The sequence below is a fragment of the Azonexus sp. genome (genome assembly GCF_049652925.1).
Classification (GTDB): Bacteria; Pseudomonadota; Gammaproteobacteria; order Burkholderiales; family Rhodocyclaceae; genus Azonexus.
Map to the genome: position 1 here is coordinate 1 of NZ_JBASFI010000002.1, position 57329 is coordinate 57329.

Sequence of the window (57329 nt, forward strand, 5' to 3'; positions counted from 1 at the left end):
CCAAAAGAAAGTAGCCAAAGAAAAGGCCACCCCTGGGTCGGTGCCGGCTACGCCGGTTCCCTGCGCTACTCGGAACGCCGGGCGGCTGCGGAACTCGGGGCTGCGCCCCTCAGACAGTCCTCGCCGAAATCCCCCGGCCTTCCTGCGTTGCTCGGCACCTCCCAAGGGGCCTGGTAAGGCGTCCACGCTCGACCAGTGGATGTCATTTTTAGGCTTTTTTTCCGGTTGACCGTGGAAAACCATTATTTTCGGAACGACGGCTGACCGTGGACGCTTTTGGGGTCCCCGTGGAAGGCGCTGAGCAACGCAGGCAGGCCGGGGGCAGTCGGCTTGCGTTGTCTGAGCCGTAGGCGAGTTTAGCAAGCCGCCCGGTCTGCCGAGTAGCGGAAGGAACCTGCAGGGCGCCGCCCCCGGGGTCGCCTTTTCTTTGGCTACTTTCTTTTGGCGAAGCAAAAGAAAGTACGCCCGCCAGCAAGGCGGAACCCCAAGCTTGTCCGCAACCCCAAGCCTATTAAGCAGAAACCAAGTTCAGAACTGCTTGACCTCAATATTCAGCGTCTGAATCCGATAGGCAATCTGCCGCGGCGTCATCCCCAGAATGCGCGCCGCCTTGGCCTGCACCCAGCCCGCCTGTTCCAGCGCGGCAATGACGCGTTCCTTTTCCGACAGGTTCGGATCGTCGATGTCGATTTCCGGATTTCCCCCGGAATTCGGGTTGACTGCAGGACGATGGAAATTCTCCGGCGGGGCACTGGCGGCGGCGCGGAGCGGGCGTGGGCTGGTGCGTTCGCGGACGCTGGGGAAACGGATCAGATCGACGTCGATGTTGCCGTCGTCGGACAGCACGGCGGCGCGTTCGAGGCAGTTTTCCAGCTCGCGGACATTGCCCGGCCACTCGTGGCTGGCCAGCCGGCGGTTGGCCATGTCGGTCAGCTTGAGCTTGCGTTTTTGGTCGTTGCCGATCTTGGTGAGCAGGTGACGGGCGATTTCCGGAATGTCCTCGATCCGCTCGCGCAGCGGCGGCAGGAAGAGTGGCATGACGTTCAGGCGATAGAACAAGTCTTCGCGGAAGTCGCCCATTTCGACGGCTGTCTCCAAATCGCGGTGCGTAGCGGCGATGATGCGGACATCGACCTTGATGGTCTTGCTGCCGCCGACGCGCTCGAATTCGCCTTCTTGCAGGATGCGCAGCATCTTGGCCTGGAAGGCGGCCGAGACTTCGCCGATTTCATCGAGGAACAGCGTGCCGCCGTGGGCCTGTTCGAAACGTCCCTTGCGCGCTTCGACGGCACCCGTGAAGGCGCCGCGTTCGTGGCCGAAGAGTTCGGATTCGAGCAGGTTTTCCGGCAGTGCCGCGCAGTTGAGCTTGACCAGCGCATTGCGGGCGCGTGGCGAGTTGTAGTGGATGGCGTTGGCGATCAGTTCCTTACCGGTGCCAGTTTCGCCGCGGATCAGCACGGTGGTGTTCCACTTGGCAACCATGCGCGCCTGATCGAAAACCCGGCGCATCACGGCCGAGCGGCCGACCATGCTGTCGAAGCCGAACTGGTGGCGAACGGTGCGGCGGAGCAGGTCGCGCTCTTCGAGCAGCGATGATTTTTCCTGGGCGACGGCCATCGACAGGCTGAGGCTCTGGCCGATCAGGTTGGAGACCATTTCGACGAACTGGGCGCGCTCCTCGAGCAGGCCGTCTTCCGGCGCTTCGGGCTGGACGGCGAGGACGCCCTTGAGGTCGCCACCGACCTTGATTGGCACGGCGATGAAGGGGAGATCCGGCTGATAAACACCGTTGCGGTTGAGGAATTTCGGCTCATCGGCGCCGCGGGCCAGCTTGATGGTGCGCGGCTTTTCGAGAACCAGGCCAATCACCCCTTCGCCCGGGCCGTACTGGTTGTCGTCGAGGATCGGGCCTTCCGGCGTGTAGATGGTGCGGATATTGAGCTTGCCGGTTTCCGGATCAAGCACGCTGATCAGGCCGCGGGTCAGACCGGCCTCGTCATGCAGTACGCGCAGGACATCGCGCAGGGTTTCGTTGAAATCGAGCGAGCGGCTGAGCACCCGGCTGACGGCGTAGAGCGCCGCCAGCAACTGGATGTTGAGCTCGTGCGTTCGGCAGAACCCGCCGGGCGGCGGGCACTCTTCTGTGAGGGGATGAATTATATGTTTATGCATGCTGTTCGTTCTTCTTAGATCGGGTCGCCGTCGACGCGGAATTCGACGATCGCCGCCAAGCCACCGCTTGGACTATCGTCGAGATCGATGATGCCGCCATGGTCGGCGACCACCTGCTGGGCGCGCGACAGGCCGGTGCCGATGTGCTTGCCGCTACCGCCCTTGGCCGTGAAGAACGGCTCGAAAGCCTTGTGGCGCCACTCGTGCGGGATGCCGGGGCCGCTGTCAATCACCGAAACGACGATGCAGTCGTTGCTCAAGGCGCTAATCAGCGACAGTTCCCGCCGTTTCCAGCCCTTGATGTTCATTGCCTCGATGGCGTTGTCGACCAGCGCCTTGAACAGCATGCGCAGCTGTAGCGGGCGACCGAGCATGGCCGGCAGAGTCGAGGCCGGTTGCCAGTCGACGGTGATGCCGGCCGAGAGCAGGCGTGGCGTGCTGACTTCGAGCACATCGCGCAGGATTTCATTCATATTCACGCTGACGACGATTTCATGCTGGCCTTGCGGGATCACCTGGCGCAGCGTTTCGAGATGCTCGCGGCTGCCGCTCAGGGCTTGCTGCAGCATCGCCGCGCTGGCCGGGTCGCGGCGCTGGAGCACGGAAATGGCTGAGGTCATGACGTTCATCGGTTCTTCGAGGCGGAAGATCGCCGCCGACAGGCCTTCGCGAATCGCCGCCGTGCGCTCTTCCTCGGCCAGTACTGCCTGCAGGGCCGAGGCGCGGGCGCGCTCCTGCTCGTCGCGCAGGCTGGTGATGTCGGACATGACGACGAGCAGGCCGGGCTGACCGTCGGCGCAGAAGTAGCTGTCGGCGCAATCGCTGTGCATGTCGATGATCGACGAGGTGACCGAAAGCCAGCGCGGCCGGCCAGCGGCGCGGTCGATACGGGCTTCGCGCTGGTTCACCAGGCATTCCTGCGGGCGGTCGGCCAATGTTTCGCGCCAGGTGGGCAGAAGGCTGTCGAGAATGGTGTGGGCCGGCTCCTTGAGGCGCAGGTCGCTGACCATTTTCTTGTATTCCTGATTGTCGAGAACGACGCGGCCGGTCGGGTCGAGAAGGGCAAAAGCCATCGGAGCCGCATCGACGACCGATTCGATCAGGTGCTTCTGGTTGCGGACCAGGCGTTCGAGACGGTGCATCTCGGTAATGTCACGGTGCATGCCGACAAAGTGCGTGGTCTTGCCAGCGGCATCGACCACCGGGGAAATGCTCAGCTCGGCGAGATAGAGGACGCCATCCTTGCGCTTGTTGAGCAGTTTGCCGGCCCACGGCTTCTGCGCCGAAAGGTCGGACCACATGGACTTGTAGAGCTCGGGCGGGGTCGTGTGGTTGGACAGCGTCGATTCGTTCTTGCCAACAATCTCGTCCTTGCTGTAGCCGGTGACGCGGGTGAAGGCTTCATTGGCAAACAGGATATTGGCCCTGGCGTCGGTAATCGAAATAGCCAGGTCTGCCTGGTCGACCGCCTGGCGATAGGCTTCCGGTGGCAGTGCGGTTTCCTGCGTCGTATTGGCGCGGGCTTGGGCAAGCGGTGTGGCCGACATCGAAAGGCTCCTCAATAAATCGTTTTTTATTTGTTAGCAGATTCCGTGCCGCACTTCGATTTCTGGGGCGATCAGGCCTTGCTACGAGGGTTTCGGGGGAAATGCTACGAATTGCTGTCGCCTTTGCGACATTTTGCTCTTGCGGAAACGCACCTACTTGGTGCGATGGCTGTGGATGGCGCATCAGTGTGGGGTTCTGTCCCCTGAATGCAGATTGGCATGGCTTATGCAGTGAGGTCAGTGAAAAAACTGGAACCACACAACCATGAGCGAATTTCTCTTACTGCTGCTTTCCACCGCGCTGGTCAATAACGTGGTGCTCATCAAGTTTCTTGGACTCTGTCCGGTGATGGGAGTTTCGAAGAGCGTGGACAGCGCCCTCGGCATGGGGCTGGCGACGACCTTCGTCATCACCCTGGCTGCTGGCGCTTCGTGGATGCTCGATAACTGGATGCTGCAGCCGCTCGGGCTTGGCTACCTGCGCATCCTGACCTTCATCCTGGTCATCGCTGCGGTGGTTCAATTCACCGAGATGTTCATCAAGAAATCCAGCCCCGGGCTCTACCAGTCGCTCGGCATTTACCTGCCGCTGATTACCACCAACTGCGCCGTGCTCGGTGTGGCGCTGCTCAACGTTGAGCAGAAGTTCAGCCTGTTCAAGAGCCTGCTCTACGGTTTCGGTTCGGCACTTGGCTTCACCATCGTGCTGCTGATCTTCGCCGGCCTGCGCGAACGCATCGCGCTGGCCCGGGTGCCCGGCGCCTTCGCCGGTGCACCGATTTCATTTGTCACCATCAGCCTGCTGGCCCTGGCGTTCATGGGTTTCTCAGGCCTGAGCGTGTAAAGAGGAGAAGATAATGATCGCCGCCATCCTTAGCTTGACCCTCCTCGGGGCCGCCCTCGGCATCATCCTCGGTGTCGCCAACAAGTTCCTGCAGGTCGAGGGCAATCCGCTGGTCGACGAACTGATCGCCATGATGCCCGGATCCAACTGCGGGCAGTGCGGTTTCCCCGGTTGCTCCGGAGCAGCAACGGCCATCGCCGACGGTAGCGCCGCGCCAACCTGCTGCCCGCCGGGCGGCAAGTCGCTGGCTGCCGCCATCGCTGCCAAGCTAGGCCTGACGGTCGATCTCTCGGGCATGTCCGACGAAGGCCCGAAGATTGCCGTCGTTTCCGAAGAGCTGTGCATCGGTTGCTGCCGCTGCAGCAAGGTATGCCCGACCGACGCCATCATCGGCGCCGCCAAGCAGGTGCATAACGTCTTCCGCGAAGCCTGCACCGGCTGTTCGAGCTGTATCGAAAAATGCCCGACCGAGGCGCTGGTCATGCGCCCGGTGCCGGTCACCCTGCAACACTGGGTGATGCCCAAACCTGCCGCTGCGTGAGATAGATATGGGATTCATGAACCTCTTCAAGCACTTCCTCGGCGATGACTGGGGTGTGCATCCGGATGACCACAAGCGGCCGGCTGCCGATCAGCCGGTGCGCGTCATGCCGGTGCCGGCCAGGCTCTACCTGCCGCTGCAACAGCATCTCGGCGGGCCGGCACGTCCTGTCGTGCTGGTCGGTCAGAAAGTCAAAAAGGGCGAATTGATCGCCGAGGCGCAGGGCATGGTTTCGGCTCCGATTCACGCGCCGACTTCCGGCACGATTGCCGCCGTCACCGAAATCACTGCGCCGCATCCTTCCGGCCTGACGCTGCCGGCGATCATTCTCGACGCCGATGGCGCCGACGAGTGGATCGAGCTGCATGGCTGCGACGATCCGTTTGCCCTCGACCCGGCCGAAATCGGCAAGCGGGTTGCCGCGGCTGGCGTTGTCGGTCTGGGTGGCGCCGCCTTCCCGTCGGCCGTCAAGCTGATCGGCGCTTCGAAGGCGAAGGTCACCACGCTGGTCATGAACGGCGGTGAGTGCGAGCCCTACCTGTCCTGTGATGACCGCCTGATGCGCGATGCTGCCGCCGGCATCGTCGATGGCATCCGCATCATGCTCCATGCCACCGGCGCCAAGGTGGCGCTGGTCGGCATCGAAGACAACAAGCCGGAAGCCATCGCGGCCATGCAGGCTGCGGCAGCCGGTTTTGACACCGTGCAGATTCGCCCGGTGCCGGCCCGTTACCCGATGGGTTCTGAGAAACAGCTCATTCAAGTTCTGACCGGGATCGAAGTGCCGGCCGACGGGCGTCCAGCCGACATCGGCGTCATCGTGCATAACGTCGGCACGGCGCTCGCCCTGCGCACGGCCGTGCGCGAAGGCAAGCCGCTGATTTCGCGACTGGTTACGGTCAATGGCAACTGCGCCAGCCAGCCTGGCAACATCGAGGTGCGCGTTGGCACACTGGCCGAAGAGGTGATTGCCTTTGCCGGTGGCCTCAAGGGTGACGGACTGGGCCTGGCTCGCCGCGTCATGGGCGGCCCGATGATGGGCATGCAGATTCCGCACTGGCGCGTGCCGGTGGTCAAGGGCACCAGCGGCATCCTGGCTTTCGATACGGTCGAGGTCGCCGAGCAGGAGCCGAATCCGTGCATCCGCTGCGGTTCGTGCGTCAAGGCCTGCCCGATGGGCCTGCTGCCACTCGAAATGAGTTCGCGCATTCGCAATGAAGCCTACGGCGAAGCGATCGACCTTGGTCTCAAGGACTGCATCGCCTGCGGCTGCTGCGCCTATGTTTGCCCGTCGAAGATTCCGCTGGTCCAGTATTTCGTCCATGCCAAGGGCGAACTGGCGGCGCAGGACCGCGCCAAGCTGCGCGGCGATGCAACCAAGAAACTGGCCTTGCAACGGCAGGAACGTCTTGAGCGTGAGGCCCGTGAAAAGGCGGAAGCCAACGCCAAACGCAAGGCCGAACGAGAAGCAGCCGCCGCCGCCAAAGCCGCGGCAGAAGCTGCTGCCAAAGCAGAAACCCAGGGAGAATCAGCATGAACACGGCCGCCTTGACCGCCCAGCCGGTTGCCTCGCCGCACGCCCATGGCGGTAACTCGGTGACGCGCACGATGTTCCGCGTCCAGATGGCGCTGGTGCCCGCCACGCTCTACGGCTTCTGGCTGTTCGGCTGGCCGGCCTTCTTCCTGTGGCTGCTGACCGTTCTTTCCTGCCTCGGTTTCGAAGCCCTGTCGCTCAAGATGATGGGCGTAACCCGCATCAAGGCGACGCTGTTCGACGGCTCGGCGCTGCTTACCGGCTGGTTGCTGGCGATGACCTTGCCGCCCTGGGCGCCGTGGTGGGTCGCCGTGGTCGGTGGTTTCATCGCCATCGTGATCGGCAAGCAGGTTTTTGGTGGGGTGGGGCAGAACGTCTTCAACCCGGCCATGGTCGCCCGCGTTGCGCTGCTCGTTTCCTTTCCTGTGCCGCTCACCCAGTGGGTCCATCCGCTGCCGCTGACGTCGTTGATGGCGCCTGACTTCATCGACGGCCTGCGCATTTTCCTGACCAGCCTGCCGCAGCCGGATGCGATGGCCAGCGCTTCGCTGCTCGGCTACACCAAGACTGAACTGTCGCGCGGTATCGACCTGCTGCATTCGCTGGCCGGCGATCATGCGCCGGTACTGTCGTGGATCGGTGCACGTTCCGGCAGTTTCGGCGAATCGGCCTCGCTGCTGATTCTTGCCGGGGGGCTTTATCTGGTCGGCGTCGGCATCATCAGCTGGCACACGCCGGTTGCCGTGCTGGCCGGGCTGGCGATTCCCGCCGCCATCGGCCATAGCGTCGATCCGACGCATTACCTGAGCGCTTCGGCCCACTTGCTGTCGGGGGCGGCGATGCTCGGCGCCTTCTTTATCGCCACCGACTATGTGACCTCGCCAAATACCACAAGCGGGCAGATCGTCTTCGGTCTGGGCATCGGCTTCATGACCTGGGTCATCCGGACATGGGGCGGTTATCCGGAGGGGATGGCCTTTGCCGTGCTCTTGATGAACGCGCTGACACCGGTCATTGACCGCTTTATCAAGCCGCGTGTCCTTGGCCGCGACCGTAAGGGCAAGCCGCTGGATATTCCGGAAACGAAAGAGGCCTGAGATGAATTTTGATTCTTTCCGCGAAAAGATCGCTTACCAGCCCATCCTGCTCGGCATCTTCGCCTTGCTCGCCAGCGGGGCCCTGGCCTGGGCATCAAGCGCTACCGGCGATGCCATTGCTGCGGCCGAAGCCAAGGACTTGCGCGATTCACTGGCCGAAGTGCTGCCGCAAGGCATGGCCGACAACGATTTTCTGAAGGATACGGTCGACCTGAAAAAGGGCGAAAAAACGATAACCATCTACCGCGCCCGCAAGGATGGCGTGGTCAAGGCTGCCCTGTTCAAGGTGGCCGAACGCGGCTACGCCGGCGATATCCAGGTGCTCATGGCGGTTGATAGCGACGGCAAGACGCTCGGCGTGCGCGTGCTCAAGCACGCCGAAACCCCCGGCCTGGGTGACAAGATCGAAGTCAAGAAAGACAAGTGGATCAAGGATTTCGACGGCAAGTCACTGGGCGATCCGACCCCCGAAAAATGGGGCGTCAAGAAGGATAGCGGTGTCTTCGACCAGTTTGCCGGGGCGACCATCACGCCGCGTGCCGTGGTCAAGGCGGTCAAGGGCGGGCTGGAATTCTTTGCCGCCCACAAAGCGGAAATCTCGGGCTAGGAGCGGATGATGAGCGACAACTACGGCAGCATCATGAAGGAAGGGTTGTGGGACCAGAACGTGGTCTTTGCCCAGTTACTGGCCATGTGCCCGACCATGGCCGTCACCACGAGTGGCACCAACGGTCTCGGCATGGGGCTGGCAACGACAGCGGTGCTGGTCGTTTCCAATATTCTCGTGTCGATGATTCGCCACACGGTCAGTTCGCAGGTGCGGATTCCGGTTTTCGTCGTGCTGATCGCGACGCTGGTTACCGTCGTCGATATGGCGATGAATGCCTGGATGCACGATCTGTACAAGGTGCTCGGCCTGTTCATCGCGCTGATCGTGGTTAATTGCGCCATTCTCGGCCGGGCCGAGGCCTTTGCCGTCAAGAACGGCGTTGCCGCCTCGGCGGTCGACGGGCTGGCCATGGGCCTGGGCTTTACCGGCGCCCTGACCTTCATCGGCCTGATCCGCGAATTTCTCGGCTCGGGCACGCTGTTCGCGCAGGCGTCCAACCTGCTTGGGCCGTCCTTCGCCTTTCTTGAAATGAAGCTGCCCGGTTACGGCGGTGCGCTGCTCATGATCCTGCCGCCGGGCGGCTTCGCCATTCTCGGCTTTTTGCTGGCCGGCAAGCGGGTGATGGAACAGCGCATGGACGAACGTGCGGCGCAAAAAGCCGAACTGGCTACGGCCTGAGGAGAAAAACAATGCAGATCGGTGTTGCCTATTCCGAACCGGGCCAGCAAATCTGGCTGAATATCGAGGTTCCCGACGAATCGACCGTAGCTGAGGGCATCGAGCGCTCGGGCATACTCAAGCAGTTCCCGCATATCGACCTGACGGCGCAGAAAGTCGGCGTCTTCGGGCGCCTGGTCAAGCTCGATGCCGCCCTTAAAGCGGGAGATCGCGTCGAGATCTACCGGGGCATCATCGCCGACCCGGAAACCGTGCCGCGCAAGGATATGGCCGACGATTGAGCCCCTACGGGATAATTCGAATTTGAAAAACCGGGCCGGGCAGTCGACAATGGCGTCGCCTGCCGGTCGGGGCGCATCCCGAAATACGTATTTGGGGGCGCAATTGCAGCACAAATAACCAGAATTTCATCATCCACGAGAACAGCCATGCATCGTTTATTGCCAGCACTCCTGTTGCTACCCGCTTCCGCTTTTGCCGCCGACGCCCTGCCGAGCGTTGGCGGTATCCCCATCGATTTCATCCTCTTCGGCTTGACCCTGCTCGGTGTCGCGCTGTTCCACCATGTCACCCTTTATGTCGCGCTGACCGGCCTGTTCACGATCAGCCTGTACAAGATCATTTTTACCGGTTTCAAGACCGGTGCCGGCGTTGCTGGTTTCATGGGACTCCTCGGTCATGAGTGGGTGACGGTGGCCAACCTGTTCTGCCTGCTCACCGGCTTTGCGTTGCTCGCCCGCCATTTCGAAAAGAGCCACGTGCCAGTGATTTTGCCCAAGTATCTGCCGAATGACTGGAAGGGCGGCTTCGTCATGCTGGTCATGGTCTTCGTGATTTCCAGTTTCCTCGACAACATCGCCGCCGCACTGATCGGTGGCGCCATGGCGCACCAATTGTTCAAGGGCAAGGTCCATATCGGTTATCTGGCCGCCATCGTCGCCGCCTCCAATGCCGGCGGTTCCGGCTCGGTGGTTGGTGATACGACGACGACCATGATGTGGATCGACGGGATCAGCCCCGTTCAGGTGTTCGATGCCTACGTCGCGGCTGGTGTCGCGCTGCTCATCATCGGCTACTTTGGTGCCAAGCAGCAGCACGCCTACTCGCCGATCATCAAGCACTCTCACGCGCACACAAAAATCGACTGGGGCCGCATTTTCATCGTTGCCACCATGCTGCTCTTCGCCGTCGCGACCAATGTCACCATCAACATCAAGTTCCCGGAAATGGCCGAGCACTTCCCGTTCATCGGCGTCGCCGTCTGGGTGGCGATCATCCTGACCATCCCGGTGCGTCGTCACGACTGGGAACTGATGCCGGAAACCATCAAGGGGTCGATCTTCCTGCTCTCGCTGGTGCTTTGCGCCTCGATGATGCCGGTTGAAGCGCTGCCGCCGGCTTCGTGGCAATCGGCCTTCACGCTGGGTTTCGTCTCCGCCGTCTTCGACAACATTCCGCTCACCGCGCTGGCGCTGCGCCAGGGTGGCTTCGACTGGGGCTTCCTGGCCTACGCCGTCGGCTTCGGTGGTTCGATGCTGTGGTTCGGCTCGTCGGCCGGCGTCGCGCTGTCCAACATGTACCCGGAAGCCAAGTCGGCCGTTCAGTGGCTCAAGCATGGCTGGCACGTTGCCGTCGCCTACGTCGCCGGTTTCATGGTCATGCTCGTCGTGCTCGGCTGGCATCCCGATACCGGTCACAAGAAAGTGGCTGAGCCGGTCGTCGTCGAAGCGCCAGCAGCGATTCCGGCCACGGCGCAGTAATCTCGTCGCCAATCGGGATTGCTACGGTCAACCGGGAAAAATGTCTAAAAATGAAATCAAAGGCGGCTTCGGCCGCCTTTTTTCATGTCGGCTTTGCGACAAATGGGTGGTGTTTTTGCGCACCATTCCAGTGCCAAAAAAACAATACTAACTACATGATAAAAAACAGAAAATCAAACATATAATGCGCCTCCCGAATCGATAGAACAGGTATCAATTTATGACGCAAGACATTTCCGGAAACGCCTTGGCCAACATTGGCGAAACGCATGGTTACTGCTTTGATGGCGACTCCGTCCTGATCAATGCCGAACTGATCTTTTCCGATGCCGCGCTGAGTGCCGCATCGCAATGGGCGCTGCAGTTGTGGAGCAGCGTGTCAGGCTTTCCGGATCAGCAACTGGCTGGCGTCAAGGTTGCCGAGCTGGCCGTTTATCCGGCCGCCGGCTATCAGAGCCTGACGGCCACGGTTGCCGCCATGCCGCCGGCCGGTACCGATGAGCTGGACATGGCGCTGGCGCTGGTTTGCTGGGGCGACAACGGCTTGCCGATGGTCGTCGATCTGGCCGTGTATCCGGTCGCCGAATGCTTCGTCCAGCCCAAGCTGTCGGGCAATGTGACCTGCGCGCTGGCTGACGGCATGGCCACGCTGACTGTCGATGCCATTGAAAACCCGCGCGCCGAAGACAATCTGAGCGGCACCCTAGCCCTCGAACTGTGGGCGCTCGATGCGCCGTACTCCGGTGGTAGCTGGCAGGGCGTCCCGGTCGCCAGCATGATTCTCGGCGTGCTGGGTGGTGGCCAGAAGCTGTCCGACTGCAATTTTGTCGTGCCGGCGGCAGCCCCTGAAGGTCCGGGCGTGCTGACCCTGATGTTGCGTGAATGGGGTCCGGGCGGTTACGTGACGCGTGACTACTGCAATCTTTCGCTGGAAGCGCCGGCCAAGAACAAGGCCAAGCCGAAAGCTGCTGCCAAGAAGGCCGCCGCCAAGGAAGAGGCGCCGAAGGAAAAAGTTGCGAAGGAAAAAGCACCAAAGGCCAAAGCTGAGCCGAAGCCGGTGACCAAGGAGAGCAAAGCGCCAGCCAAGGAAAGCAAAGCGCCAGCCAAGGAAAGCAAAGCTGCCGCCAAGGCCGCCAAAGCTCCGGTCGCCAAGGGCGTTGCCGTCAATGCAGCCAGCGAAGCAGAACTGCTTGCCGTCAAAGGCCTGAGCGCTACCCTGGTAAACGCCATCATCGCCGGCCGTCCCTATGCGTCGCTCGACGATCTGGGCAAGGTCAAGGGCGTAGGCCCCAAGCTGTTGGCCAAGCTGCGCGACGAACTCGCCATCTAAGCTGACACGAAATGTTCGCCCCGGCCGATGATGGTCGGGGCGAACTCGTTTCAGTCGTTCTCGGCTTTGACGCAGACAACCGGTTTTGTCGCCAGATGAAGCACCTTGCGCGTCACCGAACCCAGAGCCAGCGCCGCCAGCCCGCCCAGGCCGCGGGTACCCATAACGATGCTGTCGCAGCCCAGTTCATCGGCCAACCCGACGACGGTTTCGGCAATATCGCCTTGCCGGACGTAGGTCTTGTGGGCAATTCCGGCTTCGTTCAAGGCGTTGAGGACAGGCTTGAGCACGACGTGCGCGCGGGCCGTCAGATGCCCCCGGATCGCCTCTTCTTCCATGCCATGGGTTTGCCAGGCAACTGGTGCCGGTTCAACGTTGACGACATGTACCTCAAGCGGACCGTGCAGCTTGGCGAACTCAATCACGTAGAGCGCAGCGGCGAAGGCATGTTTGGAGCCGTCGACAGGAAGTAGTACGGAACGCATTTGAATCTCCTTTTGCCTGGTTTTGAGTCATTCAATTGGCGGATTTGCTTCACCTCTCTTTAACTGTAGAGCCTGTTGGTTAATTTAGGTAGCGGCATTGCGAAAGCGGTCGTGTTTTTGTCGATAGATGCCCGGCTTGTCGCAAAGACGACAATTTCCGCGGTTTTAAATCCATATAAATCAATGAATTAAAGGTGGCACCCGTCTTGCTAATTGCTATCCAGACCTCTGGAGAACAGCATGAAAGCCAGCGAAATCCAGGCCTTGCTCGACGAGCCAGCCTGTACCCATAACACCAAGGAAAAGTCCGGCTGCGCCAAGCCCAAGCCGGGAGCTACGGCGGGCGGCTGTTCCTTCGACGGCGCGCAGATTGCGCTGCTGCCGATTGCCGACGTTGCCCACATCGTGCACGGCCCGATTGCCTGTGCCGGTTCCTCCTGGGACAACCGCGGCACGCGCTCTTCCGGCGTGACCCTGTACAAGATCGGCATGACCACCGACCTGTCGGAAACCGACGTGGTCATGGGGCGCGGCGAGAAACGGCTGTTTCATGCCATCAAGCAGGCCATCGACAGTTATTCGCCGAAAGCGGTTTTCATCTACAACACTTGCGTCACCGCGCTGATTGGCGATGACGTCGGCGCCGTCTGCAAGGCGGCGACCGAACGCTGGGGCACGCCGGTCGTTCCGGTCGATGCGGCCGGCTTTTACGGCACCAAGAATCTCGGTAACCGGCTAGCCGGCGAAGCGATGTTCAAGCACGTCATCGGCACCGCCGAACCGGCGCCCGTCGTGCCGCGGGCCGACGGCCTGCCGACCTACGACGTCAATCTGATCGGCGAATACAACATCGCTGGCGAGTTCTGGCATGTCGCGCCGCTCTTCGACGAACTCGGTCTGCGCATTCTCTGCACGCTGTCCGGCGACTCGCGCTTCCATGAAGTGCAGACCATGCACCGCGCTAAGGTCAACATGGTGGTCTGTGCCAAGGCGCTGCTCAATGTCGCCCGCAAGATGCAGGACACCTTCGGTCAACCCTTCTTCGAAGGCAGTTTCTACGGCGTTCAGGATGTCTCCAATGCGCTGCGCGATTTCGCCCGGCTGATTGGCGACCCGGATCTGACGGCCCGCACCGAAGCCGTCATCGCCCGCGAGGAAGCCAAGGCCCACGCCGCGCTTGAACCCTGGCGCGCCCGCCTCAAGGACAAGCGCGTGCTGCTCTACACCGGCGGCGTCAAGTCGTGGTCCATCGTTTCGGCCCTGCAGGATCTGGGCATGAAGGTGGTGGCGACCGGCACCAAGAAATCGACCGAAGAAGACAAGGCGCGCATCCGCGAATTGATGGGCGAGGACACCAAGATGATCGACGACGGCAGCCCGAAGGCACTGTTGTCGACCTATCACGAGTACAAGGCCGACATCCTGATCGCCGGCGGGCGCAATCTCTATACGGCGCTCAAGGCACGGATTCCCTTCCTCGACATCAACCAGGAGCGCGAATTCGGCTACGCCGGTTATGCCGGCATGAGCGAACTGGCCCGCCAACTGGCGCTGTCGATGGAAAGTCCGGTCTGGGCTGCCGTGCGCAAGCAGGCGCCGTGGGCCAAGCAAAGCGGTCCCGGCACCGTGCTGGCGGCGTGAGGAAAAACCATGGCTGAAATCATCCACTCCAAGAAAGCGCTGGCGGTCAATCCGCTCAAGGTCAGCCAAACCATCGGCGCCTCGCTGGCTTTCCTCGGCCTCAACCGCAGCCTGCCACTGATGCATGGCTCGCAGGGCTGCACGGCCTTTGGCAAGGTGTTCTTCGTCCGCCATTTTCGCGAGCCGATTCCCTTGCAGACGACGGCGATGGATCAGGTGTCGAGCATCATGGGCGCCGACGACAACGTCATCGAGGCGCTGCGCACGCTGTCCGACAAGAGCAAGCCGGACATCATCGGCCTCGTCACGACCGGCCTGTCGGAAACGCAGGGCACCGACATTCGCCGTTGCGTCGGCGATTTCCGTCGGGCTCACCCGGAATTTGATCATGTCGCCGTAGTCCCGGTGAATACGCCGGATTACGTCGGCTGTCTGGAAAGCGGCTACGCGCTGGCCATTGAAGCGCTGATCGAAACGCTGGTGCCGGAAAGCGCCTGTGCCGGCAAGCGGCCGAAGCAGGTCAATGTGCTGGCCTCGGCCATGCTGACGCCGGGCGATATCGAGGCGATCAAGGACTGGGTCGAAGCCTTCGGCCTGCGTGCCATCGTCGTGCCGGACATTGGCGATTCGCTCGATGGGCATCTGACCGAAGCCGAAACTTCGTCGCTGACCATCGGTGGCACGCCGCGCTCGGAAATCGAGATCATGGGCGAGTCGACCGCAACACTGGTCGTCGGCCCGTCGCTGCACAAGGCGGCGAATATCCTGAAAACGCGCACCGGTGTGCCCGACTACCGTTTCGATGGCCTTATGGGCCTTGAGGATTGCGACGATTTCACCCAGGCGCTGGCCGAGATTTCCGGCAACCCGGTGCCCGAGAAGATCGAACGCCATCGCGCCCAGTTGCAGGACGCCATGGTCGATAGCCATTTCATGATCGGCTTCGCCCGCGTTGCGCTGGCTGGCGACCCCGATCTGGTCGGTATGCAGGTGCGTTTCCTGACCAGCATGGGGGCTGAAATCGTTAGTGCCGTTGCCACGCACAAGCATGAAAGCCTGGCTGGACTGCCTATCGCCAAGGTCATCGTCGGTGACCTCGAGGATATGGAAAAAGAGGCAGTGCTGGGCGGCGCGCAACTGATCGTCGCCAATTCCCATGCCGCCGATACCGCTTCGCGGCTGGGCTTGCCGCTGCTCCGGGCCGGCTTTCCGCAATACGACCACGTGGGCGGTTACGCCCGCACCTGGGTGGGCTACCGCGGTACGCGGCAGGCCTTGTTCGATCTCGCCAACCTCATGCTGGGACAACACCATGAACTCGCACCCTATCGATCAATCTACTGGGCCGACGACCGCGATGGCGTCAGCAAACAACATGTCATCTCGTCGGCTGCAGCTGGTCTGGTCCATTAGGCAGGAGCCGGACGCCATGATCAAGGTCGCTTTTGCTTCCACTGACCGGACGCGGGTTAACCAGCACTTCGGTTCGGCCGAGGGCTTCGTGATCTACGAAGTGACGCCGGACAAGGCGACGCTGGTCGGCGTTGCCGAGTTTGCCGAAGAGGCGATGGACGGCAACGAGGACAAGCTCGGCGCCAAGGTCGATTTCCTCGAAGGCTGCGCCGGGGTTTATGTCATGGCAATTGGCGCTTCGGCGATCAAGAAGCTGCTGGCCAAGGGCATCCAGCCGATCCGCGTCGATGAGGTTGACACGGTCGACGAGCTTTTGGGGCAAATTTCGAAAGCGATGAGCGAGGGCGGTGTGGTCTGGATCGACCGCGCCATTGCCGCCCAGGCCAAGGCCAAGGAAGAGAACCGCTTCGCTTCCATGGAAGAAGAGGGGTGGGAAGGATGAGCGCCAACATGATCGAACACCGCGGCATCGTCCAGCGCGTCGAGGCAGGCAAGGCCATCGTCGCCATGGAAACGGCCGGCTGCTCGTCCTGCGGGCAGGGCAGCAGTTGCGGCATCGGCAAGATGGCCAGCGGCCGTCCGGCCACCTTGCTGACCTTGCCGGTCAGCGGCGACATCAAGGCCGGCGACATGGTGATGATCACGCTGCCGGCCAGTCGCCTGACTTTCTCTGCCTTGCTCGGCTATCTATTCCCCGCCTTCGCCATGATTTTCGGTGCCTGGCTCGGTTCCATGCTTGATGGCAGCGACGGTGCCACGGCACTCGGCGCCATTGCCGGCTTTCTCGGTGCGCTGGCGGTTGCCCGCATCGCCATCGGCCTGGTACCCGGCCTGATGCCGGCGCCACAACTGATTCCGGTTTCCAACCAATCCAACCCATTTCCCAAGGAGTATGACCATGACTGAAGCCATTGCTGCCGATCCCATCTTCGAAACCGATTTCGTCAAGGAGATGGCCCGCCAGATGCGCGCGCTCGATACCTATGGCACCTACGCCGGCTGGACGGTCGAAAAGATCCTCGATCCCTACATCCTGACCAAGGAACGCAAGGCCAACATCCCGATGATCGGTGATCCGGATGACGAGACCATTTCGCGCGTCAAAGCCTTCTACAACGCCATCGCCGTGCTCATCGAAAAGGAATGCAAGCTGCTCGCCGTGCCGCTCGTGCACCTGACCCACGAAGGTTTTGGTCGCGCTATCATCACCGTCGGCAAGCTGGTTGCTGTCGAAAAGACCCTGCGCGACGTGCATCGGTTCGGCTTCCCGAGCCTGTCCAAGATGAAGGATGACGCCGACAAGATGCTCGGTATCGCTCTGGAACGTATCGGTCAGTATCCGAACGTCGCCGGGCTGTAAGGGCGGGGGGCAACATGACTGACGAAGAACTGGCCGCCCTCGACAAGGAAGTCAAGAAGCTCAAGCGGATCGCTTCCGAGTGGGCTTCGCAAATGCACGACCTCGTGGAAGACCGCCTGCCGGCGGGCTTTCATGAAATTCCTGCGCTTTCCCAATCCACCTACGATGCCTGCCAGGCGTGGGCCGATGCCAGTGCCCGACTCGCTGCCGCGCAGAAAGGACAACCAGCATGATCACCGGACTCACCAAAGGCGGCACCGAATGGACGCCGCAATTCGCCACCAGCCTCGATCAGGCCAAGTGCATTGGCTGCGGCCGCTGCTACAAGGTCTGCCCGCGCAACGTGCTCGACCTCGTCGAGCGCGAGCTGGATGACGACGATGATGACGAAGACGACAACATGATGGTCATGTCGCTGGCCAATCCGGCTGACTGCATCGGCTGTGGCTCCTGCGGACGCGTTTGTCCGAAGGACTGCTACACCTACGCACCGGCCTGAAACACAAAGCTCTGTCATTTCCGCGCCTGCGGGAATGGCGGAGATGTCCATACGCCCTTGATACCTCGACCATGACCGCAAATTTGCCCGATAACGCCACCGGCGAAGCTGTCTGCGCCGCCTTGCGCGCTCAGGTAGAAAAGCTCGGCCTGTCGATCGGCGATGAGCCGGTGTGGGCCGATGTCGTGTTCGAGGAAGAGACCGACCCGTATTCGCAGGAGGTCAGCGTGCTGGCCTATTGGCGTGGCAAGGCCCGTTTCGGCAAGGCGACCTTCTTTCCCGATGGCCGCATTTTTGCCGAGTACCAGGTGCTGCTGGCGCACCCGGCCAAGGCCGATTTCTACGTCGATACCGTTGAAATCTGGGGGCGACCGGAGAAATTCCGCGGCGATGCGGTCCTGGCGGAATACGCGAAGTAGGCCATGAGCGTTTCGCCCCGTTTACTGTTCATTCACAAGCATGGGACCAGTGGTCGCGTCCGCTTTCTCTGCCTGAATTCAGGCGTTGTCGCCTTCAAGCCACTGCCGACACTGTCGGCGCTGCGCGACGAAGATTTCTCGCCAACCGTCCAGTTTCATCCGACGGCGGTCGTCCGGGAAGCCGAAATTCATCTCGGGCTGGCCGAGGGCGCGGTCGAGCCGGTGGCTGATTTTCAGGCCTGGGTCGATACGCCGGAAGGTGATGTGCCCGTTCTGCTCGCCGCTTTTGCCAGCATCGATCCGCCTTTCGAGGCGGCCGACCGCATCCACGGTCGCTTTATCGCAATTACCGAGTCGCGCCAGCTAAGCGAAGTCGAACGAAATCTGCTGCGCCGGGCGTACGAACACGTCCTGGGATAATCCGCTCGGTGGCTTCGAGGATGGCCTGGCGGTGGGCTTTCCGGTGGGCCGCTAGACCGGCCGGGGTGTAGCCCTGAAGGACGACGCCGGGTGGCATGATGCTGCCGCCCCGCTGTTCGGCGGCGGCGAGGATCAGCGGCGTGGACAATCCCCTGCCGCGATGTTCAGCCGAGATCCAGAGGTAGGAACCGGCATAAAAGCCGACGATGTGGCCAACCCTGAAAATGGCTGTGTTGAATCCTTCGCGGGTATGGCGGATGGTGTAGCCGGAGTCGCGCAGCGGGTTTTGCGCCAATCTTGCCGGCAATTGCGTAGTCCACGCTTGGGCGAGCAGCTTGGCCAGAATGTCCGCAGCTTCGCCGTCGGTGACACGCAAGGTGTCCGAGGGCCGGTCGATGCCGGGGCCGGCGAAATCGAGGAAGCTTCTCTGCCAGGGGGCGGTCATGTTGTTGTATCGATTCGTTGATATGAACAGTAATTAGCACGGACCGTACCTGTCTGCCTCCGGAAACGCTTCCAGGGCGGCCATTGCCGGATGCCGGGCGCGAAGAGTGCCGTGGCGCCTTGCTTTCCGCAAGTGATGGAGTGGCGGAAATCAATTTTGGTTCCCCGTTTTGCCACGCGCCGTCGGTTTCGAGTGGGGTATCTGTCAGGGATTGTAGTGAACCTGACAAGGCGATTTTGGCTTACGGATTGAACCAAGCTGCTGAAAATAAAGTGTTTATATTTTTATTCGTGTCGTGGCACGGCCCTTGCAAGATCAGGTCATCTACTCTGGGAGAATCGCCATGATCAATCTGACCCCCGCTGCCATTAAGGCTGTTCAACGTTTTATCCGCGGTTCTGAAACGCCTGTGCTCGGGCTGCGCCTGACCATTTCCGGCGGCGGTTGCTCCGGCCTGCAGTACGGCATGAAGCTCGAAACCGAGAAGGCTGAAGACGACTGGGAACTGGAAGTCGAAGGCGTCAAGGTGCTGGTCGATGCCATGACCATGCCGATGATCGACAACGTGACCGTCGATTTCGTCGATACGCTGACCCATACCGGTTTCAAATTCGACAATCCCAACGCCAGCGCCCAGTGTTCCTGCGGCTCTTCGTTCTCGGTCTAAGGAGCAATAGCCATGTGGGAATATTCAGACAAGGTTCGCGAACACTTCTTCAACCCGCGCAATTCCGGCCCGCTGGAAGAAGCGAACGGCATTGGTGACGTCGGTTCCATCCAGTGCGGCGACGCGCTGCGCCTGATGCTCAAGGTCGAGCCGGAAACCGAGGTCATCCTCGACGCCCATTTCCAGACCTTCGGCTGCGGTTCGGCCATCGCCTCGTCGTCGGCACTGACCGAAATGGTCAAGGGCATGACGCTGGATGAGGCGCTCAAGGTTTCCAACCAGAACATTGCTGACTTTCTCGATGGTCTGCCGCCGGAAAAGATGCACTGCTCGGTCATGGGCCGCGAAGCCCTGCAGGCTGCCATCGCCAACTACCGTGGCGAAGAGTGGTCCGACGACCACGAAGAAGGCGCACTGATCTGCAAGTGTTTCGCCATCGACGCCGTGATGATCGAGGATGTGGTCAAGGCCAACAACCTCAATACGGTCGAGGAAGTCACTTTCTATACCAAGGCCGGCGGCGGTTGCGCGGCTTGCCACGAAGGTATCGAGGAAATCCTGGCCAAGGTTATGTCCGAGCGTGCCGGTCCGGGTGAAGTCTCGCCACCGCCGGCTTGCCCGGCCACGCCGGAAGCACCGAAGCCGCCCGCCAAGAAACTGTCGATCGTCGAGAAGATTGCCAAGATCCAGGAAGTGCTCGAATCGGTTCGCCCGATGCTCCAGCGCGATCACGGCGATGTCGAGCTGGCCGACGTTCAGGGCAAGAAGATCTATGTGCACCTCAAGGGCGCCTGTTCCGGTTGCATGATGGAAGCGGCAACCCTCGGCGGCATCCAGCAGAAGATGATCGAAGCGCTGGGCGAGCTGGTCCAGGTGCTGCCTTCGTCGCACATGCCCGTAGAGGCCTGATCGACACAGACTTTTCCGGTCAGCCAGGCTTGCCACGGTCAACCGGAAAAATCGACCGAATTTGAAATCATCCCAACCTCAACAGAGAACCCGAGGACTGCGCCATGGAACCGAAACCGATCTACCTCGACAACAACGCCACGACGCGGGTCGATCCCGCTGTGGTCGAAGCCATGCTGCCGTTTTTCACGGAGCATTTCGGCAACGCCTCGTCGATTCACGCCTTCGGCAGTGAAGTCGGCAAGGCGCTGAAGAAGGCCCGCAGTCAGGTTCAGGCGCTGCTCGGCGCCGAGCATGACTCGGAAATCATCTTCACCTCCTGCGGCACCGAGTCCGACTCGACTGCCATCCTTTCCGCCCTCAAGGCCCAGCCCGACCGCAACACGGTGATCACCACCAACGTCGAGCATCCGGCCATCCTCACGCTGTGCGAGTGGCTGGAAAAGGAAGGCTACATCGTCCATAAACTCAAGGTGGACAAGAAGGGCCGCATCGACATGGACGAATACAAGTCGCTGCTGCACGACCGCGTCGCCATCGTTTCGGCAATGTGGGCCAACAACGAGACGGGCACTATCTTCCCGGTCGTCGAGATGGCCGAACTTGCCGCTGCCAAGGGCATCATGTTCCATACCGACGCCGTGCAGGCCGTCGGCAAGATTCCCATCGATCTCAAGAACACCAAGATCGACATGCTCTCGCTGTCGGGTCACAAGCTGCACGCCCCGAAGGGCATCGGCGTACTTTACCTGCGTCGCGGCTGCCGCTTCCGTCCGCTGCTCCGTGGCGGGCATCAGGAGCGCGGTCGTCGCGCCGGCACCGAGAACTCGGCGTCCATCGTCGGCCTCGGCATGGCTTGCGAACTGGCCATGAACAAAATGGACGTCGAAAACACCGAAGTCCGCCGCCTGCGCGACAAGCTGGAGACGGGGCTGCTCAGCCAGATCACGCATTGCTTCCCGACCGGTGATGTATCCAATCGTCTGCCCAACACCAGCAATATTGCCTTTGAGTATATCGAGGGTGAAGGCATTCTGATGCTGCTCAACAAGGTAGGCATCGCCGGCAGCTCCGGCTCGGCCTGTACCTCCGGCTCGCTCGAACCGTCGCATGTCATGCGCGCCATGGGCATTCCCTACACCGCCGCACACGGCACGATCCGCTTCTCGTTATCGGTCTACAACACCGAAGAAGAAATCGACCGCGTCATCGCAGCCGTGCCGCCCATCGTCGCGCAACTGCGCAAACTTTCGCCGTACTGGACAGACAAGGGCCCGGCCACCAATCCTGAAGCCGCTTTCGCCCCGACTTACGCCTGAAGGCAACCGTTCTCTCTGCAGCAACCTCGGTTAGCCCCGGAAGAAATTCCGGGGCTTTTTTTCTGCATGTCTTGCCGGTGTCCCCTAATATTCAAAGTACTCCATATCGAAATCAGGATTGAGGAAAATCACGATGGCAGTCAGACAAGTCCTGCGCATGGGCGAACCGTTGCTTTTCAAGGTGGCGGATCCGGTGACTGAGTTCGGGACGGGCGAGCTGAAGCAACTGATCGAGGATATGTTCGACACCATGGCCGCGACGGGCGGTGTTGGCCTGGCGGCTCCGCAGATTGGCGTTGGCCAGCAGGTTGTGATCTTCGGATTCGAAAAAAGTGAGCGTTATCCGGATGCTGATTCAGTGCCGCAGACCATTCTGATCAATCCAATCATTACGCCCCTGGGTGATGACGAAGAATTGGGCTGGGAGGGCTGTCTGTCCGTTCCCGGTCTGCGTGGCGAAGTGCCGCGCCACGCCCGCATCCGCTATCAGGGCTTCGACGCCGATGGCCTGCCAATCGACCGGACAGTTGACGGCTTTCATGCGCGGGTTGTCCAGCACGAGTGCGATCACCTGATCGGCCGGCTATTTCCATCGCGGATGCGCGATTTTGCGCGCTTCGGTTTTACCGAGGTGCTGTTCCCGGACTTGGTGCGTTAATTTGCCTCGCTGTCGTGGTGGGCAACTTCGCGCTGCCGGCATAGCTGTGCTCAGCCAAAAGCTACCGGCATTTGGATCGCCTCTCGTTGATTTTGCTATACTGTTTATATGAACAGTATTCGCCGTATCGCCCATCTCGACATGGATGCCTTCTTCGCCTCGGTCGAGTTGCTTCGCTATCCCGAGTTGCGCGGGCAGGCTGTGGTGGTGGGCGGGCGGAGTGTTCATCAGCCGGTGGTGCAAGCCGACGGCTTAAGACATTTTTCCCGTTTGCGCGAATACGCGGGGCGGGGGGTGATTACCACCTCGACTTATGAGGCCAGGGCCTTGGGCGTGTTTTCCGGCATGGGGCTCATGAAGTCGGCGAAGCTGGCGCCGGAGGCCATCCTTCTGCCAGCTAACTTCGAGGCTTATCGTCACTACTCACGGCTGTTCAAGGCGGCGGTCCGGGCGGTTGCGCCCAATGTCGAGGATCGTGGAATTGACGAAATTTACGTCGATCTGAGCGATATTCCTGAGGAAACGAGCGTGCTGGCCCAGCGTATCAAGGATGCAGTTTTTGCCGCAACCGGGCTGAGTTGTTCGATTGGCGTGACGCCCAACAAACTGCTCTCCAAAATCGCCTCGGACCTCGAGAAGCCGAATGGGCTGACGATCTTGTCGATGGAGGATGTCCCGACACGGATCTGGCCATTGGCGGCAAAGAAGGTGAACGGGATCGGGCCGAAGGCCAGTGAACGCCTTGAGCGCCATGGCATTCGGACCATTGGCGAACTGGCAGCTGCGCCGCAGGAGTTTCTGGTCAGCAAGTTTGGCCGGAGCACCGGGCTATGGATGCATCGTATCGCCCGCGGTATCGATGACCGGCCCGTGGTCACCGAGTCGGAACCGAAGTCGATCAGTCGCGAAACTACTTTCGAGCGGGATCTCCACGCCAAGGCGGACCGATCCGAATTGTCCGAAGTGTTTACCTCGCTATGCCTGCGTGTGGGTGACGACCTAGTACGAAAAGGCTACGCCTGCCGGACGGTGGGGATCAAGATCAGATATTCGGATTTCAGGGCGGTCACCCGGGATGTCACGCTGACGGTAGCCGTCAGCGACGGCGCAGCAATTCGCCAGGCGGCTGGCTTGTGCCTGAAGCGGGTGCCGCTCGATCAGCGCATCCGTCTACTCGGCGTTCGCGCCGGTGGCTTGGTCGAGGCAGGAGCGGAGGAAATCGCGCAGTCGGCGATCCAGGCGGAGCTGCCTTTGTAGGCCTGTCCATCGAATTGCCGGGTAGAAGGTAATTAAGTGCTACGTTTGGCTAAATAATTTATCGATATTTGTATCGCTATTGTTCGCTGTAGGCTTGCGGATCAAGGCTGTTGATTGCTTCTCGTAATTTTCATACGCCACAAAAATGATACGCAAGATAGGGTAAAATCATGCGCGTCTTGCCTCGCTAACCAAATAGAACGTCCAGATCGTTGTGAGCATTGCCATCCAATCCCGTCTCGATGAATTCCGCCAGCAGCGCCGGGTTCAGGCGGGTTCGCTCATCATTACAGTGTTCGGCGACGCCATCCTGCCGCGTGGCGGCCGCATCTGGCTGGGTAGTTTGATCCGCCTGCTCGAACCGCTGGAGCTCAACGAGCGCCTGATTCGTACCTCGGTGTTCCGTCTGGCCAAGGAAGAATGGCTGCGTACGGAAACGATAGGCAGGCGCGCCGACTACGTGCTGACGCCATCCGGGCGGCGCCGCTTCGAGGAAGCATCGCGCCATATCTATGCCTCGCATGCACCGCTCTGGGATCGCCGCTGGCGGCTGATTCTGGTGGTCGGTGATCTCGAACCCAAAGTGCGTGATCAGGTTCGCCGGGCGCTGTTCTGGCAGGGGTTCGGTGTATTGGGCGGCGACTGTTTCGTGCACCCGAGCGCTGAGTTGTCCAGCGTGCTCGATGCGCTGATCGCCGAAGGACTCTCGTCCGCCCTGGGGGCATTGATGCCCCTGTTTGCGGCCGATTCCCGTTCGGCGCTATCGGCCAGTGATTCCGATCTGGTTCGTCGCGCCTGGGACTTGGGCGCGCTGGCTGAAGCTTATAGCGAGTTCGTGGCAGCCTATCAGCCGATTCTCGACGAGTTGCGGCGCGATCATCTGGCCGATGTCAGCGAACAGGACGCCTTCCTCGTCCGCATCCTGCTCATCCACGATTACCGGCGCCTGCTGCTGCGCGACCCGGAACTGCCGGAAGTCCTGCTCCCCGGCGACTGGCCGGGTCAGCAGGCCCGCTTGCTGTGCAAGGAACTCTACAAGCGCTTGGAGCCACTATCATGCCGCCATCTCGACAAGATGCTGTGCCTGTCCGACGGAAGTGTTCCCGGCGAGGACGGCATGCTGCCCGAGCGTTTTTCGCAATACGATCCGCTGATCGCCTGATCAGCTACCGCGTTTTTTCAGTTCAGTCAGCGGCACCACGTCGGGCATTTTGATGCACTTGTGGTTTGTAACTTATTGATTAACTAGGGAATCCAATTTTGGGTCGTCACTCCGTGATGTTGAATTACCTGCTACCCCAAAATTGTTGTCAATATTGTCGATTTTTTACTTTGGGGTGCAGTGGATACTTCTGGAATATTTTGCGGAATGGTGTAAAGTTAGTTCAGGAATTTTCGTTGTGAGGTGAAGAAATGGATATTCAATCAGTGACTTCCAGCATCAATGCGTATGCGAATACGGGTGCTCAGAGCAGTCAGGGTACACAGGCCCAGCAGGTGCAACAGGCCGAGAAACGTGAGTCGCGTCCGGAAGAGCGGGTAGAGCGTAGCGAAGAGCCGCCGCGTCCGGTCAAGAATGCACAGGGACAGGAGACCGGTACACTGGTCAACGTGACCGCTTAGGCACAAACAGGTTCGTAACAGGCGATTGGTGACGAAATGGCAGTATCGTCGGCATCAGGCGCTCAATCAGCCAGTGGTGGGCTTTGGGCGCAACTCCAGCTGCAACAGGCGCGGCGAAACGCTGATCAGGCTGAGCAGCAGGCCGCAGCCTTGCAGGCTCAGGCACGCTCGGCGCAAAGTGTTGCCGACCGTGCACAGGAGAGTGCCCGTTCGTTGCAGGTCCAGTCCCGACAGGCGCAGGGCGATGCCAGCCAGGCAAGACTGAATCTGGCGACACAGAGCTCGGTAGGCGAGGTGCAGAGTCAGCTCGGTGAGCTGAAAACACAAATCAGCAAGGTGCTTCAGTCGGAGCCGCTGGTGGTCACAGCGACAACCGCAGCTCCCGTCGTCAATACATCAGGTCAGCAGACAGGAACCTTGGTCAACGTGACGGCGTGAGCCGAAACTTGTTGATCGACAACGGGGCGCTATGGCGCCTGTTTTTTTGCCTGTTCATCGGCGTCAGCTTTGGTATCGTTGTGCCTTACCCATATCGAATGACATAAAAGGAATCTGATCCGTGCTTGAAAATCATTGGTGCGCTTCGGTCAATGCGACCATTCAGTTGCGTACCGGCTGCAATCCACTCGAAAAACATGGGCCGCAGGCGGTGCTCGTTCATGCCGATGCCTGGGCGCCGATGGGCGCCGTGGCTGATCCGCATGATATTCGTCAGGTGGTCGACTACGAAGTGATCTTTCTGGCCATCCGCAAGTTGGAGGGCAACGCCCACTGCGAATGTCTGGAGTCGAGCATTCTCGAGGTCATGGACGCGATTTTCGGCATGGCGATTGTGTCATCGGCCCGTGTCTCAATGCACAAGCCGCATGTCTATAACGGACAGGGGACGCCAGCCATTTCACTTTCGCTGACGCGTGAGCAGTGGGCCAAGAGCAAACGGTGATCTCGGCCATCGGGGCTGTTGCCAGCAACGGCATGATTGGCCTGGACGGATGGTTGCCTTGGGATATTCCCGAGGAACTGGCCTACTTCGAGAAAATGGTGGAGGGCGCAGCGTTGGTCATCGGTCGCCTGACTTACGAATCGATGGATGTGGTGCCGAGCGATTCGTTCATTGTCAGCCACCGTCCTGATCTGGCTTTGCGCCCGGGCTGCACCCGTGTGGCGTCGGTTGAGGAGGGCTTGCAGGCTGCGTTGGCAACCGGCAAGCCTGTTTTTGTCATTGGCGGTGCAGCGGTCTACGCCGCAGCTTGGCCGTATTGTCATCGCTTCTATCTGACCCGGATCGAGCGGGCGTTTTCGGGTGATTCACTGTTTCCGGCCGAAATCCCTGTCGACGATTGGCCTATCTACGAAGAGTCGGTTGAGGTGCTTCTCGAAAGGCGGAGCGGCACGAATGTAAGGTGTCGCTTCCTGCAATATCGGCAACCCAGGCCGCACCCGCTGCCGGCACTTCATTGCAATTTGAATACAGTGTGATCAGAATGGTCATTCGAGAGCTTGGCTGACCTGCGGCGAGATATGGAGACAATGCCCGGACAGAATGCCCGCTATGGGAATCACCTGTGGATCGCCTTGATTTCTTTGGCTGTCGGCGGGTTCATTCTGCTTGCCTATGTCTTGTGGTCAGCCTATCAGGAGGTCTGGGCCGAGGCTCGATCAGTGGCCGCCAGTCAGTCGGAATTGCTCGAGGCGCGATTCGATGCCACCTTGCGGCGTATCGACATGACGTTGGACGAACTGGCCGAACGCGTTCCGAAAGACTCGCTGAATACCGAGGCGGCATCCCGTTTCCGTTCTGACATCGAGAAAAAGCTCGAGCGCTTGCAGCATGCATTCCCTGAAATTGCCGGCTTCCGGGTAGTCGACGCTGACGGAAACGTACTCTACCTCTCGGGAGGAGGGGAGTATGTGAATCTGTTTGATCGATCCTATTTCGAGATGTCCCGCAGTGAAAAAGGGGATGCCATCGTATTTTCAGAGGTCGTCAAGTCGCGTATTACCGGCCGGGATTCGTTTGCCGTGGCGCGCGCCGTCCGGGCTGCCGACGGCCGCTTCCTCGGCCTGCTTAGTGCGGCTGTCGAAATTGATTATTTTGCCCAGCTGTTCAATCGCTCTCGTTTGGGCACTTCAGGCGCCGTCGCAATCCGGCGCAGTGATAACCATGCCCTGGTTTTTCGGGAACCCTCGGTGCCGACTGAAATCAACCGACCTCTTGCCACATCTCACCCGGTCTATCAAGGCATTCAGGCAGGGCAGCACCAGGGGGTTCTGGAGTTCACTGCCCAGGCGGATGGCGTCAAACGGGTGTATGGCTACCGGATGCTTGAACACTATCCGTTCTATGTGTTGGCAGGCCTGTCGGAATCCGATGTGATGGCCTCGTGGCGGCAGCGGACATTCATCGTGGGTGTCTTTGGCGCGGCCTTGCTTGGGTGCTTGTTTGTCGTGCTCTATGAATTGTTTCGCGCCCGGCAGCGCGAGTTGGCGGCGGCCATCAATTTACGCCGCGATGGCGAACGGCTGAACGCCGCCCAGCGCATTGCCCAGCTCGGCAGCTGGGAGATCAACCTGGCGACCATGCGGGTAGATTGTTCCGACGAGCTCTACAGGATTTTTGAAATTCCGAGGGTCGAGGGCGCGGCACCGTACGACGAATTTCTTGTACAGATTCATCCCGAGGACCGCGCCACCGTCGACAAGATGCTGAAGGAGTCAGTGGGCCGGCGCGAGCCGGACAGCCTGAAACATCGTCTGGAAATGCCCGACGGCCGGATCAAGTACGTGCTGGAGTGCTGGGAGACCGAGTTTGGCAAGGATGGCCAGCCCTTGCGGCTGATCGGTACCTCGCAGGATATAAGCACCCAGCACGAGACGGAAGCGCAGATGCAGTTGCTGGCCAGTGCCGTTCAGTATAGCGGCGAGGCCATCCTGATTACCGACGTTCATAACAACATCATCACGGTGAACCCGGCGTTCACGCGCCTGACCGGTTACTCCGCCGAAGAAGCTGCTGGGCGCAATCCGCGCTTTCTTTCGGCCGGGCGGACGACGCCCGAAGAGTATGCCCGGATGTGGGAAGACATTACCGGGAATGGTTTCTGGCAGGGCGAAATCTGGGATCGACGCAAGGACGGAGGGATTTACCCGAAGTGGATTTCGATCTCGGTCATTCGCGATGACGAGGGGAAAATCCTCTACCACATCGCCCACTTCACCGATGTCTCTACTGAGCGGGCGACAGAAGAGCGCCTGCACCATATTGCCCACCATGATGTCCTGACCGGCCTGCTCAACCGCCTGAGCCTCAAGGGGCGGATGGATCAGGCGCTGGCTTCGGCGCGGCGCGACGGTGCACGAGTGGCTGTGATGTTCATCGATCTTGATCGCTTCAAGGTGATCAACGATACGCTCGGGCATCACATCGGCGATGAGCTGCTGATCGAAGTGGCCAAACGCCTGCGAGAGAGCGTGCGGGATAGCGACGTGGTGGCGCGGTTGGGTGGGGACGAGTTCGTGATCATGCTGTCCGGCGTCGATCACACCAGTTCGGTGGCCCTGGTTGCCGAAAAGCTGGTTGCCAGCGTTGGCGTTTCCTGCCAGATCGGAGGCTTCGATCTCTATACCTCGCCTAGTATTGGCATCGCCATTTTCCCGACCGATGGCTGCGATGGCGAGACCTTGATGAAGAATGCCGATGCCGCCATGTATCACGCCAAGGCGGCCGGTCGAAACAACTTCCAGTTTTTCGACGCCAAGATGAACGACGTCGCGCTGGATAGGCTGAAAACCGAGCATGCCCTGCGCCAGGCCCTTGCCCGCGACGAGTTTCGCCTGCATTTCCAGCCGATCATCGAGATGGCCAGCGGCAAGGTGGCGGCGGTTGAAGCGCTGGTTCGCTGGCAGCATCCCGAGAGAGGACTGCTGGCGCCGGGTTCGTTCATCGGCATTGCCGAGGAAACCGGGTTGATCCAGCCGCTCGGTGAATGGGTCTTGTGGGCAGCCTGCCGGCAATTGGCCGAGTTTTATGCGGCGGGGCTTTCCGGTATCAAGATGGGCATCAATATTTCGGCCATCCAGATGCGCAACGGCAACCTGCCTGTGCTGGCCCGGGGTGTCATTGAAGCCTACAACCTGAATCCGGCCGACCTCATTTTCGAAATCACCGAGTCGGTCGCCATGGAGCAGCCGCTGGAGACCGTGCGTATCCTCGATATCCTGCACAGCATGGGGATCGTTGTCGCCATCGACGATTTCGGAACCGGCTATTCGTCGCTCGGTTACCTGCGCATGTTCCCGCTCAAGCACCTCAAGCTCGATCGTTCCTTTGTCGAGGAAATTGACGAGGACACCGATGGCTCGGTGATTTGCGATGCAACTATCGGGCTGGCCCACAACCTGGGCCTGAAAGTGGTGGCGGAGGGGGTCGAAACCGTCGAACAGCTTGAATACCTGCGTAGCCGGGGCTGCGATCTGGTGCAGGGCTATCTGTTCAGCCGCCCGGTGCCGGCCGCCGAGGCGATTGCCTTCATTCGACAGCACAATTCCTGAAAGTCAGAAAAGGCTTGCATTGGCTGAACCTTGTTATTATGATTAAAACGAACGTATGAATCATAATAACAAGGAGACTCCCCATGGAAACCCGTACTGTCGATACTCGCGAGCGCATCCTCGATGCCGGCGAGCGCCTGTTCATGGCACATGGCTACGAGGGCACGTCGATGCGCCAGATTACCGGCGAGGCTGGCGTCAATCTGGCTGCAGTCAATTATCACTTCGGCTCGAAAGAGTCCTTGATGCAGGAAGTTTTCCGGCGCCGCCTTGACTGGCTCAACGAAGAGCGCATGCGCGTGCTGGATGCGCTGGAAGTTGAGGCGGCTGGCCAGCCGGTCAAGCCATCAGCGATTGTCGATGCATTCTTCGGAACGCTTTTGCGCATGGCAGGGGATGAAAACCGCGGCGGAATGACCTTCCTGCGCCTGCTTGGCCGGACCTTGACCGAGCCTTCCGAATTCATTCGCGCTTTCCTGGCGCACGAATACCAGGCGGTCATGGATCGCTACAAGGAGGCGCTGTTCAGGGCGCTGCCCGAGGTGCCCAAAGCCGAGATCGTCTGGCGCTTTCATTTCATGCTCGGTGCCACCTCCTATGCCATTGCCGGCACCGATGCCTTGCGTCTGGTCACCGACTGGCAGATCGAGGACGAGGATTCGACCGATCGCCTGGATCGCCTGGTACCGCGCCTCATGTCCTTCCTGCTTGGTGGCCTGCGCGCCCCATTGCCTCAATTCTAGGTTGCCACGGTCAACCGGAAATAAAGACCAAAATCAAAAAGACATAAAAGGAGACAACAGCATGTTCAACAACCTCATCCCTCTGCTCGGGTCAGTCGCCCTGGTGGCTTTGGCCGGGTTGATTCTGATTCGGCCATTACGCCGAAGCATCATCACCCGGCCCATTTTTTCCACCTACCGCAAGGTGCTGCCGCAGATGTCGGATACCGAGCGTGACGCACTCGAAGCGGGTACGGTCTGGTGGGAGGGGGAATTGTTCCGTGGCCAGCCGGACTGGCAGAAACTGCATGCCTACCCGCAGCCGAAGCTGACGCCGGCCGAGCAGTCCTTTCTCGACAACGAATGCGAGGAAGCTTGCCGTCTGGTCGATGACTGGAAAGTCACGCAAGAGCTCTACGACCTGCCGGCCGAAGCCTGGCGCTACATCAAGGACAAGGGCTTCCTCGGCATGATCATCCCGAAGAAATACGGCGGGCTGGAGTTTTCGGCCTACGCCCATTCGCAGGTGGTGACCAAGCTGTCGACGCGTTCATCCGCGCTGTCGGTTTCCGTCATGGTGCCCAACTCGCTCGGCCCGGCTGAACTGCTGCTGCACTACGGTACCGATGCACAGAAAAACCACTACCTGCCGCGTCTGGCCAAGGGCATCGAAGTGCCGGCCTTCGCGCTGACCAGCCCGTGGGCCGGTTCCGATGCGGCGTCGATTCCCGATGCCGGCGTCGTCTGCAAGGGCATCTACCAGGGCAAGGAAGTGCTCGGCATGCGCGTCAGCTGGGACAAGCGTTACATCACGCTGGCCCCGGTGTGCACGGTGTTCGGGCTGGCCTTCCACCTCTATGACCCGGACGGTCTGCTTGGCGACAAGAAACACATCGGCATCACCTGCGCGCTGGTCCCTTACGACCATCCGGGCGTCGAAACCGGCCGCCGTCACTTTCCGCTCAACGCCATGTTCATGAACGGCCCGACGCGCGGCAAGGACGTGTTCATGCCGCTCGATTTCATCATCGGCGGGCCGGAGAAGGCTGGCTACGGCTGGCGGATGTTGATGGAGTGTCTGGCCGCCGGCCGTTCCATTTCGCTGCCTTCGTCGAACACCGGCATGGCCCAGATGACGGCACGCGCCGTCGGCGGTTATGCACGGGTACGCAGCCAGTTCAAGATGGCCGTCGGCAAGTTCGAGGGCGTCGAGGAAGCGCTGACCCGCATCGGCGCCTACACCTACATGATGGACGCCGTGCGCAAGATGACGGCTGGCGCGGTCGATCTCGGCGAGAAGCCGTCGGTCGTTTCGGCTATTGCCAAATACCACGTCACCGAGCGCGCCCGTCAGGTGGTCAATGACGGCATGGACGTCATCGGCGGCAAGGGCATTTGCCTTGGCCCCAATAATTTCATGGGCCGTGCCTATCAGCAGGTACCAATCGGCATCACTGTCGAGGGAGCCAACATTTTGACCCGCTCGCTGATCATCTTCGGCCAGGGTGCCATCCGCTGCCATCCTTATTTGCTGCCGGAAATGCAGGCGGCGCAGAACCCGGACCAGAAGCAGGGTCTGGTCGATTTCGACAAGGCGCTGTTCGGCCATATCGGCTTCACCATCAAGAACGGTATTCGTGCCTTGTGGCTGGGCATGACCGGCTCACACTTTGCTGCGGTCAACGTCGATACGGCGCCGGAAATGAAGCGCTATTACCAGCAACTGACGCGCTTCTCGGCGGCATTTGCCTTCATGGCCGATATTTCGCTGCTGGTGCTGGGCGGCAGCGTCAAGCGCCGCGAAAAGTTGTCGGCCCGTCTCGGCGACATCCTCGCCCAGATGTACCTGATTTCCTGCACCCTCAAGCGCTACGAGGAAGAAGGCCGCAAGATCGAAGATGCGCCGCTCGCCCACTGGGCGATCTGGGATGCGATGTACAAGGCGCAGGAAGCCTTCGATGGCGTCATCGCCAACTTCCCGATCCGCTTCATCGCCGCTTTCCTGCACCGCTCGATCTTCCCGTGGGGCCATCCGTATGTCGTTCCATCGGATGAGGTTGGCCATCAGGTGGCCAAGGCCTTGATCTCGCCGTCCGCCACCCGCGACCGGCTGACTGCCGAATGTTATCTGCCACTGGTCGAGACCGAACCGGTTGGTGCCATCGAGTTGGCTTTGCAGGCAACGCTGCTCGCCGAGCCGATTGAAGCCCGGATTCGCGCAGCCGAAAAGGATGGGCAGTTCGACAACAATCCGTTGGCCAATGTCCGTGATATCGCCATTGTCGCCTTCGAGGCTGGCGTGATTTCCGCCGCCGATTACGAAATCATGAAGAAGCGCAATCACCTGCGCGACATCGTTGTGCATGTCGATGATTTCCCGTTCGACTTTGGCGTCGCCACGGCCAACAAGTCGGCCGAATGCCGGATGGCGGCATGAGCATGAGCAAAACCATTTACGTCGTCGATGGTGCCCGGTCGCCGTTCCTCAAAGCCCAGAAAGGGCCGGGCGTTTTTTCTGCGTCAGACCTCGCCACCCAGGCCGGCCGGGCTTTGCTGCTACGCCAGCCGTTTGAACCGAGCGATCTCGACGAAGTCATCCTCGGCTGCGCCGCGCCCTCGCCGGACGAAACCAACATCGGCCGCATGGTCGCCCTGCGCCTCGGCTGCGGCAACAAGGTGCCGGGCTGGACGGTGATGCGCAACTGCGCCTCGGGCATGCAGGCCATCGACTCGGCCATCGCCAATATCCAGGGCGGGCGTTCCGATCTGGTGCTGGCCGGCGGTGTCGATGCGCTGTCACGGGCGCCGCTGCTCTATTCGGACGCCATGGTGCGCTGGTTCGCAGGCATGATGAGCTTGCGTACGGTCAACCAGAAAATCGGCCATTTTTTGAAATTGCCGCTGGCCGAGTTGCTCAAGCCGGTCATTGGCTTGATGAAGGGCCTGACTGATCCGGTCGTGGGCCTGCTCATGGGCCAGACCGCGGAAAATATCGCCTGGAAATTCGGCATCAACCGCCAGCAGATGGACGAGTTCGCCGTCAAAAGCCATTTGAAGGCGATGTCGGCCCGGGCGGCCGGCTACTACGGCGAGATCGTCCCGGTCGTTGATGGCCAAGGCAAGGTTTACGCCGAAGACGACGGCGTGCGCGCCGATGCCAGCATGGCCGGCATGGCCAAACTGAAGCCTTTCTTCGACAAGAAATACGGCAACATCACGGCGGCCAACAGCTCGCAGATCACCGACGGCGCCGCGTGGGTGATCCTCGCTTCGGAAGAGGCCGTGCAGAAATGGGGCCTCAAGCCCATCGGCAAGATCGTCGACAGCGAATGGGCCGGCCTCGACCCGGCGCTGATGGGCCTCGGCCCGGTGCATGCCACGACACCGATCCTGCAACGCCACGGCCTGGGCCTCAACGATATCGATTACTGGGAACTCAACGAAGCTTTTGCGGCGCAAGTCATTGGCTGTCTGGCGGCGTGGAAATCCGACGAATATTGCCGCGAACAGCTTGACCTGCCGGGCGCCCTGGGGAGCCTGGATGACGACAAGCTCAACGTCGACGGTGGTGCCATCGCCATCGGCCACCCGGTCGGCGCCTCGGGGGCGCGCATCGTGCTGCATCTGCTGCATGTGCTGCGGCGGAACAAGGCCAAACGCGGGATTGCCACCATTTGCATCGGGGGCGGCCTGGGCGGCGCCATGCTGGTTGAATCGCTATGAAAAATATTTTCAATTTTGGGCATTTTTTCCGGTTGACCGTAGCAACGAGGGAGATCGGCGCATGAAGCACTGGCAACTGATCAAGGAAGAAAGCGGCATCGTCGTCGCCGTCTTCGACAAGGCCGGCGAATCGGCCAATTCGCTGTCAGCCGAAGTCATGGCTGAGTTCGGCGACATCCTCGACCAACTCGACAAGCAGCCGCCCAAGGGCCTGATCGTCCGTTCCGGCAAGGAAGCAGGTTTCATCGCTGGCGCCGACATCGAGGAATTCTCGCAACTCGATTCTGCCGACAAGGGCAGGGCGCTCGTGACGCGTGGCTGGAATCTGTTCAACCGGCTGGCCGCCGTGCCGTACCCGACGCTGGCGCTGGTCCGTGGCCACTGCTTGGGCGGTGGTCTGGAACTGGCGCTGGCCTGCCGCTATTTGCTGGCGGTCGATGAATCCGGCACCAAGATGGGCCTGCCCGAAGTCATGCTCGGTATCTTCCCGGGCTGGGGCGGCATGCTACGGCTACCCAAGCGCGTCGGCCCGGCTGCCGCGCTCGACATGATGTTGACCGGCAAGACCATCGACGCCAAGCGCGCTAAAAAGATGGGGCTGGCCGATGATTGCGTGCCACCGCGCGTCATGGAAATGGCCGCCCGCCAACTGTTGCTCTCCGGCCAGCCGCGCCGGCCGCAGCCTTTCATGCAACGCTTGCTCAACGGTCCGCTCAAATCGGTCGTTGCCAACGGCGCCCGCAAGCAGGTGGCGAAAAAGGCGCGCCCGGAACACTACCCGGCGCCCTACGCCATCATCGACCTGTGGCAGAAGCACGACGGCAATGCGCTGGCCGCGCCGGAGATCATCGACCGCATCATCACTTCGCCGACGGCACGCAATCTGGTCCGCGTCTATCACCTGCAGGAACGGCTCAAGGGCTTCGGCAAGTCGTCTGATTTCAAGGCCAAACGCGTCCACGTCATCGGCGCCGGCGTCATGGGCGGCGACATTGCCGCCTGGTGCGCCCTGCGCGGCATGACCGTGACGCTGCAGGACCAGACGCTGGAGCGCATCGCCCCGGCTCTCAAGCGCGCCCACGCCTTGTTCACCAAGCGCCTGCGCGAGCCGCTCAAGATTCGCGACGCTTTCGACCGCCTGATTCCCGACCCGAATGGCGACGGTGTCGCCCACGCCGATGTCGTCATCGAAGCCATCTTCGAAAACGTTGAGGCCAAGCACGCGTTGTTCAAGTCGCTCGAACCGCGGATGAAAGCAGGGGCCGTACTCGCCACCAACACCTCCAGCCTCAAGCTTGAAGACCTGCGCACCGCGCTCACCCGGCCGGAGCGCCTGGTCGGCATCCACTTCTTCAACCCGGTGGCCATGATGCCGCTGGTCGAAGTCGTCGAAGCCGAGGGCGCCGATCCCGCCGCCGTGCAGGCCGCCTGCGCCTTCGTGAAGCAGATCGACAAACTGCCGCTGCCGGTCAAGAGCGAGCCTGGCTTCCTGGTCAACGCCGTGCTCGCGCCTTACATGCTGGCCGCGATGCGCGCGCTCGACGAGGGCGTTTCGCCGGAAACAGTCGACGAAGCCATGCTCGCCTTCGGTATGCCGATGGGGCCGATCGAACTGGCCGACACCGTCGGCCTCGACATCGCCATGGCCGCCGGCAAGCAACTGGCCGGTGGCGCCGACGCGCCACGTAGCCTGATCGAACGTGTCGACAAAGGCCAGCTCGGCAAGAAGAGCGGACAGGGCTTCTATGACTGGTCGTCCGGCAAGGCAGCCAAGGCACCCGCCAGCAGCGTTCCCGACGGTTTGGCTGAACGCTTGGTCATGCCGCTGATCGACCGGGTGGAAAGACTGGTTGCCGACGGTGTGGTTGCAGATGCTGAGCTCGCTGATGCTGGCGTAATATTTGGCACCGGATTTGCGCCCTTCACCGGTGGCCCGATGCTCTTTCGGCATGGACAGGAATAAGAGTGTTGTTTATTTCCAACGAACGTTTGAAATAATTCATTTCAAACGGTGTTTCACTCACATGTTTGGGATTTAATCGCAGCAGAAGTAACGGGAGATTTCCTCCCAACATAACAAAACAGGAGACAAATCAATGAACAAAACCAAGCTGCGCCTTATACCGGCGCTCATCGCAATCGCTTTTTCCGGCAGTGCTGCTGCTGCCGGCTTCCAGTTACAGAACCAGACGGGTTCCGGGAACGGTAATGCGTTTGCCGGTGCTGCTGCAGCGGCCGAAGATGCCGGCACGGTAATGTGGAATCCGGCCGGCATGACTTATCTGCCGAAGGGGCACAACGTTGCCATGGGCGGAACGATTCTGCATCGTTCGATCAAATTTTCGGATACCGGCTCGACTTCTACTGCCGGTTTTCCCCTGGGTACGACGGATGGCGGTGACGCCGGCGGCGTTTCATTCATCCCCTTTGGCTACTGGGCCTATTCGGTAAACTCCAATTTGTCGGTCGGTCTTGGTGTGTCGCCGACTTTCGGCAATGTCAGCGAATATGATTTCAGTTTTGTTGGTCGCAATGCAGGCTTTTACGCCAACATCGAACAGATCAACGTCAATCCGTCGATTGCCTACAAGGTTAACGACATGGTGTCCCTGGGTGGCGGTATCAATTTCGCCTACAACGCGACGCACTTCAAACAGGGCCTGGCCTTTCTCGGGGCTGCAGCTACCGAAAATCAGCTGGATGTCGAGGGCGATGCCTGGGCAGTTGGCTATAACCTAGGTGCCATGTTCCAGATTACGCCAACGACCCGCATCGGCGTGACCTATCGCTCGGAGCTTGAGTTCGATCTGGAAGGCGATCAAAGGACGACTGTGACCGGCTTTGGCAGCCCCCTGCTGGCCAACACCGAAATTACGGCAGTTCTGAAGACACCTGCCACGGCCTCATTGGCCTTGTCGCAGAAAGTGGGCGATCGTCTGGAGGTGCTGGCTGATTTCACCTGGACCAACTGGAGTGTCATCAACACCATTCAGTTGAAAAACAAGGCGACGGGCGCCAACCTGAGCGAGCTGAGCTACAACTTCCAGGATACGTGGCGCATTGGTCTGGGTGGTAACTATCAGTTGAATGAGACATGGAAACTGAAGTTCGGCGTGGCCTACGACAAATCGCCCGTCAAGTCGGCGGCCGACCGTACCATGACCCTGCCGGACTCTGACCGCACTTGGTTGTCCATCGGTGCTCGCTACCAGTTGTCCAAGGCGGCGTCGGTGGATATGGGTTATACCCACATCTTCTTTGCCAGTGCCGATACCGCTCGTGCGGTCGATTTTCCGGCCGGCACGACGCGTCAGGTTGTTCGCGGCGACTTCAAGACCAGCGTCAATAGCCTCGGTTTGCAGCTTAACTACAACTTCTGAGCGCGAAAAATCCTTGCCTATTTCGTCCCCGGCCAGACCGGGGTTTTTTTGGATTTAGGCCAAAACACCGGTTGACCGTGGAAGCCCTTGTTCTATAATTCAAACGTTCGTTTTATAATAACGAAGCGGAAAAATAAAAGACTTAAAAGGAGATGCAATTGAACAAGTTGATCGTGAAGAAAGCAGCGGTACTTGGCGCTGGCGTCATGGGGGCGCAGATTGCCGCGCACCTCGCCAACGCCAACGTGCCGGTCGTGCTGTTCGACCTGCCGGCCAGGGAAGGCGACAAGAACGGCGTAGTCAAGAAGGCCCTCGACGGCCTCAAGAAGCTCGACCCGGCGCCGCTGGCCAGCAAGGGCAAGCTGAAGTTCATTGATGCAGCCAATTACGACGAGCACCTGCCGCTGCTCGCCGAGTGTGATCTGGTCATCGAAGCCATCGCCGAGCGCATGGACTGGAAAAACGACCTCTACGCCAAGATCGCGCCGCATCTCGCGCCGAATGCGATCATCGCCTCTAATACCTCTGGCCTGTCGATGAACGCACTGGCCCAGGGGCTGCCGGAAGCCGTCCGGCCGCGCTTCTGCGGCATCCACTTTTTCAACCCGCCGCGCTACATGCACCTGGTCGAGATCATCGGCACGCAGAGCACTGATGGCAGCACGCTGGATGCACTCGAAACCTGGCTGACTTCGCGCCTTGGCAAGGGTGTTATCCGCGCGCTCGATACGCCGAACTTTGTTGCCAACCGCATCGGCGTCATGTCGATTCTCGCCGTCATGCATCACACCGAGGCCTTTGGCCTTGGTTTCGACGAAGTTGACGCGCTGACCGGCCCGAAGATCGGCCGCCCGAAGAGCGCCACCTATCGCACCGCCGACGTCGTCGGCCTCGATACGCTGGCTCACGTCGTCAAGACCATGCAGGACACGCTGCCCAACGATCCGTGGCATGCCCATTTCACCAATCCGGCCTGGCTGCAGGCACTGATTTCCCAAGGCGCGCTGGGTCAGAAAACCCGTTGCGGCATCTTCCGCAAGCAGGGCAAGGAAATCCAGGTGCTCGACCTGAAGGCGCAGGATTACCGCAAATCGGCTGGCGAAGTGGCTGAGGAGGTTGCTGCCATCCTGAAGATGAGAAACCCGGCCGAAAAGTTCGCCGCCTTGCGCGCCTCGGCGCACCCGCAGGCCGAATTCCTGTGGGCCATTTTCCGCGATATTTTCCACTACGCTGCCGTGCAACTTGAAAACGTCGCCGACAACGCCCGCGATCTCGATTTCGCCATGCGCTGGGGTTTCGGCTGGGCGCAGGGGCCGTTCGAGACCTGGCAAGCCGCGGGCTGGAACGACATCGCGCAGGCCATCGCCAATGACATCAAGGCCGGCAAGAGCATGAGCCCCACACCGTTGCCGGCCTGGGTGCTGGAAGCGGGGCGGACCGGTGTGCATACGGCGCAGGGTTCGTACTCGGCCAGCAAGAATGCCTATGTGGCCCGTTCGACGCTCCCCGTCTATCAGCGCCAACTCTTCCCCGAGCGTGTTCTCGGCGAGGGCGGTGCGACGCCCGAAAAGTCCGGCGAAACCTTGTTCGAGAATGACGGCGTTCGCTTGTGGAAACTGCCGGCGGTCGATGCAGGTATCGGCATCCTGTCGATCAAGTCGAAGATGCACACCATCGGCGACGAAGTCCTTGACGGCGTGATCGCTGCCGTGCGTCAGGCCGAAACGACCCTTGATGGCGTGGTGATCTGGCACGAAGCACCGTTTGCCGTCGGTGCCAATCTGGCGCAGGTGACGGAAGCTATTGGCGCCGGCCAGTTCGATCTGCTCGAACAGACCGTCGAGAAATTCCAGCGTGCTTCGCAAACGCTCAAATACGCCCAGGTCCCCGTGGTTGCGGCCGTGCAGGGCATGGCGCTGGGCGGAGGGTGCGAGTTTGTCATGCATGCCGGCAAGCGCGTCATGGCGCTCGAAAGCTACGTCGGGCTGGTTGAAGCCGGGGTCGGGCTGATTCCGGCTGGCGGCGGCTGCAAGGAATTCGCCGTGCGTGCTGGCGAGTGGGCGGCCCAGTCGAACGTGCCCGGCGAAGTTTTCAATTACCTGCAAAACGCCTTCATGACCATTGCCATGGCCAAGGTGGCGAAAAGTGCCGTCGAGGCCGTCGATTATGGCTTTGCCAAGCCGTCCGACACCATCCTGTTCAACGCCAATGAGCTGCTCTTCGTGGCGATTCGCGAGGCACGGGCCATGGCCGAGGCCGGCTACGCGCTGCCGCCGAAAGCCCGCGCCATCCCGGTCGCCGGCAAGAACGGCATCGCGACGCTGGAAATGATGCTGGTGAACATGAAGGAAGGCGGCATGATTTCCGCTCACGACTACAAGGTCGCCAAGTTCGCAGCCATCGCCCTGTGCGGCGGTGAAATCGAAACCGGCAGCCTGGTCGATGAAGAATGGCTGATCACTGTCGAGCGTCGGCTGTTCGTCGAACTGTTGAAAGACCCCATGACCCAAGCCCGGATCAAGCACATGCTGGAAACCGGCAAGCCTTTGCGTAATTAATCGGGCTGAGGAAAAAATTATGAGCAAACAAATTCAAGACGCCTACATCGTCGCTGCCAACCGCCTGCCGGTGGCCAAGAAAAACGGCATGTTCAAGAACGTGCGGCCGGATGACATGCTGGCCCATGTCATCAAAGCGGTTGTCGCCCAGGTGCCGGGCATCGATCCGGCGCTGATCGGCGACGTCATCGTCGGCTGCGCCATGCCGGAAGCCGAGCAGGGCATGAACGTCGCCCGCATCGGCCTGCTGTTGGCCGGGCTGCCGATCACCGTGCCGGGCATCACGATCAACCGTTTTTGTTCCTCCGGGGTGCAGGCGGTGGCTGATGCCGCCAACCAGATTCGCCTCGGCCTGGCCGATGTGATGATCGCCGCCGGCACCGAATCAATGTCGGTGATGCCGCAGATCATGGGCAACAAGATGTCGATGAACCCGGCGATTTTCGCGAAAGAGGAAAACCTCGGCATCGCTTTCGGCATGGGCCTGACCGCCGAGAAGGTGGCGAGTCAATGGAAGGTCAGCCGCGAGGCGCAGGACGCCTTCGCCGTCGAATCGCATCGTCGGGCCTGTGCGGCGATTGCGGCCGGTCACTTTATGGCTGAGATTTCCCCCTACACCATCCGCGAAAGCTTGCCCGATCTGGCTTCCGGCGAAATCCGCATCCGTGAACGAATCGCCGATACCGACGAAGGTCCGCGCCCGGATTCGGCCCTCGACAAGCTGGCCAAGCTCAAGCCGGTTTTCCATGCGCGTGGTTCGGTGACAGCAGGCAACTCGTCGCAGATGTCGGATGGCGCCGGTGCGGTCATGCTGGTTTCTGAGAAGATCCTGCGCGAACACAACCTGACGCCGCTGGCCCGCTTTGCAGGTTACGCCGTCGGTGGCGTGGCACCGGAGATCATGGGTATCGGCCCGGTCGCGGCGATTCCCAAGGTGCTGGCGCAGGTCGGCATCCGCCAGGATGAGCTGGACTGGATCGAACTCAACGAAGCCTTTGCCGCGCAGTCGATCGCCGTCATGCAGGAACTCGGCATCGATCCGAGCAAGGTCAATCCGCTTGGCGGGGCCATCGCGCTGGGCCACCCGCTCGGCGCCACCGGCGCCATCCGTATCGCCACCGTCGCGCATGGCCTCAAGCGCACCGGCGGCAAGTACGGCATGGTGACGATGTGCATCGGGACGGGTATGGGCGCCGCCGGCATCATCGAACGGATTTAAGGAAATCCGCATGAGCAAGCCATCTCCGTCGTTGCGCAGTGGTCACAAGCTCGCCTACCTAAAGGTATGTCTCGCTTGTTGCGCGCTGGGCGCCTCGGATCTGGCCCACTCATGCGAATTTCTGAATGCCACGGTCAACCGGAGGTTTCGCCCAAAATTGAAATCATGAAACCCGCCTGGCTGGCCAAACTTTCTCCGACCTGGCGGGCGCGCATGGTGCGACTGGGTTTCAATTTTCATCCGGCCTTTCGCGGTACCGGCGGTCGGGTAACCCATGTAGCGAAGGATTTGCGTCACATTCGAATTAGCCTGCCATTGAACAGGGGCACGAAAAATATCTTCGGTTCTCTCTACGGCGGTTCGCTCTTTGCGATCACCGACGGGGCGCATCCGATGATGCTGATGGCGGTGCTGGGTGATGCGTACATCGTCTGGGACAAGTCGGCGAACATTCGCTATTGCAAGCCGGGGTATTCGACGCTGTATGCTGATTTTGTCCTGAGTGACGAGGAAGTGGCAGAAATCCGGGCCGAATTGGCGAAGAACCCGGAGCTTGAGCGGACTTATCAGGTCGAATTGAAAGACAGGCACGGCATCGTGCATACCGTGGTCGAACGTACGGTTTACATTGCCGACAAACATTACTACCGACAAAAGAGCGGTGGAGGAGACAAATGATTACATCGACATGCGTCCGGCAGGCAGCGCTCATTGCCGCAATGCTGGCGGTTCCCGGGCTGCATGCCGCGGAAGTGGCCGGCGTGAAAGTGGACGACAACATCCGAGTTGGCAACAGCGATCTGGTGCTCAACGGCGCCGGACTGCGCAGCAAACTGTTCATCAAGGTTTACGTCGGCGCGCTCTACGTTGGCCAAAAATCGACGACGCCGACGTCAATCTACGACAGCCCGCAGCCCCGCCGCATGGTCATGCGCATGATGCGCGACCTTGACGCCGACACACTGAGTTCGGCCCTCGACGACGGCCTGAAGAGCAACCACAGCCCGGCCGAACTGGCCGAGCTGAAAACGCAGGCTGATCAGTTGGGAGCCATCATGAAAGGTATCGGCAAGGCTCGAGAAGGCGATACCGTTGGCATCGATTTCTCTGTAGACGGCGTTGCTGTCAGCCTGAACGGGGAAGCTCGCGGCAAGGTGGCCGGTGCCGGTTTTGCGAAAGCGCTGCTCAAGGTCTGGCTCGGTGACAAGCCGGTGGACGCCTCGTTGAAGAAGGCGCTGCTCGGGTCCTAGGTTGGCAACGGAGGAGGAAACAATCATGGAAAAAATCTGGCTACAAAGCTATCCGAATGGCGTGCCGGCAGTTATCGACATCGACCACATCCCGTCGCTCGTCGCGCTGTTCGAAACAGCCTGCACAACCTATGCCGAAAAGGTCGCCTACATCAGCATGGACAAGGCGATGACCTATCGCCAACTGGACGAGGAGAGCAAGGCCTTTGCCGGCTGGCTGCAGGCCAAAGGCCTGAAGAAGGGCGACCGCGTCGCATTGATGATGCCCAACCTGCTGCAATATCCCGTTGCACTGTTTGGCACGCTGCGCGCTGGCTGCGTCGTGGTCAATTGCAACCCGCTCTACACGCCGCGCGAACTGGAGCACCAGCTCAAGGACTCTGGAGCGATTGCCATTGTCATCGTTGAGAACTTCGCGCACACGCTCGAGCAGGTCGTCGCTCACACGGCAATCAAGCACGTCATCGTCACGCCGATGGGCGAAATGCTCGGACTCAAGGGCATCATCGTCAATTTCGTCGTGCGCCACGTCAAGAAGCTCGTGCCGGCCTGGAAAATACCGGGTGCTATCGGCTTCAGCAGCGCGCTATCCACCGGGCGCAGCCACGGCTGGCAACCCGTGCCGCTGACCCAGGACGATATCGCCTTCCTGCAATACACGGGCGGCACGACCGGCGTTTCCAAGGGCGCCATGCTGACTCATGCTAACATCGCTGCCAACGTCACGCAGGCCTACAGCTGGATCAAGCCGGTGGTCCGCGAGGGCGAGGAATTCATCATCACCGCCTTGCCGCTCTATCACATCTTCGCACTGACGGCGAATTGCCTGACCTTCCTGATGATCGGCGCGCGCAACCTGCTCATCGCCAATCCGCGCGACATCCCGGGCTTCGTGAAAGAGTGGGCGAAATACCCTGTGACCGTGGTAACGGGCGTCAATACGCTATTCAACGCGTTGCTGCACAACGAGGATTTCGCCAAGCTGGATTTCTCGACCATGCGCGTCACGCTGGGCGGCGGCATGGCGGTGCAGGGGCCGGTCGCCGAAAAGTGGAAGCAAGTGGTCGGCACCCCGCTGCTGCAAGCCTACGGTCTGACGGAAACCTCGCCGGCAGCGACAATCAACCCGCTCGACATGGGCGATTTCAATGGTTCCATCGGCCTGCCGATTTCGTCTACCGAAGTGTCAATCCGCGATGACTACGGCAATGAGGTGCCGCAGGGGCAGGTCGGCGAAATCTGCATTCGCGGCCCGCAGGTCATGAAAGGTTACTGGCAGCGGCAGGAGGAAACGGATTACGTCTTCTATCCGGACCGTTTCCTGCGCACCGGTGACGTTGGTTACGTCGATAAAAAAGGCTTCGTTTTTCTGGTTGACCGTAAGAAAGACATGATCCTGGTCTCCGGCTTCAACGTTTACCCTAACGAGGTCGAGGAAGTCGTCGCCATGCACCCCGGCGTCCGCGATGTCGCGGCCATCGGCGTGGCCGACGAAAACTCCGGCGAGGCGGTGAAGATTTTCGTCGTCCGCAAGGACCCGGCCGTCACCGAGCGCATGCTGATTGACCACTGCCGCGGCTTGCTCACCGGTTACAAAATTCCAAAACATGTCGAATTCCGCGACGACCTGCCGCGCACCAACGTCGGCAAGATCTTGCGTCGCGCATTGAAAGAGGGGGCTTGATGCCGATTCCAGAATCACTGAACAAGAACCTGTCGTTGCCCGTCATCTGCGCGCCGATGTTCATCGTCTCCAACCCCGATCTCGTCATCGCCCAATGCAAGAGCGGCCTGATCGGCTCCTTCCCGGCCCTCAATGCCCGGCCCAAGGAACTGCTCGACGAGTGGCTGACCCGCATCAAGGCCGAACTGGCCGCCGATCCGAACGCCGCACCGTTCGCCGTCAATCAGATCATTCATCCCTCCAACGAGCGGCTCGAACACGACATGATGTTGTGCGTAAAGCACGAGGTGCCGCTCATCATCACCAGCCTGTCGGCGCCGACGCAAATCGTGCCGCCGGTGCACGCCTACGGCGGCAAGGTTTTTCATGACGTGATCAGCGTGCGCCACGCCGAAAAGGCGCTCGAGGCGGGCGTCGATGGCCTGATCCTGGTTTGCGCCGGGGCCGGCGGCCATGCCGGCATGCTCAGTCCCTTCGCGCTGGTCGGTGAAATCCGCAAGTTCTACGATGGCCCGATCGCGCTTTCCGGTGCCATTACCAATGGCAGCGCCATTCTCTCCGCGCAGGCCATGGGTGCCGATTTCGCCTATATCGGCACGCGCTTCATTGCCACCGACGAAGCCCACGCCATCGATGCCTACAAGCAGGCCATTGTTGATTCGGCGGCCAAGGATGTCGTCTATACCCCGTACTTCACTGGCGTCCATGGCAATTACCTGACCAAAAGCATTGTCGCCGCCGGCCTCGATCCGGCCAATCTGCCGGAAAAAGACAAGACCGCGATGAATTTTGGTGGTGCGACAGCCGCCAAGGCCTGGAAAGACATCTGGGGCGCCGGGCAGGGCGTCGGCACCATCGATGAGGTGATGCCGACGGCCGATCTGGTTGCCCGCCTGAAGCAGGAATACCGCGCCGCCAAGACGGCGTTGTGCAACAGCCCATTCTGAAAAACAACTAGGAGACAGACCAAATGAGCGACTACCGTGCGCCCGTAAAAGACATGCGTTTCGTCATGGACGAACTGGCCGGTTTCAAGGAACTGTGCCAGATCGCCGGTTTCGAAGATGCCACGCCCGACCTCGCCGATGCGATTCTGGAAGAAGCGGCCAAGTTCACCGGCGAAGTCCTCGCCCCGCTCAATCGCGTCGGCGACAAGGAAGGCTGCAAGCTGACCGCGAACGGCGTGACCACCCCAACTGGCTGGAAGGAAGCCTACAAGGCCTTCTGCGAAGCCGGCTGGAATGGCATTACCTCGCCGGCTGATTTTGGTGGCCAGGGCTTACCTGATACGCTGGGCATCGCCGTCAAGGAAATGGTCTGCTCGGCCAACCTGTCGTTCTCGCTCGGCCCGTTGCTGACGACCGGCGCCGTTGAAGCACTGCTGACCTGCGCCAGCGACGAGCTGAAAGCGATCTACCTCGAAAAGATGATCACCGGGCTATGGACCGGCACGATGAATCTGACCGAACCGCAAGCCGGCTCCGACCTGGCGCTGATTCGCTCGCGCGCCGAGCCGCAGGCTGACGGCAGCTACAAGGTATTCGGCCAGAAAATCTTCATCACCTACGGCGACCACGACATGACGGACAACATCGTCCACCTCGTGCTCGCCCGCCTGCCCGACGCGCCGGCCGGCGTGAAGGGTATCTCGATGTTCCTGGTGCCGAAATTCCTGGTCAATGCCGACGGCAGCCTCGGCGCCCGCAACGACGCCTACTGTGTCTCCATCGAGCACAAGCTCGGCATCCACGCCAGCCCGACCTGCGTCATGGCCTATGGCGACAATGGCGGCGCCGTCGGCTACCTGCTCGGCGAAGCCAACCGCGGCCTCGAATACATGTTCATCATGATGAACGAAGCCCGCCTCGGCGTTGGCCTGCAAGGCATCGCACTCGGCGAACGCGCCTACCAGCAGGCTCTGGCCTTCGCTCGCGAACGCAAGCAAGGCCGCGATGCGCTGACCGGCGAAGCATTGGTAACTCTCGACAAGCACCCCGACATCCGCCGCATGCTGATGCTCATGAAGTGCCGGGTCGAAGCCAACCGCGCCATGACCTACTACACCTCCGGCCTGCTCGATCGTGCCCATGCGGCGACCGATGCCGATGAGAAAAAACGTCAGCTTTACCTCGCTGAATTTATGATCCCCATCGTCAAGGGCGGCGGTACCGAAATGGGTATCGAAGTCACCTCGCTCGGCATCCAGATCTACGGTGGTATGGGCTTCATCGAAGAAACCGGCGCCGCCCAGCACTGGCGTGACTCGCGCATCACGACGATTTATGAAGGGACCACCGGCATCCAGGCCAATGACCTGCTCTTCCGCAAACTTATGCGCGACCAGGGCGCCACCGCCAAGGTCGTCTTCGGCGAGGTCTACGCCACCGCCAAAGCACTCGGCGCCTCCGGCAAGCCCGAACTGCAAGCCATCGGCCAGCGCCTCGGCGTGGCGCTCAAGGCGTGGACGGAAGCCACCGAATGGCTGGCCGCCAACGCCAAAACCGGCCTTTCAGGCGTGTTGACCGCAGCAGTCCCCTACCTGCATCTGGCCGTCACCGTCTGCGGTGGCTGGTTCATGGGCAAGGCGGCGTTGGCTGCTGCCGGCTATCTTGACAAGGGAGAGGGTGACCAGGCCTTTTACCGTGCGAAGATTTCCACGGCGCGGTTCTATTCCGACCAGATGTTGCCGCAGGCGACGGCCTATGGTGAAACAGTTCGAGCTGGGGATGCTGCTTTTAATGATGCAGCCAATGCGTTGTTCTGAGCGGAAACGGTATCCACTAGCTGCAAGGCTATTTCAAAATTATCCGAAAACGAAAAAGGCGCCTTTCGGCGCCTTTTTTTCTTAAGCTATCAAGCCGCAACTATTTAGGGCTGGATACCGGCGTCGGAGCCTTGTTGACCAAGAAAATTGCGTTTTGTACCGCTGCGGTATTAATGTTCTGAACGCTTGATGCACCACCGATTGAACCAGCAGTTTGCCCGTAGAACGTTCCATTTACGGAGCCTTGCAGGTTCTTGGTATCTACGACGTTACCAGTGATGTTGGCGCCGCTAACCGTTCCTGCCGCGTTGAAATTAAATGATCCGTTGTTGCTCCAATTTCCAGACCATGTTCCGGGTTGGAAGTTGACGGTGATGATAACTTTGCCTTGTTGGCTGCCATCAAAACTACCACCAACATAGGTTGCACTGACATTCCCCGCGCGCTGTGAATCCAGATAGGCTTGCGGCGTTGCGATGCCCGCAACGTAATAACCTGTCGTGGTGGTTGTTGTAGTGGTGGTGGAGCCCTTGCCTTCACCACTGGTGTAGCTTTCCACAGATGACCGGTCGAAGGTGCCAATGGCAACATCAGGATCAGCCTTAAGCGTTACATAAATGTCTTGCCAACCTATAAAATGCCCGCGACGGTTGTAAACGGGTTCTTGGCCTACTTTGTACAGAGTTCCGGTAATGGCCTCTTCAAATTTTCCGAAACCTACGGCAAGTAAAGCTTCAATCGACAACCCGCTATGAGAAAAGCCAGACACTGAGGGATCAGCATTCCATCCTGCCGTGTGAAAATGATTCAATTCGTTGGAAAGGCCGCCGCCGAAATTCACTGCAATCTGCTCGTCCGAACTTGTGAAGTTAGGGGTGATCGCTGGATTCAGCGATTCGAGATTCCACGAGGCTTCTCCCGGGCTTCCTTTCTTGGGTAGCGGGAAGTTATCCGGCGTCAGGGTCAGCGCGAACAAGCCTGAGGAGTACTTGTTGTAGCCAGAGCCCTCATAGATTGTTTTTTCTTTGTGACCAGTCTTGGTGGTTGTCGAGTCACGGAAGATCGCATAACCGCACCAAGAGCCTGCAGCACAAGTATCACTGACGGTAGTTGGGGTGACAATCGGGTTGTTGCGATAACTGTCACCGCTACCAGCGCCTAAGAGTTGTGCTGGATTTACGTTTGGGCCGCCTGCAGCCGGCTCAACAAAATCGGTCCATGCGCCCCAGCTGTCGACGGAGTCCTGTGAGATCAATACCTTGCCATAGGACCTGACCGTGCTCCAGTCATCCTCATGGAATTGCTGCGATTCCTTCGCGAATACCGGGCTACTGGCAAAAAGGGCAACGATGCATGTTGCGATAATGGTGCGATTGTTTTTCATGATCTATCCTCTAGGTCTGTATGTGGATTTACTATTCTTTACATGGGTTAAGTTTAGATAGACTTTTACAAGGTGTCGCTTTTCGTCAGCTGGCTTCTGTGATCTATTCCTCATTTCAGGCAAATCAATTTGTTGTGCCCGGCGCAGGAAATAAAAAAAGGCGCCGAAGCGCCTTTTTTGCGGGGTGTCTGGAGTTTTCGTTAGTCAGTTTTGACTGACGGTCCGGTGCTATAGACTTTGTTGACCAAGAAAACTGCTGTTTGGGTTTGAGTGGTTGGCATTTGAGCTATACGTGCGTCAACTGGTGGCGTGTAGGTCTTTGTTACAGTAGAAACACCACCGATTGATCCAGCTTGTTGGCCGTAGAAGGTTCCCTGAACGGAGCCTGCATAGGAGGAGCTACTTCCTGAGTACAACGCCGATACACTGCTTGAGCTAATGCTCGCGCCACTGATGTTGCCTTCTGCCTTGAAGTTCATCGCACCGGTCCACTGTCCTTGCCAAGTCGCTGGGGCAAACTGGACCTGAATCAACACTTTCCCTTGGCTGGATCCATCGAAACTGCCACCCGCGTAATAAGCCCTGATGTCACGGGCCTGTTGGTCAGCCAGATAGGCTTGGGGTGTAGCGATCCCGGCAACGTAGTAACCATTGGTTCTGGCCGTTGTTTCATCCCAAGACCGATATTCTTCATTGCCACTCGTATAAGTCGTTACCTGACGGTCAAACGTACCAACAGCCACTTCCTTGTCTGCTCCCTTGACTGCGAGCGCAAACCAACCGTATCCAACTTCGCTAGTTGCTTCACTAGATAACCAGTTGTGAGAAAAGCCGGTTGCCGAACTGCTTTCCCAGCCAGAGTCCGTCTCGTTTCCTGTCCACGCATGGAAATGATGGAGTCCATCATCCCTAAACCAGCCATAGCCGCCACCAAAGTCTGCCGGGATATTGGTGCCCGAATCGCTGAATGTTGGATCGGTGCTTCCGAGGGGAGTGATGCGCCAGAAGACATTGCCTTCACCTCGGCCGCTTCCTGCGGTAATGCTTGGATCATCGGGGGTCGGTGTCAGTGCAAACAAACCAGCGCTCCATGGATCGGATGGCTTGTAGTAGGAGCGCGTTTGAATTTCTTGGCCACCGGTTGAAGAGTTGCGGTAGATGGCGTAACCGCACCAAGTTCCTGCTGCGCAACCTTCAGTCACCACGACGACCGGATTGTTACGATACGGGTCGCTTCCGGACATTCCGGGCATGGCAACTGGAGATGGTGCTCCGGCGGCTGGTTCTACGAAGTCTTCCCACGGACCCCACTGGTTGACTGAGTCTTGGGCAACGACAACTTTGCCGTAAGAATGGACATTATTCCATCCACTTTCGTGGTACTCCCACGTGTCTTTTGCAAACACAGTACCGCTGATGAAGAGGGTGGCGATACACGCTGCTATAACTGTACGCTTTGTTTTCATGATATCCCTCACTACTTGACTGAAACGATGGTCTTTCTTTTACTGTAGGTGCCGACGGCATGAAATCAAGCCGGGGCTTTACGCTTTTTTACAACGCATATATCGAGCCAATAAATTTAATTTATATTAATCATATACTTGCGTTTTTCGCCGCAAGGTTGCTGTAAAGAATTTCGACGTGTTGCCGCCTTGTGGCGTAGGTTGTGCAGGAAGTGATGGACGTAAAAAAGGGCGCCATCGGCGCCCTTTGACTTTGAAGCTTTGGTAGCTTTGCTTTAGAACGAACGGCCCAGATTTACGCCTACAACTTCACGTTCGTAAGTGTAGATGCTTACATTGGAGTTGTTGTCCGTGAATTGCCAGCTGCCGGAGACGCGCCAGTCTTTCATCAGACCCTCCTTGAAGTTGTGGCCAAAGCCGACTTCAAGGCGATGCTCGGTTTCGTCGCGGGCAACGTTAAAGACTGGTTCCACGCCATCGAACTTCGTGTCCTTGTAGCTGTAGCGGCCATACACAGAACCATTTTGCCAGGCGACAACGTTGGCACCAATGAAGGCTTCCCAGCCATCATTGCTGAAGCGGTTAGCCGAGGCTTCTTCCAAGAAGACGTGAGCGCCACCCTGAACGGCCAGTTTTCCTTGCAGGAACAGATGGCCGTATGAGAGGCCGGTAGAGTAATAGTTGCTGTCACGCCCAGCATCGATGGCTCGATCGAAACTCTTGTTCAGCACCAGGGCATCCCAAGTCAGCTCACCGTTTTTGAGTTGCAGCGTAAAAGTTGGGGAAACCGAGGTGTAGAGACCGAGGTAGTCGCCACCGAGATATAGGGCATCAGCTTGGAAATTCAGCTTGGTACGCCATTTGTTGGGAGCAACCCAGCCCGGGCCGGTCGATAGGGAGAGGGCCGTCAGGTCGAAGTCGGTTTTTTCGAAATAACCCTTGTGATACAGGCCTGCACTGGTTTGCCAGATGAGGCGCGATGCGGTTTCGCCAAATCGAATTACCGTCGGCGAGTTATAGGTGTGCGTAATACCAGCCTGAGCAACTCCTGCCCAATCATGCTGGGGGGTGGAGCCGGGTTGGAGAATCAGGCCACCGGGCAACGTGGCGCCACTCGGGCCGACGTTTACGTTGGTGTCGTACAGAAAGCCAAGCGAGATAGAGGGCTCAAAGGTGTGTGGTTTGGCAACCAGTGCTGCTTGGTCACGCTTGATCTGGGCTTGGAAGGCCAGTACTGCCAAGCGAACATTTTCCGGTGTCTTCGGGTCGTCAAGGACTTTCTGCGCCTGAAGGTTGGCCTGATCCAGGTTAAGTGCCCGAAAGTAGGCAACAGCCAGCTCCAAGCGAGCACGGTTGAGCGAGGGATTGTTGCTTAATACAGTTTCAAGTGCTTCGATGGCGCTGAATACCTGACCTTGTTCGCGCAGGAAGATACCTTCCTTGAACAGTTTTTCCGTATCGACTGCTTCTTGGGCGGTAGCGGCCGATATTCCGGCAAAAGCCAGAAAGACAGGCAGGCAGGCGCGTTTCAGGGAGCCAAAGGTTTCTGCTTTGCGAGCATTCATGTATCGTACCTCTATAGTGACTGTGGTGATTTGGTAACAAAACGTTAATTTCCGTAAGTGTAAACGGTACCCACTGCTCATGTCATGAGATTGCTTCCCAAGATGTCTTTAGCGGCCCAGTATGTAGGTTTTTTACAACTGTAAAGTAATTCGACAGTAAACTTGCATATGCGATAGTTCGGAGCACTCCATTCCTGTGCAAACAGTTTTTTTGCCTTTCCGTGGCCGAGATTAATACGTGCAACTCACTGTTTTAATATGGATTCAGGTGTTTTTGTATTTGGTCGGAACCTGCTTTTCAGTTGTGGCCGCTGCGGAGAATCAGCCACTCGATCACAAACTCTTTAGTTCCAGAGAGGAGCGTAAGGACGGGTTTTCTATCTTTCCTCAGTGGGTCTCGGTTATGCGACGTCATGCGGAGGACCGCCCGAGCACCGAAAACTGCCCGATTAATCTTTGCAAAGTGCCTGAGTGGTTGGCAATGATCAGCTCCATGCGCGGGCACGCTCCTCGCGAACAGGTTGCGGTTGTGAACGATTTTTCCAATCGTTTTCGTTACGTACTGGATCAGGATAATTACGGCCGCTCGGACTACTGGGCAATTCCCCGTGAGTTCCTGACTTTGGGGGGCGATTGCGAGGATTTCGCCATCATCAAATATTTTTCGCTAAGGCAGTTGGGGGTTCCGGCGGAGTCCCTGAGAGTGGTGGTCGTTCAGGATGCCAATCTTAGGATTCCCCACGCTGTATTGGCTGTCTATATGCGAGATGATATTTTTATTCTGGACAATCAAGTCCGGGAGGTTGTTTCGCATCAGAAGATTGCCCATTACGTTCCGGTTTTTTCGCTAAATGAACATAACTGGTGGATGCATTTGCCATGAAGTAATGTGGCCGTCGTCAATTGTCAAAGTATCAAGCGGGACATATGATTTATTCAGGTAAACGTATTTGTGGCATCAATTCTCAGCAGGTTTTGTGCACGCCTTTTTCAGCAAGTGTTTCGGCTAATTCATCGGGCAGATATGACTGCCCTGTCGCCAGGACTGCAAAATAATGAAAACTCGAATGTGGCGTAAACAGTGGGCTCCGGCGATTCTTGCGCTGGGGATGCTCCTGATTGTCGGTGTCTGGTCGATCATCAACTATGCGGCCAGCGAGAAAGAGCGTGATCTGCGTGCGTGGGAAACCCTGTTGGGTGTCGTTGCCGAGAGCCGTGCTCAAAGCCTCAATCAGTGGATAGATACGCAATATGGGGTGGTCAGGGAGCTTGCTGATAACGCATCGTTGCGTTTCTACCTTTCGCAACTGGTAGCAGCCCCGGATGCGGAAACCGTAGACGCTCAAGCTGCACAATTTGGCTACTTGCGTAACCTGCTTGAAACAACAGCCGAGAAAAACGGTTATTCCCTTGCCGGCCAGAAGACAAAGGTCCAGGCCAACATAGCTTCCGCATCGGATTCAGGCATCGTCATCGTTGATGCCGCAGGCAAGACGATTGTCGGAACATCTGGTTTTCATGCCGACGATGCCTTGAAGGCAACCTTGCTCCGCGCGGTGGAGAGCGGCAAACCTGCCTTGCAGGACTTGTATGAAAATACTGGCGGAGAGGTGGTGCTGGGCTTTGCCATTCCCGTGTTCTCCGTTCAGTCTAGTGAGCCTGGGCAGCGCCCGATTGCGGCCATTGCCGGTGTCAAGCGGGCTCGAGATGAGCTCTTCCCCTTGTTGTTGCGGAAGGGGACGTTGACCAGCGCGGATGAAACTTTGCTGGTGAGGCGCGAGGGGGATTCTGTCGCGTTTATCTCGCCGCTGGCCGACGGTACTGCACCTCTGCGCAAACAGCTTTCATTGTCTGCAGTGAATCAGGTTGAGGTCGAAGCGCTGACCAAGCCCGGAAGCTTCTCGATGAATCTGGATTACGCCGGACGCGAGGTTTTGACGGTTAGCAGGAGTTTCCGCCAGACCCCCTGGATTCTGGTCCAGAAGATCGATGCGGTCGAGGCGCTCAAGGAATCGCGGGATCATCAGCGCTTCCTCATGATTACGCTGACCTTTGCCATTCTGGTCATTGCGGCAGGCTTGATTGCCGCATGGTGGCATGGTGCCAGCGTGAAAGAGCGATCGGTTTCCGAGGTGCTGCGCAGCAAGTCTCGTCAATTGGCTGATCAGTCTGCATTGATGATGAGCGTCATGGATGGCACTCCCGACCTTATCTTTACCGTTGAAGAGGAGCGCCTGAAGTTCTGCAACAAGGCATTTGGCTCCTTGGTCAACGAGTCCCCGGATGCTCTCCGGGGGAAAACACTGTCGAGCATTGTCGGTCCGTCAGCGGCGCATCGGATTGATGCGCTTGTCGTGGAGAGCCGAAAAACATCCCAGACTGTGTCCCGAATGCTGGATCTGGATATTGGCAGCATCGCCAGCCACAATTATTTTTCTGCGGTGCCTATCCCGACAAATGAAGGGCCGGGGCTGGTTCTATGTCTGGCTCGCGACATGACGGTCGAGCAGGACGCGCAGAAGAAACGTCAGGCGTTAATGAATCAGCTTGTCGGAGTACTGACCTGCATCGTTGATTCGCATGACCCCTTCTGCACCGAGCACTCGATGCGTACGGCTCTGGTTGCCGGAGCCATTGCGCGCGAACTTGGGCTTGATGACTCGGCTGCCGAGACACTTGATATGGCGGCTAAATTGGCCAACGTCGGAAAGATATTTGTACCGAGGGAATTGCTGACCAAGCGTGAAGTCCTGTCGCCCGAAGAGCAGAAAATCATGCAATCGCACGTACAGCACTCCGTGGCAGTACTGAAAGCGATTGAATTCGAGGGGCCAGTCATCGATGTCATCGCCCAGAAGAGCGAGCATCTTGATGGTAGCGGCTATCCGGCCGGGCTGAAGGAGCACGAACTCTTGCTCGAAAGCCGGATTCTGGCCGTTGCCAATGCCTTTGTGGCGATGGTCAGTGCCCGGGCCTATCGTGCAGGCGTGCCCCTGGAGCAGACACTCGACAAGTTATTGAGCGAGAGTGGTTCCAAATACGATCGCCATGTTGTCGCAGCTTTGTTCCATGTGGCCGAGAATCGGCCGGAATGGATCAAGTGGTCAGCACCATCGGCCAATGCCTCGTGACTTGATGGGCTGAGCTTTGCACCGATACGCGCAAAAAAGCCGCCCGGTTCGAGGCGGCTTTTTTGCATGCAGCTTCCGCGATTATTGCTTGATCGCTTCAATAGCGATGTCGATGGTCACATCATCACCAACGTAGGGTGCGTGCTTGCCCATGTTGAAATCGGTGCGTTTGACGGTGACCGTAGCGTTGCCGCCGATGGCATCCTTCTTCACCATCGGGTGCGGCATGGCTTGGTAACCGGTGACCTTCAAGGTGACTGGCTTGGTGATGCCCTTGAGCGTCAGGTTGCCTTCGATGGTGGCCGGCTTGTCGCCTTCGAAGACGACCTTGGTCGATTTGAAGGTAGCCGTCGGATACTTGGCGGTGTTGAGGAAATCTTCACCTTGGATGTGCTCGTTGAAAGTCTCGGAGCCGGTGCTCACCGACTTGGTGTCGATCACGAGGTCGATCTTGGCGGTCTTGGCGGCCTTGTCGAGGACGATGGTGCCAGTGGTCTTGTCGAAGCGGCTGAGTTGGACGGAGTAGCCGAAATGGCTGTACGAGAAGCGCGGGAAGCTGTGGTTGCCATCGAGCGTGAAGGTTTCCGGGGCGGCCAGGGCCGGGGTGGCGGCAGCGATGGCGAGAGCGAGGGTGGCGAATTGTTTTTTCATGGTGATTCTCCTTGATGGGTTGGGGTTTATTTCGTTGCAGCGGTGATGTGGAACTTGATCTGGACATCGTTGGCGACGATGTCGAACTTGGCCCAGGAGCCCTCGCCGATGGAAAAGTCGGCGCGGCGGATGGTGAAGGCGCCATCGAAGACGCCCGTGCTCCCCTGCGCCGTGAAGGTCGCCGGGACGACGACATCCTGCGTCTTGCCCTTGATGGTCAGTTGGCCGGCGACTTCGTACCTATTGGCGCCAAGGGCTTTGACGGTGCCTGATACGAAGCGCGCTGTCGGGAATGCCTTGGTGTTGAACCACTGCTTGCCGGCGACTTCCTCGTCGCCTTCAGCAGCGCCGGTGTCGACGCTGGCCAGTTCGATATCGAAACTCGCCTTGGCGGAAGTCGGCTTGGCCGGGTCGAAATTGAGCTGGCTGGAAAACTTCTTGAATTTCCCGTCGACCGCAACTCCCATCTGTTTGTAGACGAAATTGACAGCGCTTTTGTCGGGCTGGACCTGGGTGTATTCAACGGCTTGTGCGGCGGGAATCAGGGCTGCGAAGGCAAGTGCAAAGGCGAGGCGTTTCATGTTCAGTTCTCCTAGGAGTGGCGGGGCAGGATGCGGGTCAGGATGTCGTCCTTGTCGATGAAGTGATGCTTCAGCGCCGCGCCGATGTGGCCGAGCAGAACGACGACGAACAGCAGGTTCAGGCTTTGATGGACGAGTGCCAGCAGATCGCCCACTTCCTTGTTTTTCTCAAGCAGGTCGGGGATGGGCAGGACGCCGAAATAAACGGTCTGGAAACCCTTGGCCGAACTCATCAGCCAGCCGGACAGCGGGATGGCCAGCATCAGCCCGTAGAGCGCCAGGTGACCGGCGTGAGCGGCGAACTGCATGATCTTCGGCATGCTGTCAGGCAGGGCCGGCGGGCGATGCGTGAAGCGCCAGAGTAGGCGAAAGCTGACGAGCAGGAGGGCAGTGACACCGGCCCATTTGTGCCAGGAGTAAAGCTTCAGCTTGTCCGGCGACAGCGGCAGGTCTTGCATGTAGAAACCCAGCGCCAGCATGCCGAAGAGCAGGATGGCCATGAGCCAGTGCAGGGCCTTGGCGGTGCCGGTGTAATGTTTGACTTCCACGGTCAACCTCCTTTTTTGCCTGAAAACGAAAAGGCGTCCATGGCAATGACGTAATTGTCGATGCCGGCATGGAAGCGATTGGCCTGCGCGTTTTCGCCAGCCGCCCCGAGTGCGACATAAAGCGGCAGCAAATGTTCATCGCTCGGGTGTGCCTGAACGCCGCCGGGCGCCTGTTGGCGGTAGTCGAGCAGGGCGGAAATGTCATGAGAATACAGACGCCCGGCCAGCCAGTCTGTGAACTGGCGCACATAGGCAGGCGTCTGCCCACTGTTACGAGCCGCCATCTGGTAGTCGCGCAGGTTGTGCGTGACATTTCCCGAGGCGATGACGAGAAAGCCTTTTTCCGTCAGCGGCGCCAGCGCCTGACCAAGCTTGTAGGCTGCTGTCGGGCCGCCGCGGCTCTGGATGGAGAGCGGAATGACCGGCACTTCGGCGTCGGGGAACATCCGTCGCAGCGGCACCCAGGCGCCGTGGTCAAGGCCGCGGCTGGCATCGCTGGCGACCGGCAGGCCGGCGGCCTTCAGCGCAGCGACAACTTCTTCGGAAGCCTCGCGACAGCCGGTGGCCGGGTAGCGGATTTCGTACAGTTCATCCGGGAAGCCCCAGAAATCGTGGATCGTTTCCGGGCGTTCGGCGAAACCGACGGTCGGCACGGCCGTATCCCAGTGGGCGCTGACGATGACGATGGCGCGCGGCAAGGGCAGCGACGCCGCCATGGTCGTCAGCGCTGCGCCGGCCGCACCCGGGCGCAGCGCAAAAGTCGGCGCGCCGTGCGGAACAAAAAGGGTGGGGTAAACCTGTGTCATTGCGGCAACTCCTAATTCGATGGACGCACTTTATGCCTGTTATTTGGATCGAAATAGCCGACAATGTGCAAATTACTATTGCTGGAGTTGCAACAATGGATCGCCTCGAAGCCATGCA

The 57329-nt window shown here is 59.5% G+C and carries 55 protein-coding genes (1 of these 55 running past the window's edge); 44 read left to right on the forward strand and 11 right to left on the reverse strand.

Annotated elements, in window-relative coordinates; translation table 11 throughout:
• Positions 1-528 precede the first annotated feature (528 nt).
• Complete coding sequence (nifA, locus tag WBK19_RS00175; RefSeq protein ID WP_511285822.1) at positions 529-2172, reverse strand: nif-specific transcriptional activator NifA; 1644 nt, start codon at positions 2170-2172, stop codon at positions 529-531.
• 14 nt (positions 2173-2186) lie between these two features.
• A complete protein-coding gene (gene nifL, locus WBK19_RS00180; RefSeq protein WP_511285824.1) occupies positions 2187-3719 on the reverse strand; it encodes a nitrogen fixation negative regulator NifL in 1533 nt (510 codons plus the stop codon).
• 265 nt (positions 3720-3984) lie between these two features.
• Here nifL and rsxA point away from each other — a divergent pair, with 265 nt between their 5' ends.
• The 9 genes from rsxA (at position 3985) to WBK19_RS00225 (ending at position 12113) form a co-directional block, all read left to right on the forward strand.
• Positions 3985-4563 (forward strand): electron transport complex subunit RsxA, encoded by a 579-nt coding sequence (gene rsxA, locus WBK19_RS00185; protein ID WP_226404778.1) that lies wholly within the window; start codon positions 3985-3987, stop codon positions 4561-4563.
• A 13-nt stretch (positions 4564-4576) separates the two neighbouring features.
• On the forward strand, positions 4577-5104 hold the full coding sequence (locus WBK19_RS00190) for an RnfABCDGE type electron transport complex subunit B (RefSeq protein ID WP_511285826.1): 528 nt from the start codon (positions 4577-4579) through the stop codon (positions 5102-5104).
• A 7-nt stretch (positions 5105-5111) separates the two neighbouring features.
• Positions 5112-6641: an electron transport complex subunit RsxC gene (gene rsxC, locus WBK19_RS00195; protein WP_511285828.1), complete on the forward strand. Its 1530-nt coding sequence runs from the start codon at positions 5112-5114 to the stop codon at positions 6639-6641.
• Positions 6638-7735 (forward strand): RnfABCDGE type electron transport complex subunit D, encoded by a 1098-nt coding sequence (locus tag WBK19_RS00200; protein WP_511285830.1) that lies wholly within the window; start codon positions 6638-6640, stop codon positions 7733-7735. Before rsxC ends, WBK19_RS00200 begins: the two co-directional genes overlap by 4 nt.
• Before the next feature lies 1 nt (position 7736).
• Complete coding sequence (gene rsxG / locus WBK19_RS00205) at positions 7737-8342, forward strand: electron transport complex subunit RsxG (protein ID WP_511285832.1); 606 nt, start codon at positions 7737-7739, stop codon at positions 8340-8342.
• A 9-nt stretch (positions 8343-8351) separates the two neighbouring features.
• Positions 8352-9023: an electron transport complex subunit E gene (locus tag WBK19_RS00210; protein WP_511285834.1), complete on the forward strand. Its 672-nt coding sequence runs from the start codon at positions 8352-8354 to the stop codon at positions 9021-9023.
• 11 nt (positions 9024-9034) lie between these two features.
• Positions 9035-9304, forward strand: coding sequence for an RnfH family protein (locus WBK19_RS00215; protein WP_226404788.1), 270 nt, complete (start codon positions 9035-9037; stop codon positions 9302-9304).
• Between the two features lie 147 nt (positions 9305-9451).
• Positions 9452-10783, forward strand: a complete 1332-nt coding sequence (locus tag WBK19_RS00220; protein ID WP_511285836.1) for a citrate transporter — start codon at positions 9452-9454, stop codon at positions 10781-10783.
• A gap of 220 nt (positions 10784-11003) precedes the next feature.
• Positions 11004-12113 (forward strand): ComEA family DNA-binding protein, encoded by a 1110-nt coding sequence (locus tag WBK19_RS00225; protein ID WP_511285838.1) that lies wholly within the window; start codon positions 11004-11006, stop codon positions 12111-12113.
• 50 nt (positions 12114-12163) lie between these two features.
• On the opposite strand, the gene WBK19_RS00230 is transcribed toward WBK19_RS00225, so the two are convergent.
• Complete coding sequence (locus WBK19_RS00230; protein ID WP_511285840.1) at positions 12164-12598, reverse strand: universal stress protein; 435 nt, start codon at positions 12596-12598, stop codon at positions 12164-12166.
• A gap of 240 nt (positions 12599-12838) precedes the next feature.
• Between WBK19_RS00230 and nifE the strand changes: the two genes are divergently transcribed.
• From nifE to WBK19_RS00275, 9 genes are all read left to right on the forward strand, one after another.
• The gene (gene nifE, locus WBK19_RS00235) at positions 12839-14239 is read left to right on the forward strand and encodes a nitrogenase iron-molybdenum cofactor biosynthesis protein NifE (RefSeq protein WP_511285841.1); all 1401 of its coding nucleotides are present in this window, start codon (positions 12839-12841) and stop codon (positions 14237-14239) included.
• A 9-nt stretch (positions 14240-14248) separates the two neighbouring features.
• A complete protein-coding gene (nifN, locus tag WBK19_RS00240; RefSeq protein ID WP_511285843.1) occupies positions 14249-15652 on the forward strand; it encodes a nitrogenase iron-molybdenum cofactor biosynthesis protein NifN in 1404 nt (467 codons plus the stop codon).
• A 16-nt stretch (positions 15653-15668) separates the two neighbouring features.
• Positions 15669-16094: a NifB/NifX family molybdenum-iron cluster-binding protein gene (locus tag WBK19_RS00245; protein WP_226498340.1), complete on the forward strand. Its 426-nt coding sequence runs from the start codon at positions 15669-15671 to the stop codon at positions 16092-16094.
• Between the two features lie 8 nt (positions 16095-16102).
• The gene (locus tag WBK19_RS00250) at positions 16103-16558 is read left to right on the forward strand and encodes a SoxR reducing system RseC family protein (RefSeq protein ID WP_511285845.1); all 456 of its coding nucleotides are present in this window, start codon (positions 16103-16105) and stop codon (positions 16556-16558) included.
• The gene (locus WBK19_RS00255) at positions 16551-17012 is read left to right on the forward strand and encodes a NifX-associated nitrogen fixation protein (protein WP_226404798.1); all 462 of its coding nucleotides are present in this window, start codon (positions 16551-16553) and stop codon (positions 17010-17012) included. The genes WBK19_RS00250 and WBK19_RS00255 overlap by 8 nt, the downstream gene beginning before the upstream one ends.
• Before the next feature lie 14 nt (positions 17013-17026).
• Complete coding sequence (locus WBK19_RS00260; protein ID WP_226498342.1) at positions 17027-17245, forward strand: CCE_0567 family metalloprotein; 219 nt, start codon at positions 17027-17029, stop codon at positions 17243-17245.
• Entirely contained in the window at positions 17242-17511 is a 270-nt protein-coding gene (gene fdxB, locus WBK19_RS00265) for a ferredoxin III, nif-specific (protein ID WP_226404802.1), read from the forward strand. Before WBK19_RS00260 ends, fdxB begins: the two co-directional genes overlap by 4 nt.
• Positions 17512-17582: 71 nt before the next feature.
• Entirely contained in the window at positions 17583-17930 is a 348-nt protein-coding gene (locus WBK19_RS00270; RefSeq protein ID WP_511278326.1) for a hypothetical protein, read from the forward strand.
• 3 nt (positions 17931-17933) lie between these two features.
• Positions 17934-18350, forward strand: coding sequence for a hypothetical protein (locus WBK19_RS00275; protein ID WP_511285847.1), 417 nt, complete (start codon positions 17934-17936; stop codon positions 18348-18350).
• On the opposite strand, the gene WBK19_RS00280 is transcribed toward WBK19_RS00275, so the two are convergent.
• Positions 18277-18795, reverse strand: coding sequence for a hypothetical protein (locus WBK19_RS00280; RefSeq protein ID WP_511285849.1), 519 nt, complete (start codon positions 18793-18795; stop codon positions 18277-18279). The genes WBK19_RS00275 and WBK19_RS00280 overlap by 74 nt on opposite strands.
• A 343-nt stretch (positions 18796-19138) precedes the next feature.
• On the opposite strand from WBK19_RS00280, the gene WBK19_RS00285 reads away from it, so the two are divergent.
• The 23 genes from WBK19_RS00285 (at position 19139) to WBK19_RS00395 (ending at position 47079) form a co-directional block, all read left to right on the forward strand.
• Positions 19139-19462: a HesB/IscA family protein gene (locus WBK19_RS00285; RefSeq protein ID WP_226404810.1), complete on the forward strand. Its 324-nt coding sequence runs from the start codon at positions 19139-19141 to the stop codon at positions 19460-19462.
• A 12-nt stretch (positions 19463-19474) separates the two neighbouring features.
• Positions 19475-20371, forward strand: a complete 897-nt coding sequence (nifU, locus tag WBK19_RS00290) for a Fe-S cluster assembly protein NifU (RefSeq protein WP_511285851.1) — start codon at positions 19475-19477, stop codon at positions 20369-20371.
• 104 nt (positions 20372-20475) lie between these two features.
• Complete coding sequence (gene nifS / locus WBK19_RS00295) at positions 20476-21690, forward strand: cysteine desulfurase NifS (protein ID WP_511285853.1); 1215 nt, start codon at positions 20476-20478, stop codon at positions 21688-21690.
• Between the two features lie 133 nt (positions 21691-21823).
• Complete coding sequence (def, locus tag WBK19_RS00300; protein ID WP_511285855.1) at positions 21824-22348, forward strand: peptide deformylase; 525 nt, start codon at positions 21824-21826, stop codon at positions 22346-22348.
• Between the two features lie 108 nt (positions 22349-22456).
• On the forward strand, positions 22457-23605 hold the full coding sequence (gene dinB, locus WBK19_RS00305) for a DNA polymerase IV (protein WP_511285857.1): 1149 nt from the start codon (positions 22457-22459) through the stop codon (positions 23603-23605).
• Positions 23606-23819: 214 nt separating this feature from the next.
• Positions 23820-24767 (forward strand): phenylacetic acid degradation operon negative regulatory protein PaaX, encoded by a 948-nt coding sequence (gene paaX / locus WBK19_RS00310; protein WP_511285859.1) that lies wholly within the window; start codon positions 23820-23822, stop codon positions 24765-24767.
• 251 nt (positions 24768-25018) lie between these two features.
• Complete coding sequence (locus tag WBK19_RS00315; protein WP_511285861.1) at positions 25019-25228, forward strand: hypothetical protein; 210 nt, start codon at positions 25019-25021, stop codon at positions 25226-25228.
• Positions 25229-25264: 36 nt separating this feature from the next.
• On the forward strand, positions 25265-25666 hold the full coding sequence (locus tag WBK19_RS00320) for a hypothetical protein (protein WP_511285863.1): 402 nt from the start codon (positions 25265-25267) through the stop codon (positions 25664-25666).
• Between the two features lie 121 nt (positions 25667-25787).
• Positions 25788-26171, forward strand: a complete 384-nt coding sequence (locus WBK19_RS00325) for a dihydroneopterin aldolase (protein ID WP_511285865.1) — start codon at positions 25788-25790, stop codon at positions 26169-26171.
• Positions 26150-26707, forward strand: coding sequence for a dihydrofolate reductase (locus WBK19_RS00330; protein WP_511285867.1), 558 nt, complete (start codon positions 26150-26152; stop codon positions 26705-26707). Before WBK19_RS00325 ends, WBK19_RS00330 begins: the two co-directional genes overlap by 22 nt.
• A 51-nt stretch (positions 26708-26758) precedes the next feature.
• Entirely contained in the window at positions 26759-29779 is a 3021-nt protein-coding gene (locus tag WBK19_RS00335; RefSeq protein WP_511285869.1) for a bifunctional diguanylate cyclase/phosphodiesterase, read from the forward strand.
• Between the two features lie 83 nt (positions 29780-29862).
• On the forward strand, positions 29863-30522 hold the full coding sequence (locus tag WBK19_RS00340) for a TetR/AcrR family transcriptional regulator (RefSeq protein WP_226498357.1): 660 nt from the start codon (positions 29863-29865) through the stop codon (positions 30520-30522).
• Between the two features lie 61 nt (positions 30523-30583).
• On the forward strand, positions 30584-32938 hold the full coding sequence (locus WBK19_RS00345; protein ID WP_511285871.1) for an acyl-CoA dehydrogenase: 2355 nt from the start codon (positions 30584-30586) through the stop codon (positions 32936-32938).
• Between the two features lie 2 nt (positions 32939-32940).
• Positions 32941-34224, forward strand: coding sequence for an acetyl-CoA C-acetyltransferase (locus WBK19_RS00350; RefSeq protein WP_511285873.1), 1284 nt, complete (start codon positions 32941-32943; stop codon positions 34222-34224).
• A 61-nt stretch (positions 34225-34285) separates the two neighbouring features.
• A complete protein-coding gene (locus WBK19_RS00355; RefSeq protein ID WP_511285875.1) occupies positions 34286-36187 on the forward strand; it encodes a 3-hydroxyacyl-CoA dehydrogenase NAD-binding domain-containing protein in 1902 nt (633 codons plus the stop codon).
• Positions 36188-36320: 133 nt separating this feature from the next.
• A complete protein-coding gene (locus WBK19_RS00360; RefSeq protein WP_511285877.1) occupies positions 36321-37604 on the forward strand; it encodes an OmpP1/FadL family transporter in 1284 nt (427 codons plus the stop codon).
• Positions 37605-37762: 158 nt separating this feature from the next.
• Entirely contained in the window at positions 37763-40162 is a 2400-nt protein-coding gene (locus WBK19_RS00365) for a 3-hydroxyacyl-CoA dehydrogenase/enoyl-CoA hydratase family protein (RefSeq protein ID WP_511285879.1), read from the forward strand.
• 19 nt (positions 40163-40181) lie between these two features.
• Entirely contained in the window at positions 40182-41381 is a 1200-nt protein-coding gene (locus tag WBK19_RS00370; protein WP_511285880.1) for an acetyl-CoA C-acyltransferase, read from the forward strand.
• A 165-nt stretch (positions 41382-41546) separates the two neighbouring features.
• Positions 41547-42059 carry a DUF4442 domain-containing protein gene (locus WBK19_RS00375; protein WP_511285882.1) on the forward strand — a complete coding sequence of 171 codons (513 nt, stop codon included), beginning with the start codon at positions 41547-41549 and terminating at the stop codon, positions 42057-42059.
• Positions 42056-42631 carry a chalcone isomerase family protein gene (locus WBK19_RS00380; RefSeq protein ID WP_511285884.1) on the forward strand — a complete coding sequence of 192 codons (576 nt, stop codon included), beginning with the start codon at positions 42056-42058 and terminating at the stop codon, positions 42629-42631. Before WBK19_RS00375 ends, WBK19_RS00380 begins: the two co-directional genes overlap by 4 nt.
• A 25-nt stretch (positions 42632-42656) precedes the next feature.
• Positions 42657-44315, forward strand: a complete 1659-nt coding sequence (locus WBK19_RS00385) for a long-chain-fatty-acid--CoA ligase (RefSeq protein ID WP_511285886.1) — start codon at positions 42657-42659, stop codon at positions 44313-44315.
• Positions 44315-45262, forward strand: a complete 948-nt coding sequence (locus WBK19_RS00390) for an NAD(P)H-dependent flavin oxidoreductase (protein WP_511285888.1) — start codon at positions 44315-44317, stop codon at positions 45260-45262. Before WBK19_RS00385 ends, WBK19_RS00390 begins: the two co-directional genes overlap by 1 nt.
• Before the next feature lie 23 nt (positions 45263-45285).
• Positions 45286-47079: an acyl-CoA dehydrogenase C-terminal domain-containing protein gene (locus WBK19_RS00395; protein ID WP_511285890.1), complete on the forward strand. Its 1794-nt coding sequence runs from the start codon at positions 45286-45288 to the stop codon at positions 47077-47079.
• Between the two features lie 100 nt (positions 47080-47179).
• Here the strand turns inward: WBK19_RS00395 and WBK19_RS00400 are convergent, their stop codons facing one another.
• The 3 genes from WBK19_RS00400 to WBK19_RS00410 form a co-directional block, all read right to left on the reverse strand.
• A complete protein-coding gene (locus WBK19_RS00400) occupies positions 47180-48463 on the reverse strand; it encodes a HupA family protein (RefSeq protein WP_511285892.1) in 1284 nt (427 codons plus the stop codon).
• A 200-nt stretch (positions 48464-48663) separates the two neighbouring features.
• Positions 48664-49929, reverse strand: a complete 1266-nt coding sequence (locus WBK19_RS00405) for a hypothetical protein (protein WP_511285894.1) — start codon at positions 49927-49929, stop codon at positions 48664-48666.
• A 275-nt stretch (positions 49930-50204) separates the two neighbouring features.
• On the reverse strand, positions 50205-51494 hold the full coding sequence (locus tag WBK19_RS00410) for a tetratricopeptide repeat protein (RefSeq protein WP_511285896.1): 1290 nt from the start codon (positions 51492-51494) through the stop codon (positions 50205-50207).
• 238 nt (positions 51495-51732) lie between these two features.
• On the opposite strand from WBK19_RS00410, the gene WBK19_RS00415 reads away from it, so the two are divergent.
• Positions 51733-52377, forward strand: a complete 645-nt coding sequence (locus WBK19_RS00415) for a transglutaminase-like cysteine peptidase (protein WP_511285898.1) — start codon at positions 51733-51735, stop codon at positions 52375-52377.
• A gap of 172 nt (positions 52378-52549) precedes the next feature.
• A complete protein-coding gene (locus WBK19_RS00420; protein WP_511285900.1) occupies positions 52550-54625 on the forward strand; it encodes an HD domain-containing phosphohydrolase in 2076 nt (691 codons plus the stop codon).
• Between the two features lie 81 nt (positions 54626-54706).
• On the opposite strand, the gene WBK19_RS00425 is transcribed toward WBK19_RS00420, so the two are convergent.
• Genes WBK19_RS00425 through WBK19_RS00440 form a run of 4 tightly spaced genes read right to left on the reverse strand, consistent with a single transcriptional unit; the run spans position 54707 to position 57211 of the window.
• Entirely contained in the window at positions 54707-55276 is a 570-nt protein-coding gene (locus WBK19_RS00425) for a YceI family protein (protein WP_511285902.1), read from the reverse strand.
• A gap of 26 nt (positions 55277-55302) precedes the next feature.
• Positions 55303-55857 (reverse strand): YceI family protein, encoded by a 555-nt coding sequence (locus tag WBK19_RS00430; protein ID WP_511285904.1) that lies wholly within the window; start codon positions 55855-55857, stop codon positions 55303-55305.
• Between the two features lie 11 nt (positions 55858-55868).
• Complete coding sequence (locus WBK19_RS00435; protein WP_511285906.1) at positions 55869-56411, reverse strand: cytochrome b; 543 nt, start codon at positions 56409-56411, stop codon at positions 55869-55871.
• Positions 56408-57211 carry a DODA-type extradiol aromatic ring-opening family dioxygenase gene (locus tag WBK19_RS00440; RefSeq protein ID WP_511285908.1) on the reverse strand — a complete coding sequence of 268 codons (804 nt, stop codon included), beginning with the start codon at positions 57209-57211 and terminating at the stop codon, positions 56408-56410. The genes WBK19_RS00435 and WBK19_RS00440 overlap by 4 nt, the downstream gene beginning before the upstream one ends.
• A 95-nt stretch (positions 57212-57306) precedes the next feature.
• Here WBK19_RS00440 and WBK19_RS00445 point away from each other — a divergent pair, with 95 nt between their 5' ends.
• On the forward strand, positions 57307-57329 hold the 5' portion of the coding sequence (locus tag WBK19_RS00445) for a LysR family transcriptional regulator (RefSeq protein WP_511285910.1). It continues 865 nt past the right edge of the window; the window shows 23 of its 888 coding nt (coding positions 1-23); it begins with the start codon at positions 57307-57309; its stop codon lies beyond the right edge, outside the window.

Excerpts from the sequence above, each read along its gene's own strand:
- nifA (WP_511285822.1), bottom strand. The coding sequence starts at position 2,172 with ATGCATAAACATATAATTCATCCCCTCACAGAAGAGTGCCCGCCGCCC.
- nifL (WP_511285824.1), bottom strand. The coding sequence starts at position 3,719 with ATGTCGGCCACACCGCTTGCCCAAGCCCGCGCCAATACGACGCAGGAA.
- rsxA (WP_226404778.1), top strand. The coding sequence starts at position 3,985 with ATGAGCGAATTTCTCTTACTGCTGCTTTCCACCGCGCTGGTCAATAAC.
- WBK19_RS00190 (WP_511285826.1), top strand. The coding sequence starts at position 4,577 with ATGATCGCCGCCATCCTTAGCTTGACCCTCCTCGGGGCCGCCCTCGGC.
- rsxC (WP_511285828.1), top strand. The coding sequence starts at position 5,112 with ATGGGATTCATGAACCTCTTCAAGCACTTCCTCGGCGATGACTGGGGT.
- WBK19_RS00200 (WP_511285830.1), top strand. The coding sequence starts at position 6,638 with ATGAACACGGCCGCCTTGACCGCCCAGCCGGTTGCCTCGCCGCACGCC.
- rsxG (WP_511285832.1), top strand. The coding sequence starts at position 7,737 with ATGAATTTTGATTCTTTCCGCGAAAAGATCGCTTACCAGCCCATCCTG.
- WBK19_RS00210 (WP_511285834.1), top strand. The coding sequence starts at position 8,352 with ATGAGCGACAACTACGGCAGCATCATGAAGGAAGGGTTGTGGGACCAG.
- WBK19_RS00215 (WP_226404788.1), top strand. The coding sequence starts at position 9,035 with ATGCAGATCGGTGTTGCCTATTCCGAACCGGGCCAGCAAATCTGGCTG.
- WBK19_RS00220 (WP_511285836.1), top strand. The coding sequence starts at position 9,452 with ATGCATCGTTTATTGCCAGCACTCCTGTTGCTACCCGCTTCCGCTTTT.
- WBK19_RS00225 (WP_511285838.1), top strand. The coding sequence starts at position 11,004 with ATGACGCAAGACATTTCCGGAAACGCCTTGGCCAACATTGGCGAAACG.
- WBK19_RS00230 (WP_511285840.1), bottom strand. The coding sequence starts at position 12,598 with ATGCGTTCCGTACTACTTCCTGTCGACGGCTCCAAACATGCCTTCGCC.
- nifE (WP_511285841.1), top strand. The coding sequence starts at position 12,839 with ATGAAAGCCAGCGAAATCCAGGCCTTGCTCGACGAGCCAGCCTGTACC.
- nifN (WP_511285843.1), top strand. The coding sequence starts at position 14,249 with ATGGCTGAAATCATCCACTCCAAGAAAGCGCTGGCGGTCAATCCGCTC.
- WBK19_RS00245 (WP_226498340.1), top strand. The coding sequence starts at position 15,669 with ATGATCAAGGTCGCTTTTGCTTCCACTGACCGGACGCGGGTTAACCAG.
- WBK19_RS00250 (WP_511285845.1), top strand. The coding sequence starts at position 16,103 with ATGATCGAACACCGCGGCATCGTCCAGCGCGTCGAGGCAGGCAAGGCC.
- WBK19_RS00255 (WP_226404798.1), top strand. The coding sequence starts at position 16,551 with ATGACTGAAGCCATTGCTGCCGATCCCATCTTCGAAACCGATTTCGTC.
- WBK19_RS00260 (WP_226498342.1), top strand. The coding sequence starts at position 17,027 with ATGACTGACGAAGAACTGGCCGCCCTCGACAAGGAAGTCAAGAAGCTC.
- fdxB (WP_226404802.1), top strand. The coding sequence starts at position 17,242 with ATGATCACCGGACTCACCAAAGGCGGCACCGAATGGACGCCGCAATTC.
- WBK19_RS00270 (WP_511278326.1), top strand. The coding sequence starts at position 17,583 with ATGACCGCAAATTTGCCCGATAACGCCACCGGCGAAGCTGTCTGCGCC.
- WBK19_RS00275 (WP_511285847.1), top strand. The coding sequence starts at position 17,934 with ATGAGCGTTTCGCCCCGTTTACTGTTCATTCACAAGCATGGGACCAGT.
- WBK19_RS00280 (WP_511285849.1), bottom strand. The coding sequence starts at position 18,795 with ATGACCGCCCCCTGGCAGAGAAGCTTCCTCGATTTCGCCGGCCCCGGC.
- WBK19_RS00285 (WP_226404810.1), top strand. The coding sequence starts at position 19,139 with ATGATCAATCTGACCCCCGCTGCCATTAAGGCTGTTCAACGTTTTATC.
- nifU (WP_511285851.1), top strand. The coding sequence starts at position 19,475 with ATGTGGGAATATTCAGACAAGGTTCGCGAACACTTCTTCAACCCGCGC.
- nifS (WP_511285853.1), top strand. The coding sequence starts at position 20,476 with ATGGAACCGAAACCGATCTACCTCGACAACAACGCCACGACGCGGGTC.
- def (WP_511285855.1), top strand. The coding sequence starts at position 21,824 with ATGGCAGTCAGACAAGTCCTGCGCATGGGCGAACCGTTGCTTTTCAAG.
- dinB (WP_511285857.1), top strand. The coding sequence starts at position 22,457 with ATGAACAGTATTCGCCGTATCGCCCATCTCGACATGGATGCCTTCTTC.
- WBK19_RS00315 (WP_511285861.1), top strand. The coding sequence starts at position 25,019 with ATGGATATTCAATCAGTGACTTCCAGCATCAATGCGTATGCGAATACG.
- WBK19_RS00320 (WP_511285863.1), top strand. The coding sequence starts at position 25,265 with ATGGCAGTATCGTCGGCATCAGGCGCTCAATCAGCCAGTGGTGGGCTT.
- WBK19_RS00335 (WP_511285869.1), top strand. The coding sequence starts at position 26,759 with ATGCCCGGACAGAATGCCCGCTATGGGAATCACCTGTGGATCGCCTTG.
- WBK19_RS00340 (WP_226498357.1), top strand. The coding sequence starts at position 29,863 with ATGGAAACCCGTACTGTCGATACTCGCGAGCGCATCCTCGATGCCGGC.
- WBK19_RS00345 (WP_511285871.1), top strand. The coding sequence starts at position 30,584 with ATGTTCAACAACCTCATCCCTCTGCTCGGGTCAGTCGCCCTGGTGGCT.
- WBK19_RS00350 (WP_511285873.1), top strand. The coding sequence starts at position 32,941 with ATGAGCAAAACCATTTACGTCGTCGATGGTGCCCGGTCGCCGTTCCTC.
- WBK19_RS00355 (WP_511285875.1), top strand. The coding sequence starts at position 34,286 with ATGAAGCACTGGCAACTGATCAAGGAAGAAAGCGGCATCGTCGTCGCC.
- WBK19_RS00360 (WP_511285877.1), top strand. The coding sequence starts at position 36,321 with ATGAACAAAACCAAGCTGCGCCTTATACCGGCGCTCATCGCAATCGCT.
- WBK19_RS00370 (WP_511285880.1), top strand. The coding sequence starts at position 40,182 with ATGAGCAAACAAATTCAAGACGCCTACATCGTCGCTGCCAACCGCCTG.
- WBK19_RS00375 (WP_511285882.1), top strand. The coding sequence starts at position 41,547 with ATGAAACCCGCCTGGCTGGCCAAACTTTCTCCGACCTGGCGGGCGCGC.
- WBK19_RS00380 (WP_511285884.1), top strand. The coding sequence starts at position 42,056 with ATGATTACATCGACATGCGTCCGGCAGGCAGCGCTCATTGCCGCAATG.
- WBK19_RS00385 (WP_511285886.1), top strand. The coding sequence starts at position 42,657 with ATGGAAAAAATCTGGCTACAAAGCTATCCGAATGGCGTGCCGGCAGTT.
- WBK19_RS00390 (WP_511285888.1), top strand. The coding sequence starts at position 44,315 with ATGCCGATTCCAGAATCACTGAACAAGAACCTGTCGTTGCCCGTCATC.
- WBK19_RS00395 (WP_511285890.1), top strand. The coding sequence starts at position 45,286 with ATGAGCGACTACCGTGCGCCCGTAAAAGACATGCGTTTCGTCATGGAC.
- WBK19_RS00400 (WP_511285892.1), bottom strand. The coding sequence starts at position 48,463 with ATGAAAAACAATCGCACCATTATCGCAACATGCATCGTTGCCCTTTTT.
- WBK19_RS00405 (WP_511285894.1), bottom strand. The coding sequence starts at position 49,929 with ATGAAAACAAAGCGTACAGTTATAGCAGCGTGTATCGCCACCCTCTTC.
- WBK19_RS00410 (WP_511285896.1), bottom strand. The coding sequence starts at position 51,494 with ATGAATGCTCGCAAAGCAGAAACCTTTGGCTCCCTGAAACGCGCCTGC.
- WBK19_RS00420 (WP_511285900.1), top strand. The coding sequence starts at position 52,550 with ATGAAAACTCGAATGTGGCGTAAACAGTGGGCTCCGGCGATTCTTGCG.
- WBK19_RS00425 (WP_511285902.1), bottom strand. The coding sequence starts at position 55,276 with ATGAAAAAACAATTCGCCACCCTCGCTCTCGCCATCGCTGCCGCCACC.
- WBK19_RS00430 (WP_511285904.1), bottom strand. The coding sequence starts at position 55,857 with ATGAAACGCCTCGCCTTTGCACTTGCCTTCGCAGCCCTGATTCCCGCC.
- WBK19_RS00440 (WP_511285908.1), bottom strand. The coding sequence starts at position 57,211 with ATGACACAGGTTTACCCCACCCTTTTTGTTCCGCACGGCGCGCCGACT.